This is a genomic window from Vogesella sp. AC12 (assembly GCF_024437575.1).
In the GTDB taxonomy this organism is placed as follows: Bacteria; Pseudomonadota; Gammaproteobacteria; order Burkholderiales; family Chromobacteriaceae; genus Vogesella; species Vogesella indigofera.
This window is the reverse complement of the sequence record NZ_JANFNU010000012.1, coordinates 56,249-112,544: the sequence shown is the minus strand read 5'-3', so window position 1 is coordinate 112,544 and position 56,296 is coordinate 56,249. Positions and strand designations below refer to the sequence as shown.

At 66.9% G+C, this 56,296-nt stretch carries 50 protein-coding genes and 2 riboswitches (2 of these 52 cut by a window edge); of the genes, 30 read left to right on the top strand and 20 right to left on the bottom strand.

Annotated features, from left to right (window positions below; translation table 11 throughout):
- From NOM55_RS15410 to NOM55_RS15400, 3 genes are all read left to right on the top strand, one after another.
- Positions 1-578, top strand: partial view of an SPOR domain-containing protein gene (locus tag NOM55_RS15410; protein ID WP_255909497.1) — the 3' portion only. It extends 253 nt beyond the left edge of the window; the window shows 578 of its 831 coding nt (coding positions 254-831); its start codon lies off the left edge, out of view; the stop codon is at positions 576-578.
- Positions 579-627: 49 nt separating this feature from the next.
- On the top strand, positions 628-1,434 hold the full coding sequence (locus NOM55_RS15405; protein WP_120812248.1) for a YoaK family protein: 807 nt from the start codon (positions 628-630) through the stop codon (positions 1,432-1,434).
- A gap of 97 nt (positions 1,435-1,531) precedes the next feature.
- Entirely contained in the window at positions 1,532-3,493 is a 1,962-nt protein-coding gene (locus NOM55_RS15400; protein WP_255909496.1) for a PhoX family phosphatase, read from the top strand.
- A gap of 127 nt (positions 3,494-3,620) precedes the next feature.
- Here the strand turns inward: NOM55_RS15400 and NOM55_RS15395 are convergent, their stop codons facing one another.
- The gene (locus tag NOM55_RS15395) at positions 3,621-4,649 is read right to left on the bottom strand and encodes a M48 family metallopeptidase (protein WP_255909495.1); all 1,029 of its coding nucleotides are present in this window, start codon (positions 4,647-4,649) and stop codon (positions 3,621-3,623) included.
- Positions 4,643-5,749 carry a YjgN family protein gene (locus tag NOM55_RS15390; protein WP_255909494.1) on the bottom strand — a complete coding sequence of 369 codons (1,107 nt, stop codon included), beginning with the start codon at positions 5,747-5,749 and terminating at the stop codon, positions 4,643-4,645. Before NOM55_RS15390 ends, NOM55_RS15395 begins: the two co-directional genes overlap by 7 nt.
- A gap of 176 nt (positions 5,750-5,925) precedes the next feature.
- Between NOM55_RS15390 and speB the strand changes: the two genes are divergently transcribed.
- Both speB and NOM55_RS15380 read left to right on the top strand, forming a co-directional pair.
- Entirely contained in the window at positions 5,926-6,894 is a 969-nt protein-coding gene (speB, locus tag NOM55_RS15385) for an agmatinase (protein WP_255909493.1), read from the top strand.
- A 68-nt stretch (positions 6,895-6,962) separates the two neighbouring features.
- Positions 6,963-8,093 carry a hypothetical protein gene (locus NOM55_RS15380; RefSeq protein ID WP_255909492.1) on the top strand — a complete coding sequence of 377 codons (1,131 nt, stop codon included), beginning with the start codon at positions 6,963-6,965 and terminating at the stop codon, positions 8,091-8,093.
- Between the two features lie 80 nt (positions 8,094-8,173).
- Here the strand turns inward: NOM55_RS15380 and NOM55_RS15375 are convergent, their stop codons facing one another.
- From NOM55_RS15375 to cobT, 3 genes are all read right to left on the bottom strand, one after another.
- Positions 8,174-8,983 carry an adenosylcobinamide-GDP ribazoletransferase gene (locus NOM55_RS15375; protein WP_255909491.1) on the bottom strand — a complete coding sequence of 270 codons (810 nt, stop codon included), beginning with the start codon at positions 8,981-8,983 and terminating at the stop codon, positions 8,174-8,176.
- Between the two features lie 64 nt (positions 8,984-9,047).
- Entirely contained in the window at positions 9,048-9,656 is a 609-nt protein-coding gene (locus NOM55_RS15370) for a histidine phosphatase family protein (protein ID WP_255909490.1), read from the bottom strand.
- Positions 9,657-9,844: 188 nt separating this feature from the next.
- Entirely contained in the window at positions 9,845-10,876 is a 1,032-nt protein-coding gene (gene cobT, locus NOM55_RS15365) for a nicotinate-nucleotide--dimethylbenzimidazole phosphoribosyltransferase (RefSeq protein WP_255909488.1), read from the bottom strand.
- Positions 10,877-10,993: 117 nt separating this feature from the next.
- Positions 10,994-11,202: riboswitch (cobalamin riboswitch) on the top strand.
- Positions 11,203-11,370: 168 nt separating this feature from the next.
- Between cobT and NOM55_RS15360 the strand changes: the two genes are divergently transcribed.
- From NOM55_RS15360 to NOM55_RS15330, 7 genes are all read left to right on the top strand, one after another.
- Positions 11,371-13,344 carry a TonB-dependent receptor gene (locus NOM55_RS15360; protein ID WP_255909485.1) on the top strand — a complete coding sequence of 658 codons (1,974 nt, stop codon included), beginning with the start codon at positions 11,371-11,373 and terminating at the stop codon, positions 13,342-13,344.
- 154 nt (positions 13,345-13,498) lie between these two features.
- Positions 13,499-13,709: riboswitch (cobalamin riboswitch) on the top strand.
- A 125-nt stretch (positions 13,710-13,834) separates the two neighbouring features.
- Positions 13,835-15,676, top strand: coding sequence for a TonB-dependent receptor domain-containing protein (locus NOM55_RS15355; protein WP_255909483.1), 1,842 nt, complete (start codon positions 13,835-13,837; stop codon positions 15,674-15,676).
- Between the two features lie 86 nt (positions 15,677-15,762).
- Positions 15,763-16,296 (top strand): bifunctional adenosylcobinamide kinase/adenosylcobinamide-phosphate guanylyltransferase, encoded by a 534-nt coding sequence (cobU, locus tag NOM55_RS15350; RefSeq protein WP_255909481.1) that lies wholly within the window; start codon positions 15,763-15,765, stop codon positions 16,294-16,296.
- Positions 16,293-17,162, top strand: coding sequence for a cobalamin-binding protein (locus NOM55_RS15345; protein WP_255909479.1), 870 nt, complete (start codon positions 16,293-16,295; stop codon positions 17,160-17,162). The genes cobU and NOM55_RS15345 overlap by 4 nt, the downstream gene beginning before the upstream one ends.
- A 157-nt stretch (positions 17,163-17,319) precedes the next feature.
- Entirely contained in the window at positions 17,320-17,523 is a 204-nt protein-coding gene (locus NOM55_RS15340; protein ID WP_047968001.1) for a hypothetical protein, read from the top strand.
- On the top strand, positions 17,520-17,834 hold the full coding sequence (locus NOM55_RS15335; RefSeq protein WP_047968000.1) for a cell division protein ZapA: 315 nt from the start codon (positions 17,520-17,522) through the stop codon (positions 17,832-17,834). The genes NOM55_RS15340 and NOM55_RS15335 overlap by 4 nt, the downstream gene beginning before the upstream one ends.
- Positions 17,835-18,044: 210 nt before the next feature.
- Positions 18,045-18,650 (top strand): 5-formyltetrahydrofolate cyclo-ligase, encoded by a 606-nt coding sequence (locus NOM55_RS15330; protein ID WP_255909477.1) that lies wholly within the window; start codon positions 18,045-18,047, stop codon positions 18,648-18,650.
- Positions 18,651-18,680: 30 nt separating this feature from the next.
- Here NOM55_RS15330 and NOM55_RS15325 read toward each other — a convergent pair whose 3' ends face one another.
- A complete protein-coding gene (locus tag NOM55_RS15325) occupies positions 18,681-18,860 on the bottom strand; it encodes a hypothetical protein (RefSeq protein WP_047967998.1) in 180 nt (59 codons plus the stop codon).
- Between the two features lie 90 nt (positions 18,861-18,950).
- On the opposite strand from NOM55_RS15325, the gene NOM55_RS15320 reads away from it, so the two are divergent.
- The 5 genes from NOM55_RS15320 (at position 18,951) to holA (ending at position 24,536) form a co-directional block, all read left to right on the top strand.
- Positions 18,951-19,409 carry an EVE domain-containing protein gene (locus NOM55_RS15320; protein WP_047967997.1) on the top strand — a complete coding sequence of 153 codons (459 nt, stop codon included), beginning with the start codon at positions 18,951-18,953 and terminating at the stop codon, positions 19,407-19,409.
- Positions 19,409-20,221, top strand: a complete 813-nt coding sequence (locus NOM55_RS15315) for a sulfite exporter TauE/SafE family protein (RefSeq protein WP_255909476.1) — start codon at positions 19,409-19,411, stop codon at positions 20,219-20,221. The genes NOM55_RS15320 and NOM55_RS15315 overlap by 1 nt, the downstream gene beginning before the upstream one ends.
- Positions 20,222-20,321: 100 nt before the next feature.
- Positions 20,322-22,937: a leucine--tRNA ligase gene (leuS, locus tag NOM55_RS15310; RefSeq protein WP_255909475.1), complete on the top strand. Its 2,616-nt coding sequence runs from the start codon at positions 20,322-20,324 to the stop codon at positions 22,935-22,937.
- A gap of 89 nt (positions 22,938-23,026) precedes the next feature.
- Positions 23,027-23,545: an LPS assembly lipoprotein LptE gene (gene lptE / locus NOM55_RS15305; protein WP_047967994.1), complete on the top strand. Its 519-nt coding sequence runs from the start codon at positions 23,027-23,029 to the stop codon at positions 23,543-23,545.
- Entirely contained in the window at positions 23,526-24,536 is a 1,011-nt protein-coding gene (holA, locus tag NOM55_RS15300; protein ID WP_255909474.1) for a DNA polymerase III subunit delta, read from the top strand. Before lptE ends, holA begins: the two co-directional genes overlap by 20 nt.
- Before the next feature lie 71 nt (positions 24,537-24,607).
- Here holA and NOM55_RS15295 read toward each other — a convergent pair whose 3' ends face one another.
- From NOM55_RS15295 to NOM55_RS15250, 10 genes are all read right to left on the bottom strand, one after another.
- Positions 24,608-25,282, bottom strand: coding sequence for a lytic transglycosylase domain-containing protein (locus tag NOM55_RS15295; protein ID WP_047967992.1), 675 nt, complete (start codon positions 25,280-25,282; stop codon positions 24,608-24,610).
- A gap of 235 nt (positions 25,283-25,517) precedes the next feature.
- On the bottom strand, positions 25,518-26,030 hold the full coding sequence (locus NOM55_RS15290; protein WP_255909473.1) for a YcnI family protein: 513 nt from the start codon (positions 26,028-26,030) through the stop codon (positions 25,518-25,520).
- A gap of 130 nt (positions 26,031-26,160) precedes the next feature.
- Positions 26,161-26,631 carry a 23S rRNA (pseudouridine(1915)-N(3))-methyltransferase RlmH gene (rlmH, locus tag NOM55_RS15285; RefSeq protein WP_255909470.1) on the bottom strand — a complete coding sequence of 157 codons (471 nt, stop codon included), beginning with the start codon at positions 26,629-26,631 and terminating at the stop codon, positions 26,161-26,163.
- An 84-nt stretch (positions 26,632-26,715) separates the two neighbouring features.
- Positions 26,716-27,093, bottom strand: coding sequence for a ribosome silencing factor (rsfS, locus tag NOM55_RS15280; RefSeq protein WP_047967989.1), 378 nt, complete (start codon positions 27,091-27,093; stop codon positions 26,716-26,718).
- A 141-nt stretch (positions 27,094-27,234) separates the two neighbouring features.
- Complete coding sequence (gene nadD / locus NOM55_RS15275) at positions 27,235-27,897, bottom strand: nicotinate-nucleotide adenylyltransferase (protein ID WP_255909468.1); 663 nt, start codon at positions 27,895-27,897, stop codon at positions 27,235-27,237.
- Positions 27,878-28,444, bottom strand: a complete 567-nt coding sequence (locus NOM55_RS15270; protein WP_047967987.1) for a carbonic anhydrase — start codon at positions 28,442-28,444, stop codon at positions 27,878-27,880. The genes nadD and NOM55_RS15270 overlap by 20 nt, the downstream gene beginning before the upstream one ends.
- 125 nt (positions 28,445-28,569) lie before the next feature.
- A complete protein-coding gene (locus NOM55_RS15265) occupies positions 28,570-29,034 on the bottom strand; it encodes a GNAT family N-acetyltransferase (protein ID WP_255909467.1) in 465 nt (154 codons plus the stop codon).
- A gap of 5 nt (positions 29,035-29,039) precedes the next feature.
- Positions 29,040-30,401, bottom strand: a complete 1,362-nt coding sequence (gene accC / locus NOM55_RS15260) for an acetyl-CoA carboxylase biotin carboxylase subunit (protein ID WP_255909466.1) — start codon at positions 30,399-30,401, stop codon at positions 29,040-29,042.
- Positions 30,402-30,539: 138 nt separating this feature from the next.
- On the bottom strand, positions 30,540-31,532 hold the full coding sequence (locus tag NOM55_RS15255) for a DUF2804 domain-containing protein (protein WP_255909465.1): 993 nt from the start codon (positions 31,530-31,532) through the stop codon (positions 30,540-30,542).
- 47 nt (positions 31,533-31,579) lie between these two features.
- Positions 31,580-32,440: an MBL fold metallo-hydrolase gene (locus NOM55_RS15250; RefSeq protein WP_255909464.1), complete on the bottom strand. Its 861-nt coding sequence runs from the start codon at positions 32,438-32,440 to the stop codon at positions 31,580-31,582.
- Positions 32,441-32,559: 119 nt separating this feature from the next.
- Between NOM55_RS15250 and NOM55_RS15245 the strand changes: the two genes are divergently transcribed.
- The 10 genes from NOM55_RS15245 to NOM55_RS15200 all read left to right on the top strand — a co-directional run bounded on the left by NOM55_RS15245 (position 32,560) and on the right by NOM55_RS15200 (position 47,175).
- Complete coding sequence (locus tag NOM55_RS15245) at positions 32,560-32,883, top strand: helix-turn-helix transcriptional regulator (RefSeq protein WP_047967982.1); 324 nt, start codon at positions 32,560-32,562, stop codon at positions 32,881-32,883.
- Positions 32,884-32,898: 15 nt separating this feature from the next.
- On the top strand, positions 32,899-33,330 hold the full coding sequence (locus NOM55_RS15240; RefSeq protein ID WP_255909463.1) for a YeeE/YedE family protein: 432 nt from the start codon (positions 32,899-32,901) through the stop codon (positions 33,328-33,330).
- 10 nt (positions 33,331-33,340) lie between these two features.
- Entirely contained in the window at positions 33,341-33,784 is a 444-nt protein-coding gene (locus NOM55_RS15235) for a DUF6691 family protein (protein WP_255909462.1), read from the top strand.
- Entirely contained in the window at positions 33,781-35,487 is a 1,707-nt protein-coding gene (locus tag NOM55_RS15230; protein WP_255909461.1) for a SulP family inorganic anion transporter, read from the top strand. The genes NOM55_RS15235 and NOM55_RS15230 overlap by 4 nt, the downstream gene beginning before the upstream one ends.
- Before the next feature lie 50 nt (positions 35,488-35,537).
- Positions 35,538-36,980, top strand: coding sequence for a M48 family metalloprotease (locus NOM55_RS15225; protein WP_255909460.1), 1,443 nt, complete (start codon positions 35,538-35,540; stop codon positions 36,978-36,980).
- Positions 36,981-37,327: 347 nt separating this feature from the next.
- Positions 37,328-39,991 carry a pyruvate dehydrogenase (acetyl-transferring), homodimeric type gene (aceE, locus tag NOM55_RS15220; protein WP_255909458.1) on the top strand — a complete coding sequence of 888 codons (2,664 nt, stop codon included), beginning with the start codon at positions 37,328-37,330 and terminating at the stop codon, positions 39,989-39,991.
- Positions 39,992-40,186: 195 nt separating this feature from the next.
- Complete coding sequence (gene aceF / locus NOM55_RS15215) at positions 40,187-41,869, top strand: dihydrolipoyllysine-residue acetyltransferase (RefSeq protein ID WP_255909456.1); 1,683 nt, start codon at positions 40,187-40,189, stop codon at positions 41,867-41,869.
- Positions 41,870-41,976: 107 nt separating this feature from the next.
- On the top strand, positions 41,977-43,773 hold the full coding sequence (gene lpdA / locus NOM55_RS15210) for a dihydrolipoyl dehydrogenase (RefSeq protein WP_255909454.1): 1,797 nt from the start codon (positions 41,977-41,979) through the stop codon (positions 43,771-43,773).
- A 270-nt stretch (positions 43,774-44,043) separates the two neighbouring features.
- Complete coding sequence (locus NOM55_RS15205; RefSeq protein WP_255909452.1) at positions 44,044-45,006, top strand: hypothetical protein; 963 nt, start codon at positions 44,044-44,046, stop codon at positions 45,004-45,006.
- A gap of 645 nt (positions 45,007-45,651) precedes the next feature.
- The gene (locus tag NOM55_RS15200; RefSeq protein ID WP_255909450.1) at positions 45,652-47,175 is read left to right on the top strand and encodes a cryptochrome/photolyase family protein; all 1,524 of its coding nucleotides are present in this window, start codon (positions 45,652-45,654) and stop codon (positions 47,173-47,175) included.
- A 110-nt stretch (positions 47,176-47,285) separates the two neighbouring features.
- On the opposite strand, the gene trxC is transcribed toward NOM55_RS15200, so the two are convergent.
- Both trxC and NOM55_RS15190 read right to left on the bottom strand, forming a co-directional pair.
- Positions 47,286-47,738, bottom strand: a complete 453-nt coding sequence (gene trxC / locus NOM55_RS15195) for a thioredoxin TrxC (protein WP_255909448.1) — start codon at positions 47,736-47,738, stop codon at positions 47,286-47,288.
- A 238-nt stretch (positions 47,739-47,976) separates the two neighbouring features.
- Positions 47,977-48,747, bottom strand: a complete 771-nt coding sequence (locus NOM55_RS15190) for a class I SAM-dependent methyltransferase (protein WP_255909447.1) — start codon at positions 48,745-48,747, stop codon at positions 47,977-47,979.
- Between the two features lie 203 nt (positions 48,748-48,950).
- On the opposite strand from NOM55_RS15190, the gene NOM55_RS15185 reads away from it, so the two are divergent.
- Complete coding sequence (locus NOM55_RS15185) at positions 48,951-49,799, top strand: DMT family transporter (RefSeq protein ID WP_255909445.1); 849 nt, start codon at positions 48,951-48,953, stop codon at positions 49,797-49,799.
- On the opposite strand, the gene NOM55_RS15180 is transcribed toward NOM55_RS15185, so the two are convergent.
- Entirely contained in the window at positions 49,796-50,188 is a 393-nt protein-coding gene (locus NOM55_RS15180; RefSeq protein ID WP_047968451.1) for a VOC family protein, read from the bottom strand. The two genes, NOM55_RS15185 and NOM55_RS15180, sit on opposite strands and share 4 nt — an antisense overlap.
- A 173-nt stretch (positions 50,189-50,361) precedes the next feature.
- On the opposite strand from NOM55_RS15180, the gene NOM55_RS15175 reads away from it, so the two are divergent.
- Positions 50,362-52,077 (top strand): autotransporter assembly complex family protein, encoded by a 1,716-nt coding sequence (locus NOM55_RS15175; protein WP_255909442.1) that lies wholly within the window; start codon positions 50,362-50,364, stop codon positions 52,075-52,077.
- A complete protein-coding gene (locus tag NOM55_RS15170) occupies positions 52,077-55,922 on the top strand; it encodes a translocation/assembly module TamB domain-containing protein (RefSeq protein ID WP_255909439.1) in 3,846 nt (1,281 codons plus the stop codon). The genes NOM55_RS15175 and NOM55_RS15170 overlap by 1 nt, the downstream gene beginning before the upstream one ends.
- Before the next feature lie 149 nt (positions 55,923-56,071).
- On the opposite strand, the gene NOM55_RS15165 is transcribed toward NOM55_RS15170, so the two are convergent.
- Positions 56,072-56,296, bottom strand: partial view of an EAL domain-containing protein gene (locus NOM55_RS15165; protein WP_255909436.1) — the end only. 2,904 nt of this gene lie beyond the right edge of the window; 225 of the gene's 3,129 nt are visible here — the last part of the coding sequence; the start codon falls outside the window, past its right edge — the gene reads right to left on this strand; its stop codon occupies positions 56,072-56,074.

Sequence of the window (56,296 nt, the reverse complement as noted above, 5' to 3'; positions counted from 1 at the left end):
GCCAGCCAGCCGTACAGAAGCCGGTCATGCCGAAGCCGGCGGCACCGCTCAAGACCGACACGCCGACCGTGGCCAAGGTTGAGCTCACGCCGGCGGCCAAACCGGTCGCGGCCGGGCAGTGTCTGGCGTGGGGCGCGCTGGACGCCAAGCAGCTGGCACGGGTGCAGGGCGGCCTGCCGGCACTGAAGCTGGCCACCGCGCCGCAAAGCAGCGTCAAGGAAGAAGCGCGCGGCTCCGGCAGGGTGTGGGTGTTCTACCCGCCGCTGGCGACCAAGGCGGAAACGCAGACGCTGGTGGCGGAGCTGAAGGGCAAGGGTTTCGACAGCTACATCGTCAAGACCGAGGGCGAGTTCAGCGGCCACCTGTCGCTGGGCCTGTTCTCGAAAGAGGTGGCGGCGCAGGCACTGGTCACGCGGCTGAAGGCCGCCGGCTACGACAAGGCCAGGGTCGATGCCCGCAGCGAGCGCAGCCAGGTCACCACCCTCAGCTTCCGCGCGCTGGACGCGGCGCAGGCCGACAAGCTGCGTGCGCTGCAGCAGCGGCTGTTGCCCGGCATCCCGCTGCGCGCCTGCAGCTGATCGCGAACCCGAGGCAGACCGTGCGGTCTGCCTTTTTCTTTGGCCTGCCATGCATCGACAACACTTTTCCCGGCTGCTGGACCAGCGCGTCGCCACCCGCAGCCTGTACCGCGAGCCGCTGACCTGGCTGCTGGGCGGCGCGATGGCCTTCATCGCCGGCGCGCTCAATGCCGGCGGCTTTCTCGCGGTGCAGCGCTACACCTCGCACGTCTCCGGCGTGGTGTCGTCGATGGCGGACCACCTGGTGCTGGGCGACGTGTCGGCAACGTTGGCCGCACTGGCCGCGCTGCTGGCCTTCATCGCCGGCGCCGCCCACGCCGCGTGGCTGATCAACTGGGCGCGGCGGCAGCGCCTGCGCAGCGGCTACGGCGTGTCGCTGATCGAGGAGTCGTTGTTGTTGCTGCTGTTCGGCGTGTCCGGCGCTGCACTGGCGATCGCGCCCGCTTTCTTCGCGCCGCCCATCGTGCTGCTGCTGTGCTTCATCATGGGCATGCACAACACCATCGTCACCAAGCTGTCCGGCGGCCTGCTGCGCTCCACCCACATGACCGGCATCGCCACCGACATCGGCATCGAGCTGGCCCGCGCCAGCTATTTCAACCGCGACCGCAGCAGCAAGGTGGCGCAGGTGCACGCCAACCGCGAGCGGCTGCAGATCTACCTGCTGATCCTCGGGGCCTTCTTCGTCGGCGGCCTGGTCGGTGCGCTCGGCTTCAGCTACCTCGGCTACGGCTTCAGCGTGCCGCTGGCGCTGTTCCTGTTCGTGCTCGGCCTGCGCCCGCTGTGGTATGACCTGCGTCTGCGCTGGCGCTGGTGGCGGCACAGCCGCAGCGCCGTGCCGCGTGAAAAGACATGAGTCTGTCATCTAAGTGACATGGTTTCGTGATCTGGCTGTCACGGGACTGCCTTAAGGTAGGCGCGGTCAACAAACGCATGCCGCCACGAGGTTTATCATGTCCGACAGCTACAAATACAAACAATACGGTGTCGATGACACCTCCAACACCTGTGCCAACCCGGCGTTGTCCGAGGTGCTGGAAGCCCGCTTCTCCCGCCGCAGCCTGCTGCAGGGCACCGGTGCCCTCGGTGTGGCCGGCGTGCTGTCGGGCAGCTTTGCCACCCTGGCCGAAGCCGCCAGCGTGCCGTTTGCCAAGAAGACGCCACTGCTGGGCTTCAAGTCGATCCCGTTCTCCAGCGACGACCGCGTGGTGGTGCCGGAAGGCTACAGCGCCGACGTGCTGTATGCCTGGGGCGACCCGGTCGGCATCAAGGGCAATATGCCGGCGTTCAAGCAGGACGCGTCCAACAGCGCCGCCGAGCAGGCGGTGCAGGCCGGCATGCACCACGACGGCATGAGCTACTTCCCGCTGCCGCTGGCCGCGACCGGCTCCAAGCACGGCCTGCTGGCGATGAACCACGAATACACCGACGACGGCCTGCTGCACGTCGACGGCATGAAGAAATGGAATGCCGACAAGGTGCTGAAATCGCAGCACGCGCACGGCGTGTCGGTGATCGAGGTGGAAGACACCGGCAAGGGCTGGCGCGTGGTGCGGCCGTCGAAGTACGCGCGCCGCATCCATGCCAACACCCCGATCGCGATCAGCGGCCCGGCGCGCGGCCACAAGCTGATGCAGACCGAGGCCGACCCGCAGGGCGTGGAAATCCTCGGCACGCTGAACAACTGCGCCAACGGCCAGACGCCGTGGGGCACCTACCTCACCTGCGAAGAGAACTGGGACGGCTACTTCGTCAACGACTCCGGCACCCTGTCCGCCAACGAGAAGCGCTACGGCATCAACAACAAGGGCGCCGGCTACAACTGGGCGGTGGAAGACTTCCGCTTCGACCTGCAGCTGAACCCGAATGAAGCCAACCGCTTCGGCTGGGTAGTGGAGATCGACCCCTTCGACGCCAGCGCCAAGCCGGTGAAGCACACCGCGCTCGGCCGCTTCAAGCATGAAGGCGCCACCGTCACCATCGCGCCGTCCGGCCACGCCGTGGTGTACATGGGCGACGACCAGCGCTTCGAATACATCTACAAGTTCGTGTCCAGGAACAAGTACAACGCCAAGAACCGCAAGGCCAGTATGGGCCTGCTGTCGGAAGGCACGCTGTACGTGGCGCGCTTCAATGCCGACGGCGCCGGCGAATGGCTGCCGCTGGTACACGGCCAGAACGGCCTGACCGCCGAGAACGGCTTTGCCGACCAGGGCGAAGTGGTGATCATGGCGCGTCTGGCCGCCGACAAGGTCGGCGCCACCAAGATGGACCGTCCGGAATGGATCGCGGTCGATCCGCGTCGTCCGGGCAGTGTGTACTGCACGCTGACCAACAACAGCGACCGCGGCAAGGACGGCAAGCCGGGGGCCGATGCGGCCAACCCGCGCAACGGCAACCTGTTCGGCCACATCATGCACTGGCAGGAAAACGGTAGCGATGCCGCCGCCCTGGGCTTCAAGTGGGACATCTTCGTGCTGGCCGGCCGTCCCGACGCGGCCAAGCCGGAACATGTCGGCAACATCAAGGGTGACGCCTTCGGCAGCCCGGACGGCCTGAAATTCGACCACAACGGCGTGTTGTGGGTACAGACCGACGTGTCCACCTCCACGGTGAACATGAAGGAATACCAGGACATGGGCAATAACCAGATGGTGGCGGTGGTGCCGGAAACCGGCGAATTCCGCCGCTTCCTGGTCGGCCCGAAAGGCTGCGAGATCACCGGCCTGGCGTTCACCCCGGACATGAAGACCATGTTCGTCAACATCCAGCACCCGGGCGAGCCGGATTCCGAGCGCAACGACCCGGCCAAGCCGACCGCGATTTCGCGCTGGCCGGACGGCGCCAACGCCGGCCGTCCGCGTGCCGGCACGGTGGTGGTGCGCAAGCTGAACGGCGGCGTGATCGGCAGCTAAACCGCTGGCACCGCCGCGAAGGACAACAGCCCCGCGACTGCGGGGCTGTTTTTTTGCGGCCAACGTTGGCCGCAGCGCTGCCGGCGAGGTGTCATCCCCGTCAGCCTGCCCGCCAGGCGCGGGGCGTTCAGTCCGGCAGCGGCGGGCAGCGCACACCGTCCGGCTGGCTGCGCGCGGCGGTGTCCGGATGGCTGGCAAACCAGCTGCCGGGGCTGTTTTCGTCGGCGGCGGCCTGCGGCTGGGTGGCGGCTTCGATGCGTTGCAGGCTGTAACCCAGCAGGCAGGGTGACAGGCCGTGTGCCCGCAGCCGGGCGTAGGCAAAGCGGTCGGCTTCGCGCTCGTGCGCGCGCGAATAGTCGGCATTGGCCAGCGAGACCGGCAGCACCAGCAGCGCGCTGCTGGCATCGCCGGTGATCAGGCTCAGCGCCAGCAGCAGGCCGGACGATTGCAGCGCGCTGCGCAGGCCGTGCCGCGCTTCGACGTGTCCGGCCTCGTGCGCGAGGATGGCCAGCAGCTCGTCATTGCGCTGGATCAGCGCCAGCAACTGGTCGGTGACGACGATGGTGCCGCCGGGCAGGGCAAAGGCATTGGGGCCAATGACCGCCGCGTCGCGCAGCAGCAGGCGGTAGCGGTAGCGGCTGTCGGGCAGCAGCGCCTGCAGTTGTTGCTGCAGCCGCGCGCGTCGTGCCTCGCCGTGGCGGCTGGGGCCGATGGCACCGCTTTGGTCCAGCCACTGCAGGGTGCTGTCCGCCAGCGCCTGCTCTACCGCTACCGGCACCAGCGGCGCCAGCGCCCCGGCGGCCAGCGGCAGCAGATGGCGATAGCCCAGCCACAGGGTCGCGATGGCCAGCAGCGCCAGCCCGGCCAGCGCGCGCCAGCTTTGTTGCAGCCAGTGGCCGCTGCGGTCGCCCCAGGACAGCCCGCCGATCAGGCGGCGGATGGCGATGCGGTCGGCCACCTCCAGTGTGCTGCCATCCGGCAGCTGCAGCGTGTCCGGCAGATCGGCGACGCCGGCTTCCAGCCGGATATCGGCCAGGCGATAGCGGTATTGCCGGCCATCGCGCAGCAGCAGCAGTTCGTTGTCGATGCGGCCAACGTTGGCCGCCTGCGCCTGCGGCGTTTTGCCGTCGCGCCACAAGGCCTTGATCGTCACCATCCCAGATCCAGCGCCATCAGCTCGGCCAGTTCGTCGCCACGGGCGTCGTCCAGCCGGTTAAGCGGGGTGCGCAGCGGCAGTGCCGACAGGTCGCTGCTGCTGAGCAGGGACAGCGGCTGCAGCTGAAGGCGGAGGGTACGGATGCGTATCCACGGCCAGGCCAGGCCCAGGCTGAGCAACAGGGCCAGCGTATTGGAAAAGTGCAGCCCCAGCATCTGGCGGGTGGGCAGCGACCAGACCAGGCGCGCTTCCAGAGTCGCCAGCTGCAGCGTGGTGTGGTTGATCAGCACGCGGCTGATCGCCATGCGCGCATAGCCCAGTGTGGCCATCGTCCACAGCGCCGCCAGCATACTGAAGAAGACGATGTCCAGTTGCGTCAGCGTCGCCCGGCCAAACTGCACGGCAATGCCGTGTGCGAAACCGCTGAGCGTGGCCGCCTGCCAGATGATCCCGCCGATAATGCCGGCTCCCAGCAGATAGCAGATTGCGGCCAGCGTGCAGCCCAGCGCCGCGCGATAGAGCGCGCCCGCGCAGGGCCGCAGCTGCAGCCTGGCCTGCCCCAGCGTGCTATGGCTGACGATAAACCGCTGCTTGATCTGCGTCGCCCACGGCCACGCCAGACCGAGGCTCAGGATCAGCAGCGCCCAGCTTTTGGCAAAGGCCTTGTAGCTGTCGGCGCTGCTGCCGCTAAAACGGAAGCGCATCTGGTTCCAGCTGGTGTTGGCCAGCCGGAAACGCAGCGCCTGCACCCCCAGCCACGGCGCGGCGGCAATGGCGAGCAGCGCGATGGCCGCGTGCAGCAGCGGCAGGCTTTCGGAAAACGTCCACGCCGCCAGCACCAGCAGCATGATGAGGCGGCCCTTCAGGATAGCGATCGGCTTGCCATGGTAATCAAAGCGCCCGCCATCCAGCGTGGTGTGGCCGAGCAGGTATTTCTGGGTGCGGACTTTCGCCCACGCCGAGTAAATCCCCAGCGTGACGATGGTGAGCACCACGTTGACCAGCCACAGCCGGTAGTACGCGCGCGTGGTGGCGGTGAAGGCAAACGGCAGCACGTATTTGCCGCCTGGCGGGGCTGGATGATGATCGCGTTGATTCATTGAGAACGCCTCTCGCTAAGTAGTTAATTCCACGGCAAAACTTGCTCTGGCTGCAGACACGCGGCACACTGCGCGCTGCGCACCGCGGGGTGCGCCAGCCTCAAACCGTCGGCTGTACAGATGGACGGTAATCGTCGTGGCGCGTCGCCGCGGCGTGCTCTTCTTGCGGAGCGAACATGTCTGACGATCAAATCAAGGGCGACGGCGCCATTCGCCGCCAGAGCTTGTACGGCTCCTCCATCGAAAATACCTACGCCGGCGTGCTGTCCTTCATGCGCCGCAACTACACGCGCAACCTCGACGGCGTCGACGTGGCGGTGTCCGGCATTCCGCTGGACCTGTCGGTGACCTACCGCTCCGGCGCGCGCCAGGGGCCGCAGGCGATCCGTGCCGCCAGCGTGCAGCTGGCCGAGCTGAAGCCCTACCCGTGGGGCTTCGACCCGTTCGACGACCTGGCGGTGATCGACTACGGCGACTGCTGGTTCGACGCGCACAACCCGCTGACCATCAAGCCGTCCATCATTGAACACGCGCGCACCATCCTCGCTTCCGGCGCCAAGATGCTGACCTTCGGGGGCGACCACTTCGTCACCTATCCGCTGTTGATCGCGCACGCCGAGAAGTACGGTAAGCCATTGGCATTATTGCACTTCGACGCGCACTGCGATACCTGGCCCGACGACGAGCCGGATTCGCTCAACCACGGCACCATGTTCTACAAGGCGGTGAAGGAAGGCCTGATCGATCCGGCCAAGTCGGTACAGGTCGGCATCCGCACCTGGAACGACGATTTCATGGGCCTCAACGTGCTGGGCGCGCCGTGGGTGCACGACAACGGCGTCGATGCCACCATCGCCGAGATCAAGAAAACCATCGGCGACGCACCGGTGTACGTCACCTTCGACATCGACTGTCTCGACCCGGCGTTTGCACCGGGCACCGGCACCCCGGTACCGGGCGGCCTCACCACCGCGCAGGCGCTGAAGATCATCCGTAATCTGGGCGACCTCAACATCGTCGGCATGGACGTGGTGGAAGTGGCGCCGAGCTACGACCAGAGCGAAATCACCGCCATCGCCGCCGCGCACATCGCCTGTGACATGCTGTGCCTGATGCGCAACAAGAAGGTGGCCGGCACGCTGTAATACTTGCTTGTCATTGCCAGGGAACGCCGGGGTATCATTGCCCGGCGTTTTTTCTTGGAGGGGTACGCATGGCGAGCAAATGGTGGCTGCTGGCAGTCGGGTTGCTGATGGGTACGGCGCAGGCTGAATCGTTGCTGTTGCAGGGCACGATAGGCCGGGCAGCGGTGGTGGTGGAGCTGGACATCGGTGCCGATGGTCAAGTGGACGGGCGTTATTTCTACCGCAAGTATCACGAGGATATCGCGCTCAGTGGCCAGCGCCAGGCCGATGGCAGTCTGCTGCTGGATGAGAATCCAGGTGATGCCGGGCAACGTAGCGAGCTGACTTTGCGGCCACAAGGACAAGGCTGGCAGGGTAAGTGGCAGCGGCCTAAGTCCAAGCAGGCCCTGCCGGTTTCCCTGTCTCCACTCGGTGCAGGGCAACTGGCGCAAAGCAGCGATCCCGCATTGCAGTCTTTCCGGCAATCGTCGCCGTATGACTACGAGCGCATGATGGCGATGAAGTTGAAACCAGGTAAGCGCGAGCACTTTCAGGGCTACACGCTGCAATGGTGGCATGAGCCCGAGAGCGGAATCCGTTTCTTCCGGTTGCTGGACGGTTTTAATCCGGAAGCCATGAAGCGCCTGAACTTGAGGCTGGCAGAGCGGCAGTGGCAAGAAGTGGCAGATTATTTCAATTGCCAACTGGCCGGCAATCAACGTGAGATTGGTGCGGAGTACGAGCAAACCGTTACGCCCAGGCTGATCAACCGGCAATTGCTGAGCGTCAGTGTGTTCACCAGCTACTACTGTGGCGGCTTGCGCCCGGATGAGGTAGACGCACCGTTGAACCTTGATGTGGAAACAGGGCGCGAGCTGCAGTTGGAAGACCTGTTGTGGCTGGGTAAGGGTAAACCGCAGTTGCCGCGTAAGGCTAACGGTGATCGAGTCGACTATCAGTATGAGGAAAAAATGTTGGCACCATGGTTACTGCGCCAGCTAGTCAGGTTGCACCCAGATGAATTCAAGCCTGATGACTTTAGTTGTGATTACCGTAATCCCGAAATGTGGCAGTTAGTCCACTGGTATGCCTCACCGCAAGGGCTGTATGTTGGGCCTTCATTCCCAGTTGAGCGGGGCTGCGAAGAACCAGAGTGGAGCGTGCTGCCATGGTCGCTGGTGCGGCAGCATCCGGGCGCGGCTAATTACCGCTTGCCCTGATTGGTCATGCGGCCAACGTTGGCCGCAAACGAAAACCGCTCCCTGTGCAGGCAGGGCGTGGTTTTTTCATGGGGGCCGGTTCATTGCGGGACGAGCAACAGCAGCAACAACAGGCTTTCGCACAGCTCAATGCCGGCGCCGAGGCAGTCGCCGGTCATGCCGCCCAGTTTCCTTTTCAGGTAGGCCCACCACCACAGCCCGGCCAGCGGCGCTAGCAGCAGCGCCGGCGCCAGCCAGTACGAGGCGGCGGCCAGCAGCGCGGCGTTCAGCCAGAACGATGGCCAGTGCGTGCGCCAGGCGAAGCGCTCGCCGCTGCCGGCGGCGAGGCTGGGCAGCGTCGCCGACCACGCCACGGTGAACAGCCGCGCCCACGCCGGTACTAGCAGCAGCGGTGCGAGGTTGGCCGCAAGGGCGATAAGCCCGTCAGGTAGCTCGGATAAGCGCAGCGCATCCGGGGAATAAAGCGCACCTTGGGAAACCCCCGCCTCCGCCAGCGAGAACTTCAGCAGCAGCATCAGTAGCACCAGCTTGGCGATCAGCTGCATCGCCATGCTCATCACCCCGAAGCTGCCCAGATGCGGGTCTTTCAGTACTTCCAGAAAGCGCTCGCGCGAACGGTGCGCCGCGCCCTGCGCGTCGGCGAGGTCGGCGAGGCCGTCCAGGTGCAGGCCGCCGGTGACCCACAGCCAGGCCAGCAGGCCCAGCAGTGCGGCGAGCCACGGGTCGAGCAGGCTGCCGGCCAGCACGGCCAGCCACACCACGGCGCCGACCAGCAGGCCGACCGGCGCGAACCAGCGCGCGGCGTCGGCCAGCCACGCCGGGTCGAAGGTTTTCAATTGCGGCGTGGGCAGGCGGGTGAGGAACTGCACGGCGAGGATCAGTGAGCGCATGGTCGGGGCGTCGAGGAGGGAGCGTTGTGGGTAACTTCCGGAAACCGGCGTGGCTGTGGATAACTCAGTGGCCGCCGTGATCCGGCGCTTCCAGCCGCGTGAGGTAGGCCGGATGGCCCTCCAGCATCGACAGCTGCGCGAAGCCGCCGCGCTGCACCGCCATCAGCCGTGCTACGTTGAAGTCGGTGCCCAGCAGCTCGGCCAGCAGCACGTTGATCACGCCGCCGTGGCTGACCAGCACGCGGTGGCTGCCGCGCGCCTGCTGCATCCAGTCGGCGAAGCCGGTCAGCACCCGGGTGCGGAACTGCTCGAACGATTCGCCGCCCTCCGGCGTCAGCAGCCCGCGCGCCAGCAGCGTCTGCCAGTCCGGCGTGGTGGCGGCGATGTCGGCCAGCGGCCGGTTTTCCCAGGCGCCGAAGTGGCACTCGGCCAGCAGCGGTGCCACCTGCAGCGGTACGCCGCAGGCCAGCGCCTGTTGCACCGCGAATTCGCGACAGCGCAGCAGCGGCGAGGTGGCCATGCTGGTCACCGGCGCGTGACGCACGATGCGCTGCCAGCTGGCGGCCATGTCGGCGGCGCCACGCTCGGTCAGCGGCAGGTCGGTGTGGCCGATCAGCCGCCCCTGGTGGTCGATGTCGCCGTGGCGCAGCAGGGTGAGGGTGTAGGGGTTCATGGTTCCAGTCTTTTTTGCCACGGAAGTACACGGAAAACGAAGTTTCTGCGAAGCAAAAACACGAACAAGAACGGCTGGCACTCGTGCGGCCAACCTTGCGCCTGGAGGCCGCTTCAGGGTGTCGCGGCAACAGGCCGCTTGCCGGTTTTCTTCTGTGTCTTTCCGTGTGTTTCCGTGGCTGGAAATAATCAGTTCTTTCCTGCGACGCCGGCCTCGGCAAAGGTGGCCATGCCGGCGTGCAGCGCGATCGCCTGTTGCAGCAGCGGGATCACCGTCGCCGCGCCGGAGCCTTCGCCCAAGCGCAGGCCGAAGTCGACCAGCGGCGTCAGCCCCAGGGCCGCCAGTGCCAGCTGGTGGCCGGTTTCCTGCGAGCAGTGGCTGGAGATGAACCACGGCGTGACCGCCGGATCGATGGCCTGCGCCGCCAGCGCGGCGGCGGTGCTGATGAAGCCGTCCAGCAGCAGCGGCACGCCCTGCGCCGCGCCTTCCAGATAGAAGCCGGCGATGGCGGCGATTTCCAGCCCGCCCAGTTCCGCCAGCAGCGCGCGGCCGTCCAGCTTGGCCGCTGCCACGCGCGCCAGCGCGTCGGCCACCACCTGCCGTTTCAGCGCCAGCCCGGCGTCGTCGACACCGGTGCCGCGGCCGACGATGCTGTCCACACTGTGGCCGGTCAGGCGGCAGATCAGCGCCGCCGACGGCGTGGTGTTGCCGATGCCCATGTCGCCGGCGATCAGCAGCGTCGCGCCGCTGGCGATGGCACGCCGTGCCGCGTCGCGGCCAACGGCTAGCGCCTGCTGCACCTCGTCGCTGCTCAGCGCCGCCTCGCGGCGGATATTGCCGCTGCCGGCGCGCACCTTGGCGTGCACGATGGGCAGGCCGTCAAGGTTGGCCGCCACGCCGGCGTCGACCACCTCAAGCCGCGCCTGGTTGACGCGCGCCAGCACGCTGATCGCCGCGCCGCCGTGCACGAAATTGGCCACCATCGCGCCGGTGACCGCCTGCGGATAGGCCGACACCCCCTCGGCGCAAACGCCGTGATCGCCGGCAAACACGGTGATCGCCGGCGACAGCGGCAGCGGCACCTCGCGCCCCTGCAGCGCGGCCAGCCGGCAGGCCAGGCTCTCCAGCTGGCCGAGGCTGCCGGCGGGTTTGGTCAGTTGCTGCTGGCGGGCCTGGGCGGCGGCGAGGGCGGACAAATCTGGGAGGGGAATGCGCGACATGATGGCTCCTGACAACGAATGGGGCAGACCTTACGGCAGGGCCGCCCATGCTGGCAACCGTCTTGAGCAGGAATAAGCTAATTGCCGCTGCGGCGGGATTTGTGCGGCGCACACGGGTATAATTGCGCCCCTGCAGGTGTCCGGCCTGTCAACGACAGGCCGGGTGAAACGGGAAGCCGGTGACAATCCGGCGCTGCCCCCGCAACGGTAAGGCCTGATCGCGCGCCGCGCGATCCAGGAGCAACAATCGCCACTGTCCATCAGGACGGGAAGGCGTTGCCCCGCAAGGCCGAGCCCGGAGACCGGCCTGCAGCGTGCCCGTGCGGCCGGAAGCGTGTCAGCGACACCCCGGCGGCACCGGGTGCAGCGACGTGGCGGAATCGCGTCGTGCTGGAGCATCGCGGGGAGGCGATCTGACAGAACGTTGGCCGCAATGGTCGGTGTATGTCCTTATTTCTCCGCACTCCCTTTATCTCACCCCGGAGTGTGTATTCATGTTCAAGAGCAAACCGTTGGCCGCGCTGGTCGCGCTGGCCTGTAGCCCGCTGGCCTTGGCCGCGACCCCCGTGACCCAGCTGGATGAAGTGGTGGTCACCGCCAGCCGCAGCCCGGACAAGGTCAGCGACCTGCCGGTCAACGTGTCGGTTATTACCGCCGCCGACATTGCCAACAGCACCGCGCGCACGGTGCAGGACCTGCTGTCGACGCTGGCTGGTGTACACGTGTTCAACAACACCGGCTCCGCCGACAGCGCGATGGTCGACTTGCGCGGCTTCGGCATGACCGGCATCAGCAACACGCTGATCCTGATCGACGGCGTCAAGCAGAACACCAACGACCTGTCTGCGCCGAACCTGGGCGTGGTGCCGCTGAGCGAGATCGAGCGCATCGAGGTGGTACGCGGCAGCGGCGCGGTGGCCTACGGCGGCGGCGCTACCGGTGGCGTGGTCAACATCATCACCCGCAGCGGTTTCAAGGCCGCCAACGGCGTGCAGGCCACGCTGACTGCCGGCAGCTACAACCTGAAAAAGCTGGATCTGTCCGGCCACCTCAGCGGCCAGCAGGTGGCGCTGGATGCCTTTGTGAAGTCGCTGAGCAGCGACAATTACCGTGCCAACAGTGCCGAGCGCAACGACAGCGCCGGCCTGACGGCCACCGTGCGCCACCAGGGTGGCGACGTGCGCCTCTATGCGCGCAGCAGCAACCAGGACTTGCGCATGCCGGGTGCCCGTAGCGTCAACCCGGCCACTGGCGTCGACGAGTTCGGCAATGATCCGCGCGGCACCAGCAAGCCGAACGACTACATGGACATCAAGACCGATGCCTTTGGCGTGCAGGCGCGCCAGTCGCTGGGCGAAGGCATGCTGTCGCTGGATGTGGCCACGCGCGCGAAGCAGTCGCAGTCCGAGGCTTCCGGCTGGCTGGAGCAGCGCGATCTGGACGAACAGTCGGCCAGTTTGCGTTACGAGCAGGAGCTGGGTCGTCACCGGCTGGTGTTCGGCGTCGATACGCTGCAGAGCGATATGGACGTGAATAACGGCAGCCCCGCGACGCTGTCGACCCGCATTCGCCAGCGCCATGTTGGCGGTTTTGCCGACGTGCTGCTACGTCCGCAGGCCGGGACTTCGATCAGTATCGGTGGTCGTACACAGCGTATCGAGGACAGCGCCGTCGATTTCACTGGCTTTGCCAATAGCTACCGCACCAACAAGGAGCTGCACGCCTGGCAGCTGGGTGCTCGTCAGGCGCTGACCGGCCAGCTGGAGGCGTATGCCAAGGTTGGCCGCAGCTTCCGTCTGGCCAATGCCGACGAGCAGGCTTATGTGTCCTCGCCATTGCTGCCGCAGACCTCGCAGGACAAGGAAATCGGCCTGGACTGGAAGCAGGGGGGGCAGGCGCTGCGCGCGGCGTGGTTCCGTTACGACCTGACCAATGAAATCCATTTCAACAAGCTGGTCGGTTTCTTTGGCAGCAACGTCAATCTGGCGCCGACCCGTCGTCAAGGCCTGGAGCTGGAAGGGCGCAGTCAGCTGGCGGCCAACCTCGAGCTGAACGGCAACCTGACCTGGCAGCAGGCGACCTTCCGTCAGGGCGCGGCGGGTGGCGTCGAGCTGGCCGGCAACGAGGTGCCGATGGTGCCGCAGCAGCTGGCCACGCTGGGCCTGAGCTGGCTGCCGCAGGAGGCCAGCCGCATCGGCCTGCAGCTGCAGTATGTCGGTAAGCAGCGGCTGGACAACGACCAGGCGAACCAGTTCGACAAGCAGCTGGATGCCTATACCGTACTCAACGCCAAGTTCAGCCACCGCTACAGCAAGCAGCTGAGCGTGGCACTGGACGTCAACAACCTGTTTGATCGCCGTTATGCTACTTACGGTATTCGCTCCGGCTCAACTGGCTCGACCGGCAAATACGATCTGTACCCGGCTGCCGGCCGCAACGTGCAGGCCTCGCTGACGATCAACTACTAAGCCGTTCACGGTCGGACACCGCCCCGGCTGGCTAGGTCCGCCCCTGTTGTCGCCCTTATCGGGAGGCAACGGGGGCTTTTCATGCCGTCTCCCCCCACGCGCTGATCGGCGGTGGCAAATTGCAGCTGCGCGCGTATTGTGCAGTGCACGCAGGTATAATCCTGCCCCTGCAGGTGTCCGGCGTGCCCCAAGCGCGCCGGGTGAAACTGGGAGGCCGGTGCAATTCCGGCGCTGCCCCCGCAACGGTAAGGTCTGGGCGCGCATGGCGCGCCCCAGGTGCAACACTCGCCACTGTTCCGCAGGGACGGGAAGGCGTTGCCCCGCATGACCAAGCCCGGAGACCGGCCTGCAACAGACGCGGCGGAATCGCGTCTTGCTGGAGCATCGCGGGGAGGCGAGCTGACAGTTCGCCTGCCGCAACGGCCGGCGCGCGTGTCTTTTGGTCCTGATTTCTCCGCACTCCCTTTTTCTCATCCCGGAGTGTGTATTCATGTTTGACAACAAAACCCTGGCCGCGCTGCTGGCGCTGGCCTCCGGCCATGCCGCCGTGGCCGCCAATCCCGTCACCACTGGCGAGACCGTGGTGGTCACCGCCACCCGCAGCGCGATCCCGCTCAGCCGCGTGCTGGCCGACGTTACCGTGCTCGGTCGCGAGGAAATCGAGCAATCCGGTAGCCTGAGCCTGCCGGAGCTGCTCAGCCGCCAGCCGGGGGTGGAAGCCTACAGCAACGGCGGCGAGGGCAAGTCCGCCACCCTGCTGCTGCGCGGCACCAAGGCCGATCACGTGCTGGTACTGGTCGACGGCATGCGCATCGCCTCGGTCACCACCGGCGCTACCGCGCTGGAACACCTGCCATTGGCGGCGATCGAAAAGATCGAGATCCTGCGCGGCCCGGCCTCCAGCCTGTATGGCGCCGACGCCATCGGCGGCGTGATCCAGATCTTCACCAAGCGCGGCGAAGGCGGGACGGCACTGAGCTTCCATGCCGGCATCGGTGCCGAACACAAGCGCAGCAGCGGCGCCGGGCTGTCCGGCAAGGCCGGCAACACCGCCTTCAACCTCGCGCTGGAGCACAACCGTACCGACGGCATTTCCTCGCGCAGCTTCCAGCCGGGCAAGTACAACCCCGACCGTGACGGCTATGAAAACACCACCTATCTCGCCAGCTTGCAGCACGAGCTGGCCGCCGGCCACAGCCTGGGGCTGAACCTGTACCAGACCGAGGCCAGCAGCGCCTACGACGCCACCGTCAACAAGGCGGACGAGCTGCGCACGCGCCTGCAGGGGCACAGCATCGAGCTGAAAAACCAGCTGCGGGCCAACTGGCAGAGTACCTTGCGCTACGCCGAGACCAATGACCGGCAGCACACCTTTACCAAGGGTAACTTCAGCAAGCCGTCCGCGATTGCCGCTACCCGCCAGCAGGAATGGCAGTGGCAGCACGATATACAGTGGCAGGGCGTCGGCCAGTTCAGCCTCGGCGCGGCGCGCACCGAGCAGCAGATCGAGACCCTGAGCAGCTTCAACGGCACCAGCCGCAGCGTGGATTCGCTGTTCGCCGCCTACCAGGGCAGCTTCGGCGCGCACCGGCTGCAGGGCAGCCTGCGCCACGACGACAACTCGCAGTTCGGCGACAAGGCCACCGGCCAGCTTGGCTACGGCTACGCGCTGACACCGCAGTGGTTGCTCGGCGCCGCCTACGGCACCGCGTTCAAGGCACCGACCTTCAACCAGCTGTACTGGAGCGGCTCCGGCGCCAGCTATCACGGCAACCCGGCTCTGCGCCCGGAAGAGGCGCGCAACCGCGAGCTGTCGCTGAAGTGGCGGCAGCAGGGTGACTACTTCAGCGTGATCGTGTTCGATAACCGGATCGACAACCTGATCGCCAGCAAATCGGCGACCGACGGGCTGCAGGTCAATATCGACGAGGCGCGTATCACCGGCCAGACGCTGGAAGCCGGCCGCAGCTGGGGCGATTTCAGCCTCGCCGGCAGCATCACCTCGCAGCGGCCGCGCAGCCAGCCCTCCGGCAAGCTGCTGGCACGCCACGCCAAGCTGTTCGGCGCGCTGACGGCCGGCTGGCAGCTGGACCGCACCCGCCTCAGCGCGGAATGGCGCGCCAGCGGCCGCCGCTACGACGATGCCGACAACAGCGCCGACAAGATGCTGGGTGGTTACGGTGTGCTCAATCTCGGCGCCGACTACCAGCTCGACAAGTACTGGCAGCTGAACACGCGGCTGAGCAACGTCGCCGACAAGGACTATCAGACGGTACAGAACTACAATCAGCCTCGCCGCGGCTGGTTCGTCGGCGTACGCTACGCCCAGTAAGCCCGTCGGGCGCCGCCCCGGTGTGTAACGCAACACGACTGCCCGCCAGCCGGGCAGGTCGTTTTTGATTTCCAGCAGGAGCGAGCATGACCACGCATCTGATCACCGGCGGTGCCCGCAGCGGCAAGAGCCGTTATGCCGAGCAGCTGGCGCTGGCCCATGACGGGCCGGTGCTGTACGTCGCCACCGCCGAGCGGCGCGACGACGACAGCTTTGCCGCCCGCATTGCACACCATCGCGAGCGCCGTCCGGCGGCCTGGGGGCTGGTCGAGGCCGGGCCGGGGCTGGCGGCGGTGATCGCGGCGCAGGGGACGGCCGGCAGCCTGCTGCTGGTCGACTGCCTTGGCATGTGGCTGATGCGCTTTTTCGACGCCGACGGCCAGTTCCAGGCCGACGCCTGGCAGCGCGAACGCGCCGCGCTGCTGGATGCGCTGGCCGCGACACCGGCCGCGGTGCTGCTGGTCAGCAACGAGATCGGCTGGGGCGTGGTGCCGCTCGGCGCCGAGACCCGCCACTTTGTCGACGAGCTGGGGCGGCTGAACCAGGACATCGCCGCGCTGTGCCGGCGGGTGACGCTGGTGGCGTGCGGCCAACCTTTGTCGCTGAAGGCGCCGGCGTGAGGCGCTGGCCAGTCCTGGCGTTGCTGGCGGGCTGGGCGCTGCCGGCCGCCGCGCAGCTGTCGGTGACGGACGGGCTGGGGTTGACGGTGACGCTGGCGGCGCCGGCGCGGCGCATCGTGGTACTGGTGCCGCACGCGGTGGAGACGCTGTACGCGATCGGCGCCGCGGCGCAGATCGTGGCGGTGGTCGAGTACAGCGACCACCCGCCGGCCGCCAGGCAGCTGCCGCGCGTCGGCAGTTACAGCGGCATCAGCCTGGAGGCGATCCTGCGCCTGCGCCCCGAGCTGGTGGTGGCCTGGCGCGACGGCGGCCATCCGCGCGAGCTGGCGCGGCTGCGTGCGCTGGGCATTCCGCTGTATATCAGCGCACCGCAGAACGTGGCCGACATCGCCCGCGAGATGCGCGCGCTGGGTAGCCTCAGCGACCAGCAGCGCGGCGCGGCGCAACAGGCGGCGCGCTTCGAGCAGCAATTCGCCAGCCTGCGGCAGCGCTACGCGTCGGCGCGGCCGGTGGCGACCTTTGTGCAGGTCGGTGACACGCCCTTGTTCAGCGTCAGCCGCTTGAGTTTTGTCGATAGCCTGGTGCGGCTGTGCGGTGGCCGCAACGTGTTTGCCGATGCCGCGGTGCCGGCGCCGCAGGTCAGCGTCGAGGCGGTGCTGGCGCGCCGGCCGCAGCTGATCCTGGCGTTCGAGGAACGGCAGCTGGCGTACTGGCAACGTTGGCCGCAACTGCCGGCGGTGGCGCTGGGCAACCTGTCGCTGCTGACCGAGGACAGCATCAGCCGCCCCGGCCCGCGGCTGGCCGACGGCGCCCGCCAGCTGTGTCGCCAGATCGACGCCGCGCGGCAGCGCTTGCCGGCGGGCTGAGGCCGGCGCGGCCATTTCGCTGCGGCGCGGCATATTTTGCTGACATCGGCGCGCGGCAGGACGTAAAATTTGGCGGTCGCTGCGCTGGGCGCCCGTGCCGGGTGACGGCGGCAGACCCGGTTTGACGCCTCCACTACCCTTGGCTATCCTCGCCGCTATGGAACAAGAACTCGATTATCTGGAAGGCCGTGTGGTGGCGCTGATTGCGCGCATCCACGAGCTGGAAAACCAGAATGGCCGCTTCGCCGAGGTGCTGGCGCAGACCATGAAGGAAAATGCCGAAATGAAATTCGCGCTGGAGGAAACCCGCCACCGCGTTGCCGCGCTGATGACGCGCCTGCCGCAGGAGGATGCCGAATGAGCGAGATCGTACAGGTTGACGTGACCCTGCTCGGGCGCCAGTTCACCATCGGCACACCGCTGGAAGAGCGCGACACGCTGGAGCAGGCGGTACGGCTGCTGGCGGACAAGATCCAGGCGATCCAGAGCGGTGGCCGCATCGTCGACGCCGACAAGATCGCGATCATGGCCGCCCTCAACATCGCCCACGACCTGCTGAAAGTAAAAGTCGGCGATGGTGGCTTGGAGATGGCGACAATCAGGCGTAAAATACAACACATGAGCGAGGCCGCTGACGAGGCGTTACGCCAGAGCCAGCAAAACCTGTTCTAAACGAATATCCGTTCAATCCCCTGCGGTGTTCGAGACGGCCCATAATTCCTTTGTACCAATGCGTTCGCTTTTGGTTGTCAGCATGAGTAGCAGGTGTGTCGCGTCCCTTTGCGGATGTGCCCGAAGCTACTGGCCGGCGACCCCCCCTGGAAACAGGGTACAAGCGAATTCGGCCCGATCGACTCTCGCGGGGGACTCCCCCTTCCGCCCATGACATCCTCTGCTGCCGCTGACAAGGCGCGTTTGCGCCGCGAGATTCGCCAGGCGCGCAAAGCCATTCCTGCCGCACAACGCCATCACGCCGAACAGGCGATCAGTTACCATGCCCGCCGTTTTTTCCGTCATGGCCGCCGCATCGGCGCCTATGTTGCTACCGGCTCGGAGCTGGGGCTGGACGCGCTGATGGCGCGCGCGCTGGCGCACGGCTGCCGCGTGGCGCTGCCGGCGTTGCCGCTGCGCGGGCGCAAGATGCTGTTTTCGGTGCTGGATGCGCGCGGGCGCTGGTATCACAATCGCTACGGCATTCCGGAATTCGACGGCGCCAACTGGCGGGCCCGCGATCTGGAGATCCTGTTCGTGCCGCTGCTGGCGGTGGATGAGCAGGGCTATCGCATGGGGCAGGGTGGGGGTTTTTACGACACCACGCTGGCCTATCTCAACGGTTTCCGCCGCTGGCGGCGGCCGTTGCTGGTCGGCGTCGCCTTCGACTGCCAGCGGGTGGCGGCGGTGCCGAAAGAGGCGTGGGACGTGCAGCTGGATTACCTGCTGACCGAGTCCGGCCTCATCCGTTACCGGCGCCTGGCGGCGCCGGCGTAATGCGGCCGGCGGTTGCCGGCGCGGTGCTGCTTAGCGGCAGTTGCCCTTCTTGGCCTGGCCCGGCGGGCAGAACGAACCGCTGCCGCGATGGCCGTCGCCGATCTCGATTTCCAGCGGCTTGATTTCGATCGGCTTCACCGATACGCGCGGGCCGCTGATGGTACAGGCGGCAAGTAGCAGCGTCAGGCTGGCAAGCAGGACTGTTTTCATGACATTGTCTCTTCTGGATGGTGGGAGGAAGGGAAGGTCGCATTATATGACATCGCGCCCGGTGGCGAGCACCGGCCCCGGAGGACAGGCATGGCGTACTGGTTGATGAAGTCGGAGCCGGACGAGGTGGGCATCGACCACCTCGCGGCCAACCCCGAGCGCGCGTTCGAGTGGACCGGGGTGCGCAATTACCAGGCGCGCAATTTCATGCGCGACCAGATGCAGCCGGGTGACCAGCTGCTGTTCTGGCATTCGTCCTGCCCGCAACCGGGCATTGCCGGCATCGCCGAGGTGGTCGGCGCCGCGCACGCCGATTCCAGCCAGTTCGATCCCGCCAGCCCGTATTTCGATCCCAAGTCCAGCCCCGAGCAGCCGCGCTGGCAGTGCGTCGACGTGCGCTTCGTGCGCAAGACCGCGCTGCTGTCGCCGGCCGCCTTGCGCCAGCATCCGGCGCTGCTGGAGATGACGGTGTTGCAACGCGGCAACCGGCTGTCGATCACGCCGGTCACGCCGCAGCAATGGCATTACCTGATGGAGAACCTGCTCTGATGTTGTCGTTGACGCTGATTGCGGTATTGCTGGCCTGCGGTGTGGTCGCCGGCTTTCTCGCCGGCCTGCTCGGGGTCGGCGGCGGGCTGGTGATCGTGCCGGTGGTGGTCGGCGTGCTGGAGGCCGCCGGGCTCGGCGGCAACTACGTGCAGCATCTGGCGGTGGGGACCTCGCTGGCGGTGATGGTGTTCACCAGCGTGGCCAGCGTGCGCGCGCACCACAAGAAGGGCGCGGTGAACTGGGCCATCGTGCGCGGCATGGCGCCGGCGATGATGGTCGGCACCTTTGTCGGCAGCCTGCTGGCCGGCTGGATTCCCAGCAACGGTCTGCGCTGGTTCTTCGTGATCTACGCCTACGTGATCGGCGCGCAGATGTTCTTCGGCGCGGCGCCGGCCGCCAGCCGCGAGCTACCGGGCATCGCCGGGCAGAGCGCCGCCGGCGGCGTGATCGGCATGGTGTCGAGCTGGGTCGGCATCGGCGGCGGTTCGATGAGCGTGCCGTTCATGGGCTGGTGCAATGTGCGCATGCATACCGCCATAGCCACCAGCGCCGCGCTGGGCTGGCCGATCGCGGTGTCCGGCGCACTGGGTTACGTCGCGGCCGGCTGGCAGACGCCGGGGCTGCCGTGGGGCGCGTTCGGCTTCATCTACCTGCCGGCGATGCTGGCGCTGATGCTGATGACGGTGCTGTGCGCACCGCTGGGCGCGCGTGCCGCCCATGCGCTGCCGGTGGCGAAGCTGAAAAAGGGCTTTGCGTTGCTGATGGTGGTGATGGCCAGCGAGATGCTGCTCGGCCTGCTGCGCCAGGGCTGAGTGCGGCCAACCTTTTCCGTGCAGCGCTTCGCGGCGATAGCAACTCGCCGCTATAATGTTGCGATTGAATTTTCACGCTTTTTTGCGCCTAGAGATCTCCATGCAAGAACAATACAGCCCGCGCGAGCTTGAAGCCGCCGCCCAACAGAAGTGGCAGGCCACCGCCGCCTTCAAAGCCGTCGAAGACACCACCCGCCCGAAATACTACGCGCTGTCGATGTTCCCCTACCCGTCCGGCAAGCTGCACATGGGCCACGTGCGCAACTACACCATTACCGACGTGCTGGCGCGCTTCAAGCGGGCACAGGGCTACAACGTGCTGCAACCGATGGGCTGGGATGCCTTCGGCCTGCCGGCGGAAAACGCGGCGATGAAGAACGGCGGCGCGCCGGCGGCGTGGACCTACGCCAACATCGAGTACATGAAAAAGCAGCTGGACAGTCTCGGCTTCGCGCTGGACTGGGACCGCGAGCTGGCCACCTGCAAGCCCGACTACTACCGCTGGGAGCAGTGGCTGTTCACCCGCCTGTTCCAGAAGGGCATCATCTACAAGAAAAACGGCGTGGTGAACTGGGACCCGGTGGACCAGACCGTGCTGGCCAACGAGCAGGTGGTAGACGGCCGCGGCTGGCGCTCCGGCGCGCTGGTGGAAAAGCGCGAAATCCCGATGTACTACTTCGCCATCACCAAGTACGCCGACGAGCTGCTGAACGATCTGGACAAGCTGGATGGCTGGCCGGAACAGGTGAAGACCATGCAGCGCAACTGGATCGGCAAGAGCTTCGGCTCCGACGTGTCCTTTGCCTACGACACGGACAGCATCGGCCACGACGGCGTGATGAAGGTGTACACCACCCGTCCGGACACGCTGATGGGCGCCACCTATGTTGCCGTCGCCGCCGAACACCCGCTGGCCACCCAGGCCGCTGCGGCCAACCCGGCACTGCAGGCGTTCATCGCCGAGTGCAAGGCCGGCTCGGTGGCCGAGGCCGACGTCGCCAAGATGGAGAAGAAGGGCGTCGATACCGGCCTGTTCGTCATCCATCCGCTGACCGGCGCCAAGCTGCCGGTATGGATCGCCAACTACGTGCTGTGGGGCTACGGCGAAGGCGCGGTGATGGCGGTGCCGGCGCACGACGAGCGCGATTTCGAGTTTGCCAACAAGTACAGCTTGCCGATTACCCAGGTGTACGCCCCGGTCAGCGGCGACGACAATTTCGACGCCACCACCTGGCAAGACTGGTACGGCGCCAAGGAAGGCCTGAAAACCGTGGGCAGCGGCAAGTACGACGGTCTGGACTTTGCCGCCGCCTTTGACGCCATCGTCGCCGATCTGGAAGCCAAGTCCGCCGGCGCCAAGAAAACCCAGTACCGCCTGCGCGACTGGGGCATCAGCCGCCAGCGCTACTGGGGCTGCCCGATCCCGATCATCCACTGCCCGTGCTGCGGCGACGTGCCGGTACCGGCCGAGCAGCTGCCGGTGGTATTGCCGGAAAACGTGATTCCCGATGGCGCCGGTTCGCCGCTCGCCAAGATGCCGGAATTCTACGAAACCACTTGCCCGACTTGCGGCGGCGAAGCCCGCCGCGAAACCGACACCATGGACACCTTCGTGGAGTCCAGCTGGTACTACGCGCGCTACGCCAGCCCGCAGTGCGACACCGCGATGCTGGACAAGGCTGCGGCCAACTACTGGTTGCAGGTGGACCAGTACGTCGGCGGCATCGAACACGCCATCCTGCACCTGTTGTACGCGCGCTTCTTCCACAAGCTGATGCGCGACGAAGGCCTGGTGGACAGCGACGAGCCGTTCAAGAGCCTGCTGACGCAGGGCATGGTGATCTGCGAGACCTTCTACCGCGACCTGCCCAACGGCAGCAAGGACTGGATCGCGCCGCAGGACGTGGTGCTGGAGCGCGACGCCAAGGGCAAGATCGTGGGCGCGACCCACCGCGTCGACGGCCAGCCGGTTGTCGTGGGCGGCATCGAGAAGATGTCCAAGTCCAAGAACAACGGCGTCGATCCGCAGGAATTCATCGAAAACTACGGCGCCGACACCGCGCGCCTGTTCATGATGTTTGCCGCGCCGCCGGAGCAGTCGCTGGAATGGTCCGATGCCGGCGTGGAGGGCGCGTTCCGCTTCCTGAAACGGCTGTGGAAACTCAGCCGCGAGCACGTGGCCGCCGGCATCACCACCGCTTACGCCGGTGGCGAGCTGAACGCCAGCCAGAAAGAGCTGCGCTTCAAGCTGCACAGCACCATCCAGAAAGTGGCCGACGACTATGGTCGCCGTCTGCAGTTCAACACCGCCATCGCCGCGGTGATGGAGCTGCTCAACACCTTTGACAAGGCCGATACCAGTGGTGACGTTGGCCGCGCCGTGGCGCAGGAAGTGCTGGAAGCGGTCACCGTGCTGCTGTCGCCTATCGTGCCGCACATCACCGAGGCGATCTGGAGCGAACTGCGTCCGGGCACCGAGCTGCTGGCGCAGGCCTGGCCGCAGGTGGACGAGAGCGCGCTGGTGAAGAGCGAGATCGAGCTGATGGTGCAGGTGTGCGGCAAGCTGCGCGGCAGCGTCACCGTCACCGCCGACGCCGGCAAGGACCAGATCGAAGCCGCCGCGCTGGCGCACGACAACGTGATCAAGTTCATGGAAGGCAAGCCGGCCAAGAAGATCATCGTGGTGCCGGGCCGCCTGGTGAACATCGTCGTTTAATCCTGCTAGCAATACGCCGCAACGCAACAAGGCGGCTGACGGTATGCCCGTCAGCCGCCTTGTCACCGCGGCGCACACCGGAGTGTCGTATGAACCGACTGATCAAGAGCACGCTGCTGGCCGGCGCCCTGCTGGCGCTGAGCGCGTGCGGCTTTCACCTGCGCGGGCTGTCGGCGCCGCTGACGCCGCTGCCGTTTGCCAGCATCGCCATCCAGCAGGCGGGCAACCTGGCCGAGCCGCTGCAAAGCGCCTTGCAGCGCGACGGTCGCGTGCAGCTGCAAAGCCGTGCCGCTGACGCCGAGGTGGTACTGACCATCGACAGCACCGCTAATGCCAAGGACATCCTGACCATCAACCGTGGCGGCAAGGTCAACGAATACCTGCTCACCTACCGTGTCGAGGCCAGCGTGCAGCGCAAGGGCGAGGACATGCCGTTGCCACTGACGGTGGTGGTGCGCCGCGAGCTGAGCTACAGCGACAGCGCGGTGCTGGGCAAGGAGCGCGAGGAAGCGCTGTTGCTGGAAGACATGCGCCGCGATGCCGCCGAGCAGCTGATGCACCGTCTCGCCTACCTGCCGAAACCGGGCAATGCCAGCATTAAGCCCTGACGCCTTCATCACGCAGCTGGCGCGCACGCTGGCGCCGCTGTACGTGATCCACGGCGAGGAAGCGCTGCTGGCACTGGAGGCCGCCGACGCGCTGCGCAGCCGCGCACGGCAGGCCGGCTATGCCGAACGCGAGGTGCTGACGGTGGAGGGTGCGCATTTCGACTGGTCGCAGCTGACTGACGCGATGAGCAGCGTGTCGCTGTTTGCCAGCCTCAAGCTGCTGGAAATCCGCATTCCCGGCGGCAAGCCGGGGGTGGAGGGCGGCGAGGCGCTGCAAAGGTTGGCCGCCAGCCCGCCGCCGGACACCATCACCCTGCTGCAACTGCCGAAGCTGGACCGCAGCCAGCAGAAGAGCAAGTGGTTTGCCGCGCTGGAAAAGAGCGCGGTGATCACCGAGGCCAAGCCGGTGGCTCGCCATGAGCTGCCGGCGTGGATCGCGCGGCGGCTGCAGCGCCAGGGTCAGACCCTGGGCCATGACGCGGCCAGCTTCTTTGCCGACCGGGTGGAGGGCAACCTGCTGGCGGCGAAGCAGGAAATCGACAAGCTGGCGCTGCTGTACCCGCAGGGTGAGCTGAGCCTGGCCGACATCCGCGACGCGGTGGCCAACGTGGCGCGCTTCGACGTGTTTCACCTGTCGGAAAGCTGGCTCGCCGGCGACGTGGCGCGCGCCGCGCGCATGCTGGACGGGCTGGAGGCGGAAGGCGAGGCGCCGGTGCTGGTGTTGTGGTCGTTTACCGAGGACGTGCGCATGCTGATCAAGCTGGGGCGCGGCCTGAAGGACGGCCGTGGCGTGCGCGACATGGCCAATGAATTGCGGCTGTGGGGCGACAAGCAGCGGCTGGCGGAGCCGGCGCTGAAGCGCATCGGCGGCGCGCGGCTGATGCAGGCGCTGACCGAGTGTGCGCGCATCGACCGCCAGATCAAGGGTGTGGCGCAGGGCGACGCCTGGCACAGCCTGAAACGGCTGGCCGCCAGCCTCGCCGCCCGCTAAGTCGCAACGCGCCGGCCAAACAAAAGCCCCTGTCCGCGGACAGGGGCTTTTGCATGTGGCGGCCGGCAGCGTTACAGCGGGAACAGCGGCGGCGGCAGGATCAGCTGGAAGCGCGGCTGGCGCGAGGGCACCAGCGGCTGGCCGGCGCGCGACTCGTAGGACGCCAGCACCTTGGCCACGTATTCGCGGGTCTCGCGATACGGCGGGATGGTGTTGCGGTATTTGCCGACCGCGCCCTCGCCGGCGTTGTAGGCGGCGATTACCAGCGTCATGTCCTGCTTGAAGTGGCCCTGCAGGAAGCGCAGGTAACGTGCGCCACCGCGCAGGCTCTGCAGTGGGTCGGCCGGATTGCGCACGCCGAAACGGGCGGCGGTGTCCGGCATCAGCTGCATCAGGCCCTGCGCGCCCTTGGGCGAGGTCGCCACCGGGTTGTAGCCGGATTCGACGGTGACAATGGCGTGCAGCAGCTGCGGATCCAGCTTGTGCTCGCGCGCCACCTGATTGATCAGCTTGTTGAACAGCGCCGCCTGTTGCCGGTTGTAGGCCGGGGTCTTGACGGCCGGCACCGCGTCACCGCGTGACTCGGGCGCCGGCGGCGGTTCCGGCAGGGCATCGAAGCTGAGGGTGGCGCCGAGACCGGGGCGCACCGCGTCGGCGAGGAAATCATCGGCAGGCAGGGGACCGAGTGCCAGCACCGGGCTTGTGGCCAGCAGCAGCACGATGGTCAGTAACAGGCGGTTCGTCATGATGTAAAGAACTCAGGCTCAGGGTGAAGGAGCGATACCTTCATGTTACTGAGTGAAGTGGCCATTTTCCAGTTGCGTTGTCGCCGGCGTAGTGGTCTTTTTTATGTCAATGACGTATGTCGAGCAGGGGCAGGGCGATGCCCGGGATCGGCTCTCATTAGATTTGTTGTAAAAGTGTTTAAATTAAATACGACAAATCGCGGCGACCGCTCGCCGTCGCCGCGATTGTTAAGCGTTAGTGCACGTGTGCCGCCGCTGGCGCCGGCTGCAGCTTGACGCTGGTGGCGGGAAACTCGCCGTTGCCGCCGTCCTGCGGCAGCTGCTGCCAGCGGATTTCCTGGGTGCCGCACTGCTGGATCACCTTGAACCAGGCGGTTTCGCCGGCACGGTCGGGCAGGGTGCCACGGAACACGAATTCGTCGTAGAAATCGTCGCGCAGCTGGCCGCCGGACCACACGATCTCGCGCACGTCCTCGCGCACCGTCTGGCCGTGGTTGTCGAACGGCGACACCGCGGCGCGCACCGTCTGCAGCTGCCAGCCGGCCTTGGGCATCGGCTTGGCGAGGCGGAAGCCGTCCGGCAGCTGCACGCGCACGCTGGTGGTGGCGCTGCCGTTGCAGCCGTGCGGCAGGCGCAGCACGCCCTTGTAGCTGCTGCCGGCGACGGCGTCGCGGCTTTCCAGGGTGACGTGGGCGAGGGTGGTGCCGCTGGCAAGCAGCAGGCCGAGGGCGAGGAGCAGGGATTTCATGGTCGGTCCGGTATGGGGAAACAGGACGCCAGTCTAGGCGCGACCGGCGCCGGCGGGAATGCGGCAAAATGTCGCAGCCTTGCGGCCGGCGGTGCGAGGCTGCGGCCAGGCTTGGCCGCAACCGGTGCGCTTATTCGCGGTGGTAGGGGTGGTTGTTGAGGATGGAGTAGGCGCGGTACAGCTGCTCGGCCAGCAGCACGCGCACCATGCCGTGCGGCAGCGTCATCGCCGACAGCTGCAGCATGATGTCGGCGCGGGCTTTCAGTTCCGCCGACAGGCCGTCGGCACCGCCGATGACGATGCAGATGTCGTCGCCGCCGGCCATCCATTCCTTCATCGCGCCGGCCAGCTGTACCGAGGTCCAGTTCTTGCCGCGCTCGTCGAGGATCAGCAGCTTGCTGCGCGGCGGAATGGCGGCCACCAGGCGCTCGTGCTCGGCGGCGATGCCTTTCTCGGCGGTGACGCCGCCGCCGCGCTTCTCCGGCTTGATCTCTTTCAGCTCGAAGCTGATGTCGCGGCCAAAGCGCTTGGCGTAGTCGTTGAACGCTTCGTCCACCCAGCGCGGCATCTTGGTGCCGACGGCCAGCAGGGTAATTTTCATGGCAGGGCTACAGGGGCAAAAGGTTGGCCGCAAAGCACAACGCACCGCCTGGGCGGTGCGCTTGCGATCACGGCAGGGCGGGGATTACTCCGCTGCGGTGGCATCCCACGGACGACCGCCGACCGGCACGAACGACGGCTTCTGGCCGCCCCACAGTGCCTCGATGTCGTAGTAGTCGCGTACCGCCGGCAGCATCACGTGGATGACCACGTCGCCGGCATCGACCAGTACCCACTCGCCGCTCTCGTGGCCTTCGGTGCCGACCAGCTCAATGCCGGCGGCCTTCAGATCCACGGCCACGTTGTTGGCCAGCGCCTTCACCTGGCGGTTGGAGTCGCCGGTGGCGACGATCAGGTGCGAGAACAGCGAGGTCAGCTTGCTGGTGTCCAGCGAGACGATGTTTTTACCTTTAACGTCTTCCAGCGCGTTGATGGCCAGTTTGACGATTTCTTGAACTTCCATGTGCATCCTTGATATTCGGTGTCAGGGGACGTGGCGACGCGTCAGCGCCCGGCGTGGTCAGAGGTCCCGCAAAAGAGCGTACGGCCGGCAACCGCCGGCCAGTGCAATGCCTGCTTGCCGTCGCGTGTTGCGCTGCGTGCTTCAGCGGTATAGCCGGTGCTGGCGAATATAGGCCAGCACCGCCGCTGGCAGCAGCGCGCTGCAGTCCTGCCCCGCCGCCAGTTGCTGGCGGATGTCGGTGGCAGAGAGGGTGATGGGCGGCAAGTCCAAGGCGCGGATTGTACCGGAAGGCGTTCGATTTGAAAAATCAGATACTTGCCGCGCCTGCCACAGGGCGGCAACGGCCGGATCAAGGTTGGCCGCAACAAAGCCGGGACGGAGGGCGACGGCGAGGTTGGCCAGCTGCAGCAGTTGCGGCCAACGTTGCCAGGTGTGCAGCTGTTGCAGCGAATCGCCGCCGATCAGGAACCACAGCTCGGCCTTGTCGCCCAGCTCGTCGCGCAGCTCCTGCAGGGTGTCGACGGTGTAGGCGTGGCGCGGGCGGCGCACTTCGCGGTCGTCGCTGACCAGCCCCGGCGCTTCCTCGGCCAGCGCCGCGTCCAGCATTGCCAGCCGCTGTGCGGCGCTGGCGTGCGGGGCACGGTCGCGGTGGTAGGGCTGGCCGGCGGGGATCAGCCGGACCTGGTCCAGCCCCAGCTCGTCGCGAAAGGCGCGCGCCAGGCGCAGGTGGGCGGCGTGCAGCGGGTCGAAGGTGCCGCCGAACACGCCGATGCGCGGCGGGTGCTTAGCCGGGCTGGTTGCCATCGACGATCACGTCCAGCGCGCCGGTGGCCGGGTGGATCACCAGGCCGTGTACCGGGATGTCTTTCGGCATCAGCGGATGGCTGCGGATGGTGGCCACGGTGTGGCGCACGCTGTCCTGCACGTTGTCGAAACCCTTCAGCCACGCGTCCAGGTCGATGCCGGCGCCACGCAGGGTGGCGATGGTATCCGCCGACACGCCGCGTTCCTGCGCATGGTCCAGGATGCGGTTCGGATCGATGGCGCGCATGCCGCAATCGTGGTGCGCAACGATGCAGATTTCCTCGGCGCGCAGCTCGTACACCGCGACCAGCAGCGAGCGCATCACCGAGCCCCACTGGTGGGTGACCAGCGCGCCGGCGTTCTTGATCAGTTTGAAGTCGCCGTTCTTCAGCCCCATCGCCTTGGGCAGCAGTTCCACCAGCCGGGCGTCCATGCAGGACAGCACGACCAGGTTCTTGTCCGGGAATTTGTCGGTGGAAAATTGCTCGTATTCGCGCGCTTCGACGAAGGCGCGGTTGTGTTCCAGCAAGCTGTTAAGCAGGCCCATGGTGTTCTCCTGTCTTGAAGTTTGCCCGCGGGTAGCAGGCAGGGTCACGGGATTGGTGTGTTTGCTCTATCGGGGTCGGGCGCCATGCTACCACGGGTTTTGGCGACGGTCTCGTGCCGGCTTGGTCAGCGGGGGGCGCCGTCCGATGCCAGGGTTTTGCGCAGCGTGAGCGAGGTTTTGACATGGACATAACCGTGCTGCCGGTAAAAGCGGTGCGCATCCTGGCGGTGCTCGGCGCTGCGCAAGCCGAGCTGGTGGATGCCCTGCGTTTTCGCCCACTGCTCGCATGCCGCCAGCAGCGCGCTGCCGATACCGTGGCCGCGTTGTGCCGCCGCCACGACCAGACCGCCCAGCTCGACGCAGGGGTCGGACTCCAGCAACGGCCGCACAAAGCCGTGAATCCAGCCACAGGTTTCCCCCTGCCATTGCGCGATGCAGACGAAGTGCTGTTGCGGTGCCGCCAGCAGTATGGCCAGCCGCTGTCGCAGTTGTGCCGCGCTGGCGGGATAGCCCAGCTCGCCGCTGAGACGGGCGAGGTCGGCGGCATCGTCGGGGTGCGCTGGGCGCAGTTGCAGCGTGGCGTCGGGCATCGTTTTTATCCTGATGTCGATTGTTGGCGCGCGGCCAGCCATTGTTCCAGATAGTGGATGCTGGTGCTGCCGGCGATGACGCCGGGGTCGCTGAGCAGCAGCTGGTGCAGCGGGAGATTGGTGTCGATGCCGCTGATCGCCAGCTCGCGCAGCGCCCCGCGCATCCGCGCCATCGCCTGTGCGCGGTCGTCGCCGTAGGCGATCAGCTTGCCGATCATCGAATCATAGTGCGGTGGCACCTGATAGCCCTGGTAGATGTGCGAGTCGATGCGGATGCCGGGGCCGCCGGCGGGGTGGTAGTGCTCGATGCACCCCGGCGACGGCCGGAAGCTGAACGCGTGCTCGGCGTTGAGGCGGCACTCCATCGCGTGGCCGCGGAAGTGGATGTCCTGCTGCCTGAAGCGCAGCGGCAGGCCGGCGGCGATGCGGATCTGCTCCTGCACGATGTCGATGCCGGTGATCATCTCGGTCACCGGATGCTCCACCTGCACCCGGGTGTTCATCTCGATGAAGTAGAACTTGCCGTCCTGGTACAGGAATTCGAAGGTGCCGGCGCCGCGGTAGCCGATGCGGCGGCAGGCCTCGGCGCAGGCCTCGCCGATTTTCTTGCGCTGGGCGGCGCTGATGCCGGGGGCGGGCGCCTCCTCGATCACCTTCTGGTGGCGGCGCTGCAGCGAACAGTCGCGCTCGCCCAGATGCACGGCGTTGCCGTGCTCGTCGGCCAGGATCTGGATCTCGATATGGCGCGGCGCCGGCAGGTATTGTTCCAGGTACACGCTGCCGTTGCCGAAGGCGGCCTCGGCCTCGCGCTGCGTGGTCTGGATCGCCGCCAGCAGCTCGCCGGCGTGCGGCACCACGCGCATGCCGCGGCCGCCACCGCCGGCGGCGGCCTTGATCAGCAGCGGGTAGCCGATCTTGGCGGCGATCTTCAGCACCGCCTTGTCGTTGTCCGGCAGCGCACCGTCGGAGCCGGGCACGCACGGCACGCCGGCGGCCAGCATCGCCTGCTTGGCCGACACCTTGTCGCCCATCAGGCGGATGGTGTCGGCGCGCGGGCCGATGAACACGAAGCCGGACTCCTCCACGCACTGCGAGAAGTGGGCGTTTTCCGACAGGAAGCCGTAGCCGGGGTGGATCGCCTGCGCGCGGGTGACCTCGGCGGCGGCGATGATGGCCGGGATGTGCAGGTAGCTGTGTGCCGCCGGCGGCGGGCCGATGCACACCGATTCGTCGGACAGTTTCACGTACTTGGTGTCGCGGTCGGCCTCGGAGTGCACCACCACCGTCTTGATGCCCAGCTCGTGACAGGCGCGCAGCACGCGCAGCGCGATTTCGCCACGGTTGGCGATCAGGATCTTGTCGAACATGGTTGGCCGCACTCCAGGCAAGGCGCCGCAGCGGGACGGCCGCGGCCGCAGCCGGTAGACGGCTGCTCCCTGCGTTATGAGACAGGCGGCACGGCGCAGCGTTCGCCGCCTGCGGCCAACGTTGGCCGCAGGCTGGGGCTACCAGCGCGAGTGGTGGTCTTCGGTGATGCCGAGCAGCTGCGACACCTCGTGCGCGACGCCGGTGTGCGGGTGGATGATGCGGCCGCTGAAACAGCCGATCGGCTGCAGGTAGCGGCTGGCGGCAATCAGCAGGTCCTGGTCGTGCTGGCGCGCGCCTTCCGGGGTGAAGGTCAGCGCCACCGCGCCGTCGTCGGTGCGGATCTGCCACGCGGCCAGCGGCTGCGCGGCGTCGAAGTCGAAGCGGGCGGCGCCGACGCGGTGCGGCACGCCGTCCAGCCACACCGCGTTTTCGGCGTCGCCCATATAGCCCTGCTGCAGGTTGAAGCCGATGCGGTGGTCGTGGGCGCTGGCCCAGCGCCACGCGGTGTCGCGCGCCAGCAGGCCGTTGGAGGCGTCGAGGCTGGCGATGGCGTCATCCAGCGCCAGCTGCCGGCCGCCGCAGTCGGCAAAGCCGCTGATCGGCAGCGCGCTGCTCTTGTGGGTGGCGTGCGCCAGCCAGTTGGCGGGGGCGATGGCGGCCATCACGCTGTGCGGTGCCGGCAGCGCGATGTGTGCCGCCAGCTGCAGCGCCGGAGTGTTGACGGTCAGCTCCAGGCGCTTGTCGGCGCGGCGGAAGGCGATGCAGTTCTTGCCCTGGCGGAAGGTGGCGTCGCCAAAGCTGCGGTTCTCGATGCGGGTGGACACCAGTGGCAGGCCGTTGCTGCTGAAGCTGGCGACCAGCTCGCGGCGACGGCGGTCGAACAGGTAGGCAAAAGCGCTGCCGCACCAGCCGGTATCGACCACCGCCACGCCGATGAAGAAGTCGGCGTGGCCGATGGCGGCGTATTGCCAGCGCTTGTGGTGCAGCTGGCGCGTCAATTGCTTGGCTAGCGGCGCCTTCAGCGCCTGCCACGACAGTTGCTCGACGGTGCCGCGGTACATGCCGAAGGCCGGCACGCCGCGTTCGTGCACCAGTCGCGCCGGTGCCGGGGGTAAGGGATAGGGGTCCATTAGGGTACGGGTCGCCGCGCGCCCGATGTCATCACGATGGCTGCAGTTTACAGCAGGTTCAGCGGAATCTTTAAGTAGGCGGTGCCATTGTCCTCGGCCGGCGGCAGCTGGCCGGCGCGGATATTGACCTGGATCGCCGGCAGGATCAGCACCGGCATCGCCAGTGTCGCGTCGCGCGCCTCGCGCAGCTGCACGAAGTCGGCCTCGCTGATGCCGTCGTGGACGTGGATGTTGTGTGCGCGTTGCTCGGCCACCGTGCACTGCCACTGCGGCGCGCGGCCATCCGGCGGGTAGTCGTGACACATGAACAGCCGGGTGTGGTCAGGAAACGACAATAGCCGGCGGATGGAGCGGTATAGTGCCGCGGCATTGCCGCCGGGGAAGTCGCAGCGCGCGGTACCGACGTCGGGCAGGAACAGGGTATCGCCGACAAAGATCGCGTCGCCGATGTGATAGGCCATGTCGGCCGGGGTGTGGCCGGGCACCGCGATGGCCTGCGCCTGCAGCTGGCCGATGGCAAAGGTGTCGCCATCGGCAAAAAGGTGGTCAAATTGCCGACCGTCGGTGGCAAAGCCGGTTTCGAGATTGAAAATGCCCTTGAACACGCGCTGCACGCCGTCGATCTGTTGGCCGATGGCGATGCGGCCGCCCAGCTGCTGTTTCAGGTAGGCGGCGGCGGACAGGTGGTCGGCGTGCGCGTGGGTTTCGATGATCCAGTCCAGCGTCAGCTGCTGCTCGCGCACGAAGGCCAGCAGCCGGTCGGCGGCGGCGGTGGCGGTGCGTCCGGACTTGGGATCGTAGTCCAGCACCGGGTCGATGATCGCCGCATGGCCGCCGCGCCGGTCGTACACCACATAGCTGATGGTCCAGGTGACGGGATCGAAACTGGCGTGGACTTGGGGATTCATCGTGACTCCTCGTGGCAGGACAGGTAGTGCAGTCAATATATTGCGTAACATTATATTTGTAAATATAATAAAAACGCGCTGCGATAAAATAACAAGACAGACAGGAGGAAATACCCACCATGGATCTGAGTATCTTGCATGACAACGCGTCACGCGCCACCAGCCTGCTGAAAAGCCTGGCCAACGAAGACCGGCTGCTGCTGCTGTGCCAGCTGGTGGACGGCGAGAAGAGCGTGTCCGAGCTGGAACGGCTGACCGGTATCCGCCAGCCGACGCTGTCGCAGCAGCTGGGCGTGCTGCGTAACGAGGCGCTGGTCAACACCCGGCGCGAGGGCAAGTGGATCTACTACAGTGTAGCCAGCCAGGAGGCGATGGCCATCCTCGGCACGCTGCACAGCCTGTTTTGTGCCGATGACGCGGGGCCGAAACCGCCGTCACCCTGATCGAGGAGTCACACCATGAACATCATCTGGGATCCGGCGGCGCTGCTGGCGGCACTGGCCGGCGGCGTGCTGATCGGGTTGGCCGCGGCGTGGATGGCGCTGGGGCTGGGACGCATTGCCGGCATCAGCGGCCTGCTCGGCGGGCTGGTGGATGGCGCGCCGGACCGCGCCGTGCGCGTCGCCTTTGTTGGCGGCCTGCTGCTGGCGCCGGCGCTGTACCTGCTGCTGCGCGGCGAGCTGCCGGCGGTCAAGATGATGGTCGATACCCCGCAGCTGCTGCTGGCCGGGCTGCTGGTCGGCATCGGCACCCGCTTTGCCTCCGGCTGCACCAGCGGTCACGGCGTCTGCGGCCTGTCGCGGCTGTCGCCGCGCTCGCTGGTGGCGACGCTGTCGTTCATGGCCGCCGGCTTTGCCGCGGTCTACCTGCTGCGCCACCTGCTGGTGTGAGGAGAACAAGATGAAACACCATGCACAAGCGGGACAGGCGTTTGCCATCGGCCTGCTGTTCGGCGTCGGCCTGCTGCTGTCGGGGATGAGCAATCCGCAAAAGGTGATCGGCTTTCTCGATCTCGCCGGGCAGTGGGATCCGTCGCTGGCGCTGGTGATGGGTGGCGCCATCGCCGTCGGCCTGCCGCTGTTCCGCCTCGCCGAGTCGCGCAGCCATCGCCAGCTGCCGTCGTGGTCGGGCGCGCCCATCCACCTGCCGGGCAAGAGCGGCATCACGCCGCGTCTGGTGCTGGGCAGCGTGCTGTTCGGCATCGGCTGGGGCATCGCCGGCATCTGTCCCGGCCCGGGGCTGGTGCTGCTGGGCAGCCTGCAATGGCCGGGGCTGTTGTTCGTGCTGGCGATGGTGGCGGGCATGCTGTTGTTCCGGCCGCTGGACAAAGCGCTGTCGCGATGAACTGGCTGCCGCGCTGGCTGCGCCACTACCGCCGTGCCGACCTGCCCGGCGATGTCAGCGCCGGGGTGATCGTCACCCTGCTGCTGGTGCCGCAGGGGCTGGCCTATGCGCTGGTGGCCGGCCTGCCGCCGGAAGCCGGCCTCTACGCCAGCCTGCTGCCGCTGCTGCTGTACGCGTTCAGCGGCGGCAGCCACGCGCAGTCGGTGGGGCCGATGGCGGTGACCTCGCTGCTGGTGGCGGCGACGCTGTCAAGGTTGGCCGCAGCCGGCAGCGACGACTACCTGCTGGCGGCCATCTGGCTGGCGCTGCTGTCCGGCGCCATGCTGTTCCTGTTCGGCCTGCTGCGCCTGGGTTTCCTCGCCGACGCGCTGTCGCAGCCGGTGCTGGCCGGCTTCACCGCCGCCTCGGCGCTGTTGATCGTGCTGTCGCAGCTGGCGCCGCTGGCCGGCTTCCGCGCCGGCGGCGCCAGCCTGCCGGACATCGCGCAGGCCTTCCTCGCCCATGTCGCGGCGCTCAATCCGCTGGCCTTGCTGCTGGGGCTGATCGCGTTGCTGCTGCTGGTGCTGGCGCGGCGCTATCTGGCCAGTCTGCTGCACGCGCTGGGGCTGGCATCCGGCGTAGCGCGCACGCTGTCGCGCACCGCGCCGATGCTGGTGGTGCTCGGCGGCCTGCTGGCGGTGACGCTGGCCGGCTGGCAGGCGCAACTGCCGGTGGTCGGCGTGGTGCCGGGCGGGCTGCCGGCGCTGCGGCTGGCGGCCCTGCCGTCGCTGGGCCTCGCGCCGCTGGTGATGCCTTCCTTCTTCATCGCGCTGATCAACTACGTGCAGAGCCTGTCGGTGGCGCAGATGCTGGCCGCGCCGCGGCGCGAAACCATCGACCCCGACCGCGAGCTGCTGGCGCTGGGGCTGTGCAATCTCGGCGCCGGCCTTAGCGGCGGCTTTCCGGTCACCGGCGGCCTGACCCGCTCGGTGGTCAATGCCGACGCCGGCGCCAATACCCAGCTGGCTTCGCTGATCACCGCCGCACTGATGGTGCTGCTGCTGAGCACCGCCACTTCGCTGCTGGCCAAGCTGCCGCTGGCGGTGCTGGCCGCCACCATCATTGCCTCGGTGGCGGTGATGATCGATTTCCGTACCCTGCGCGCGGCGTGGCGCACCGAACGCGCCGACGCGGTGGCGTTTGCCGTCACCTTCCTGCTGGTGCTGGCGCTGGGCGTCGATGCCGGCATCGTCGCCGGGGTGGTGATCTCGCTGTCGGTATGGCTGATGCGCAGCAGCCGGCCGCACATCGCGGTGCTGGGACGGGTGCCCGGCACCGAACACTTCCGCAACGTGCTGCGCTACCACACCGAGCCGCTGCCCGGCGTGCTGCTGCTGCGCGTCGACGAAAGCCTGTTCTTCGGCAATGCCCGCCACGTCGGCAATGCCATCCAGCAACTGGCCGCCGCCAGCCCGGACAGCCACAGCCTGCTGCTGGTGATGAGCGCGGTGAACCGCCTCGACATGACCGCGCTGGCAATGCTGGAGCGGCTGGACGACGGCCTCACCGAGCGTGGCATCCGCCTGCACCTGGCCGAGGTCAAGGGCCCGGTGCTGGACGTGTGCAAGCGCGCCGGACTGGCGGCGCGCTTTGACGGCCGCCTGCACCTGTCCACCCACATCGCCATCCAGCAGCTATGCCCCGGCAGCGACTATCAGATCTGAAAACCACGCACCGCGTGCAACTTCCGGCCGCCGCTGGCTATCATAGCGGCATGAAACGACACTCCCGCCGTGCCCTGCTCGTCGCCAGCCTGCTCGCCGCCCTGGCCGCGCCGCCGCTGTCCGCCCACAACGACCTGCCCAGCCTCGGCACGGTGGCCGAGTCCGCCCTGCCGCAGGCGGAGGAAAACCGCATCGGCCGCGACATCCTGCGCTCGCTGCGCGGCGACGGCGACGTGATCGACGACGCCGAGGTCAACGCCTACCTCGCCGACCTCGGCGGGCGTCTGGCCGCCGGCGCGCAGCTGCCGGGAATGCGCTTCGCCTTCTTCGCCGTCAACGACCGCAGCATCAACGCCTTCGCGCTGCCCGGCGGCGTCATCGGCGTGCACAGCGGCCTGCTGCTGGCGACGCAGAGCGAGGGTGAACTGGCCTCGGTGCTGGCGCACGAGATCGCCCACGTCAGCCAGCGCCATCTGGCGCGGATGCAGGAGGGCGAGGGCAACCGCCATCTGCTGATGCTGGCGGCGATCCTGGCCGGGGTGCTGGCGTCCAATGCCTCCAACGGCGATGTCAGCGCCGGCATGGTCAACGCCGGCGTCGGCCTCGCCGCCAGCCGCCAGCTGGCCTATTCACGCGATTTCGAACGCGAGGCCGACCGCATCGGCATGCAGTACCTGACCGCCGCCGGTTTCGACGCGCGCAGCATGGCCGGCTTTTTCGATCGCCTGCAGCAGACCCACCGCCACAACGACAACAACGCCTTCGGCTTCCTGCGCACCCACCCGCTGACCGGCGAGCGCGTCAGCGAGGCGCAGAACCGCGCGCAGGGCTATCCGCTGCGCATGCGCGCCGACAGCAGCGATTTCCTGCTGATGCGCGAGAAGCTGCGCCTGGCCACCCTCGGCGCCGCCGAGGCCGAGCGCCACTACCGCACCGCGCTGGCCGCCGGCCGCTTCCTGCAGCCGGGCGCCACCTATTACGGCCTCGCGCGCGCGCTGCTGCAGCTGGGCCGCTACGACGAGGCGCAGCAGGCGCTGGCCAGCGCGCAGCGGCAACTGCCGCCGCATCCGGCGCTGCTGCTGCTGGACGGCGATATCCAGCGCGCTGCGGCCAACCTTGACGGCGCGCTGGCGCGCTATCAGCAGGCGCTGCAGCAATTCCCGTCCAACGACGCGCTGTGGCTGGCGCGCATTGACACTCTGCTGCAGGCACGGCGCAGTGCCGAGGCGCGGCAGCAGATCGAGCTGGCGCTGAAGCGCGCGCCCGACAATGCCGCGCTGTGGCGGCTGGCGGCGCGCAGCTACGGCGAGGGCGACGCACTGCGCTACCACGCCGCGCTCGGCCACGCGTTCTATATCGAACAGGAGTTTGAATCGGCGCGCATCCAGTACCAGCTCGCCAGCCGCGCCGGCGGCGACGACTTCTACCTGCGCTCCACCGTCGAGGCGCGTTTGCGCGAAATCGACAGCCAGCATCCGGCCAAGCCGCGCTGACGCCTGCCCCGCCTCCGGCCACGCTCCGCAGCGTGCGCCGGCGCTTTTTGCCCCGCCTGCCGTCGTTCCGCGAATAATCGCAAAAAAACAACATATTGCAGTGCAATATCGCTGCCGAAAAAGCCGATTTTGAGTGATATCCCCAATTGCCCACTTCGCGTGGAAATCGGCAGGATTTACACTCTGCGCTATGTAAGAAACTTTTCACTTTCGCAAATTTTATTTGCGGAATTGTTCGATTATAATCCGACGCAGTTCTGTAAAGCCTTTACCAAGGCACCCAATGTCATGACAGCAGACGCTGCCCAACCGGGTAGTGAACTGAAAATAAAAAGTGAGGATGTGAGATGGCAGCAATCTACCCTGACGATATCGATCCGGTTGAAACGCACGAATGGACCGATGCGCTGGAGTCTGTACTGGATAGTGACGGCGCCGAGCGTGCCCACTTCCTGCTGGAGAAAATGGTCGAACGTACCCGTCGCCGTGGCGCACACCTGCCGTTCGAGGCGACGACTGCATACCTGAATACTATCCCGGTGGGCAAAGAGCAAAAGTCCCCCGGCAATCACGAGATGGAGCACCGCATCCGCTCCATCAACCGCTGGAACGCGATGGCCCTGGTGCTGCGCGCCGGCAAGAAAGACCTGGAACTGGGTGGCCACATTGCCTCCTTCCAGTCCTCCGCCACCCTCTACGACGTCGGCTTCAACCACTTCTGGCGCGCCCACAACGACGAGCAGGAAGGTGATCTGGTGTACTTCCAGGGCCACATCTCCCCTGGTGTGTACGCGCGTGCCTACCTCGAAGGCCGTCTCAACGAAGAGCAGCTGGACAGCTTCCGTCAGGAAGTGGACGGCGGCGGCCTGTCCTCCTATCCGCACCCGTGGCTGATGGAAGACTTCTGGCAGTTCCCGACCGTGTCGATGGGCCTGGGCCCGTTGATGGCGATCTACCAGGCGCGCTTCCTGAAGTACCTGGAAAGCCGTGGCCTGGCCAAGACCCCGGGTCGCAAGGTGTGGTGCTTCTGCGGCGACGGCGAGATGGACGAGCCGGAATCGCTGGGCGCGATCGCGCTGGCGGCCCGCGAAGGCCTGGACAACCTGGTGTTCGTGATCAACTGCAACCTGCAGCGTCTGGACGGCCCGGTACGCGGTAACGGCAAGATCATCCAGGAACTGGAAGGCGACTTCCGCGGTTCCGGCTGGAACGTGCTGAAAGTGGTATGGGGCTCGCGCTGGGACCCGCTGCTGGCGATGGACACCAAGGGCCTGCTGAAAAAGCGCATGGACGAGTGCGTCGACGGCGACTACCAGACCTTCAAGTCCAAGGACGGCGCCTACGTTCGCGAACACTTCTTCGGCAAGTACCCGGAGCTGCGCGAGATGGTGGCCAACATGTCCGACGACGAGATCTGGGCACTGAACCGTGGCGGCCACGACCCGCACAAGGTGTACGCCGCCTATCACGAAGCCACCCACAACGCCAACGGCCGTCCGACCGTGATCCTGGCCAAGACCATCAAGGGTTACGGCATGGGCTCCAGCGGCGAGGCACAGAACGTCGCCCACCAGGCCAAGAAAATGGCACTGGACAACCTGCGCAAGTTCCGCGACCGCTTCGGCATCCCGGTATCCGACGCCGATCTGGAAAGCGTGCCGTACTACAAGCCGGCCGAAGACAGCCCGGAAATGCAGTACATGCGCGAACGCCGCGCCGCGCTGGGCGGCTACCTGCCGGCCCGCAAACCGGTGAAGACCCCGCTGGCCATCCCGGGCCTGCACGTGTTCGACAGCCAGTTCAATGATTCCGGCGAGCGCGAGTTCTCCACCACCATGGCCTTCGTGCGCCAGCTGGGCATCCTGCTCAAGGACAAGAACATCGGCAAGCAGATCGTACCGATCGTGCCGGACGAATCGCGTACCTTCGGTATGGAAGGCATGTTCCGCCAGTACGGCATCTGGTCCACCCAGGGCCAGAACTACGTGCCGCAGGACGCCGACCAGCTGATGTTCTACAAAGAATCCAAGGACGGCCAGATGCTGCAGGAAGGCATCAACGAGCCGGGCGCGATGTCCTCGTGGATTGCGGCAGCGACCAGCTACGCCAACCACGGCATCCCGATGATTCCGTTCTACATCTACTACTCGATGTTCGGCTTCCAGCGTATCGGCGACCTGGCCTGGGCAGCCGGCGACATGCGCGCCCGCGGCTTCATGCTCGGCGGCACCGCCGGCCGTACCACGCTGAACGGTGAAGGCCTGCAGCACGAAGACGGTCACAGCCACATCCAGGCCGGCCTGATCCCGAACTGCATCAGCTACGATCCGACCTTCGCCTACGAACTGGCCGTGATCCTGCAGGATGGCCTGAAGCGCATGTACGTGGAACAGCAGGACGTGTTCTATTACATCACGCTGATGAACGAGAACTACACCCACCCTGCGATGCCGCAGGGCGCCGAAGACGGCATCCTGAAGGGTATGTATTTGTTCAAGGACGGCGGCGACGCCGCGGTGAAAGTCCAGCTGATGGGCTCCGGCACCATCCTGCGCGAAGTGATTGCCGCCGCCGACCTGCTGCGCAACGACTTCGGCATCGCCTCCGACATCTGGAGCGTGACCTCGTTCAACCAGCTGCGTCGTGACGGCATGGAAGCCTCGCGTCACAACCTGCTGCACCCGGTAGGCGAGCAGCGCCTGTCCTACGTCGAGCAGCAGCTGGCCGGCCGTTCCGGCCCGGTGATCGCCGCGACCGACTACATCCGCAACTACGCCGACCAGATCCGTGAATACGTGCCTGGCCGTTACGTGGTGCTGGGGACCGACGGTTACGGCCGCTCCGACAGCCGCGCCAAGCTGCGCGAGTTCTTCGAAGTGGATCGCCGCTACGTCGCCGTGGCCGCGCTGTCGGCACTGGCACGCGAAGGCAAGATCGACGCCGCCCGCGTCCAGGAAGCCATCACCAAGTACGGTATCAACGTCGCCAAGCTGCCTAGCTGGAAGGTATAAGGCGCGGCCGTTGCGGCCAACCCTGATACCGGCGAAAGTCACCCGTGTGGCTTTCGCCGCTCCTGCAGCAGCGCGATCCGGCCGCCGCCAGACGGCAGCCGGGATACCAAGCCGAATGTTGGCGGAGCCCGCAGCCGGCAAGGCACTACGCCTTGCCCGCCATGCGGGCCTCCGCCCTACGATGTGGATAGAGCCATGAGCAATCTGATCGAACTGAAAGTGCCCGATATCGGTGGGCACAACAACGTAGATGTCATCGAAGTCTTCATCCAGCCGGGCCAGACCGTCGCCATCGACGACAGCCTGATCACGCTGGAAACCGACAAAGCCACCATGGAAGTACCGGCCGAAGCCGCCGGTGTGGTGAAAGAAGTGCGCGCCGTACTCGGCGGCAAGATTTCCGAAGGCGACGTGATCGCCATCATCGAAGTCGGCGCCAGCGCCGCCGCACCGGCCCCGGCTGCTGCGGTAGCCGCCCCGGTAGCGGCTGCGCCCGCGCCGGTCGCTGCCCCGGCACCCGCTGCTGCGCCAGCTGCTGCGCCGGCACCGGCCCCAGTTCCAGCCCCGGCTGCCAACGTTGGCCGCAGCGAGATCCGCATTCCGGACATCGGCGGCCACAGCGGCGTCGACGTGATCGAGGTATCGGTCAAGGTCGGCGACGAAATCAAGGTCGACGACAGCCTGATCACGCTGGAAACCGACAAGGCGACCATGGAAGTGCCGGCCACCGCCGCCGGCCGCGTGGTGGAAGTGAAAGTCAAAGTCGGCGACAAGGCCAGCGAAGGCGACCTGATCGTGGTGGTGGAAGGTGCTGGCGCTGCCGCCGCGCCAGCCGCCGCGGCACCGGTTGCCGCACCAGCCCCAGCTGCGCCTGTTGCTGCCGCCGCGCCGGTTGCTGCGCCGGCCCCGACTGCGGTGGCCGCTGCCGTCGCCGCCGCCTTCAACGAAGCCGGCTTCGCCAAGTCGCACGCCGGCCCGTCGGTACGCAAGCTGGCACGCGAACTGGGTGTCGACCTGTCCAAGGTGACAGGCTCCGGCCGCAAGGGCCGTATCGTCGAGGACGACGTGAAGGGCTTCGTGAAGGCCGTGATGCAGAACCCGGCGGCGCTGGCCCCGGCCGCTGCACCGGCAGGCAATGGCGGCGGTCTGGACCTGCTGCCATGGCCGAAGGTCGATTTCGCCAAGTTCGGCCCGATCGAAACCAAGCCGCTGACCCGCATCCAGAAGCTGTCCGGTGCCAACCTGGCCCGCAACTGGGTGATGATCCCGCACGTCACGTTCAACGACGACTGCGACATCACCGAGCTGGAAGACTTCCGCAAGACCATCGGCAAGGAATGGGAAAAGTCCGGCCTCAAGATCAGCCCGCTGGCCTTCATCATCAAGGCCGCCGCCGAAGCACTGAAGGCGTTCCCGAACTTCAACAGCTCGCTGGACGGCGACAACCTGGTGCTGAAGCAGTACTACCACATCGGCTTTGCCGCCGACACGCCGAACGGGCTGGTGGTACCGGTGATCAAGAACGTGGATCAGAAGGGCATCAAGCAGATCGCCAAGGAACTGACCGACCTGTCCGCGCTGGCGCGTGACGGCAAGCTCAAGCCGACCGACATGCAGGGCGCCACCTTCACCATCTCCAGTCTGGGTGGTATCGGCGGCACCGGCTTCACGCCTATCGTCAACGCACCGGAAGTGGCCATCCTCGGCGTGTGCAAGTCGCAGATCAAGCCGGTATGGAACGGCAAGGAATTCGCGCCGCGCCTGATGTGCCCGCTGTCGCTGTCCTTCGACCACCGCGTGATCGACGGCGCCGCTGCCGCCCGCTTCACCGTGTACCTGGGCAAGCTGCTGTCCGACGTGCGTCGCCTGATCCTGTAATGGTCGCAGCCCGAGGCCTGGCCGCGGTCAGGCTTCGGCTGCCAGCAAGCCATCGTGCCGAATACCGGCGGCGTGCCCTGCGCGCCGCCACCACATGGATGTGAACCATGAGCAATCTGATTGAACTGAAAGTGCCGGACATCGGCGGCCACAGCAATGTGGACGTGATCGAGGTGTTCGTGAAAGTCGGCGACACCGTTGCCAAGGACGACAGCCTGATCACGCTGGAAACCGACAAGGCCACCATGGAAGTCCCGGCCGAAGCGGCCGGCGTGGTGAAGGAAGTGCGCACCGCCGTCGGCGGCAAGATCTCCGAAGGTGACGTGATCGTGGTCATCGAAGTGGCCGGTGCGGCCGCTGCGGCCAACCCTGCGCCGGCTGCGGCCCCTGCTGCTGCTCCGGCAGCGGCTGCCCCGCAAGTTGCTGCACCGGTTGCCGCCCCTGCTGCGGCCACGCACAGCGGCACCGCCGACATCGACTGCGACGTGCTGGTACTGGGCGCCGGCCCCGGCGGCTACTCCGCCGCCTTCCGCGCCGCCGACCTGGGCCTGAAAGTGGTCCTGGTCGAGCGCTACGCCACCCTGGGCGGCGTGTGCCTGAACGTGGGCTGCATCCCGTCCAAGGCGCTGCTGCACAACGCCGCGGTGATCGACGAGGTGAAACACCTGGCCGCCAACGGCATCAAGTTTGCCGCGCCGGAAATCGACATCGACATGCTGCGCGGCTACAAGGAAAAGGTCATCGGCAAGCTGACCGGCGGTCTGGCCGGCATGGCCAAGGCGCGCAAGGTGCAAGTGGTGCGCGGCGTCGGCCAGTTCCTCGACCCGTACCACCTGCAGGTGGAAACCACCGACGGCACGGGCCAGGACAAGACCGGCGCCAAGCAGGTGATCAAGTTCAAGAACGCCATCATCGCCGCCGGTAGCCGCGTGGTGAACCTGCCGTTCATCCCGCAAGATCCGCGCATCGTCGATTCCACCGGCGCGCTGGAGCTGAAAGCCGTACCGAACAAGATGCTGGTGATCGGCGGCGGCATCATCGGCCTGGAAATGGGCACCGTGTACTCTACGCTGGGCGCGCGCCTGGACGTGGTCGAGATGATGGACGGCCTGATGCAAGGCCCGGATCGTGATCTGGTGAAGGTATGGGAGAAGTACAACGCCCACCGCTTCGACAACATCATGACCGGCACCAAGACCGTGGCCGTGGACGCCCGCGAAGACGGCATCTACGTGACCTTTGAAGGCGCCAAGGCGCCGGCCGAGCCGCAGCGTTACGACCTGGTACTGGTCGCCGCCGGCCGTGCGCCGAACGGCAAGCTGATCGGCGCCGAAAACGCCGGTGTGGCCGTGACTGATCGCGGCTTCATCGAAGTGGACAAGCAGCAGCGCACCAACGTGCCGCACATCTACGCCATCGGCGACATCGTTGGCCAGCCGATGCTGGCGCACAAGGCGGTGCACGAGGCGCACGTGGCAGCCGAAAACTGCGCCGGCGGCAAATCCTTCTTCGACGCCCGCGTGATCCCGGGCGTGGCCTACACCGATCCGGAAGTGGCCTGGGTCGGCGTGACCGAAGAATCGGCCAAGCGTGACGGCATCAAGATCGAAAAAGCGGTGTTCCCGTGGGCTGCCTCCGGCCGCGCCATCGCCAACGGTCGCGACGAAGGCTTCACCAAGCTGATTTTCGACGCCAACACCCATCAGGTGATCGGCGGCGCCATCGTGGGTACCCACGCCGGCGACATGCTGGGCGAAATCTGCCTGGCCATCGAAATGGGCTGCGACGCCACCGACATCGGCAAGACCATCCACGCTCACCCGACGCTGGGCGAGAGCATCGGCATGGCCGCCGAAGTGGCGCACGGCAGCTGCACCGACCTGCCGCCGCAACGCAAGAAGTAAGCGTGTGACTGCGGCCAAGGTTGGCCGCAGTGACGACGACAAGGGCAAGCCTGATGAGGGCTTGCCCTTTTGTCATGGTGGTGCGGTATGATGTTGGGGTGGCTTGCGAATAGAGGTGCTGTTACTTTATTATGCGTTTGGTTTTGTTTCTACATGCCTTATGTAAGCGACTGAATTCATTGATTTATTTTTTTGCTTCATTTGTCAAATAAATGTGTCTTTCTCATATTCCATGGTATTTAATTAAAATTTATATAATCGAGGGAAAATATGGCGAGTGACGAAATGCTTGAGTTCGTTGAAAACGAAAGAAAGAAACGCCACGACTATAACTTGATGTTTAATGAGCTTGTTGCTCGTGAAAAACAGTTACAGGAGCAGCTTGCTCACCAACAATCGGTGATACGGGAGCAGGAAGATCGGCTTAATGAAAGTCGCAATAAATTAAAAGAAGAGCAGCTGCTTCGTGAGAGAGAGTTCCAAAGAGAACTAGAGGAGCGGGAAAGACTTTTTGAAAAACGACAAGAAAGTATGTTTCAACGTCAAAGGCAAATGGAGGAGCATTTTCATGAAAGATTAAAAGAAACCGAACTTTTAAGAAGTCGTCTTGAAAGTGAACTCTCAGTAAGAGAAATAGCATTAAAGCGATCTGAAGAAGATCTAGAGCAAGAAAAGCAAAAATATCGCGAGGAAAGTAGAAAGCAAATTGAATCAAAATCACAGAGCTATGTGAATACAGCACTAACAGGACTTCAAACAAAAGAGGATAATTTTCATAAAATTGCAAAAATATGGTCCATAGTTGGTGCATGCTCAATAGCTCTTGGTATCGCATTTATAATATATACAACGCTTAGTGGAGCCTATTTGTTTCACTCGGGAACCGGTTTTACTTGGACTTACTTCGTATTTATTGCATTTCGTGGAACTATTGTTATAGCGCTATTTGCCGCGTTAGCCAGATACGCATTTATATACAGCAACTCATACATGCATGAATCGCTCAAGAGTGGAGAACGCCGACATGCAATTAATTTCGGAAAATTCTACCTTGAAGCATATGGCGCGGACGCCAACTGGGGTCAAATCAAAGAGGCATTTCAGCATTGGAATATAGGAAATGAAAGTGCCTTTTCAAAGAAGCAAGCAAATAAAGCCGAAGAGGGAATGGAGTATGCTTTGAGAGGTGCTTTAGAGAGAATTATTAATTCAAATAAATCGATATCTGAATAAATCACCGTACGGAGCATCCGGTCGCGTGTCATAACCCAGAAGGTGCGGCCACTATGACTATCTATGCAAGCCAAAGGTTGGCCGCAAGTCATCACGGCTTTGCGGCCAACCTTGTTTTTATCTGGGGTATCCGCTGCGCGGATGTCTTTTATCTGCCGCTTTCCGCGCGGCGGCGGGTGACTTTCTTTTGCTTCGCCAAAAGAAAGTCACCAAAGAAAAGGCGACCCGACGGCGCAGGAATTCCCGTAGCAGCGGCGGCCATCCCGGCGCCGCCCATACGCTGCGCTCAAAAGAGGGCGGCTTGTTTCCGGGCTGGCGGCCGCTGCTACGGCCTGCGCCAACGGGATGGGGCGCGTCGGTTCGGTTTTGGCTGGCGGTGGAATGGCTTGCGGCCAACCTTGGCTCATTCCGGCGCTTTTACTTTCGAGTCTTTCACGGTTAATCGCCGTCTTTGCCTTTGTCCGTGTTTTCCGTGTTCTTCCGTGGCAAAAAAATCAAAGCCGATTACCGCGCTAAGGTTGGCCGCAAGCCGTGACGGCTTTGCGGCCAAGCTTGTGTTGTCGGCACACCGTCGCACTGCGACCTGGCCTGATGGCATCATGCAACGGCTCGCCATGCTGGCGGGCCGTTTGTCTGGGAGACTGCATGCAACTGCGCCTGATTCTGGGGGACCAGCTTAACGCTGGCCACAGCTGGTACCGCGAACGCCGCGACGATGTGGTGTACGTGATGATGGAAATCCGCAGCGAAACCGGCTACGTGCGCCACCACGCGCAGAAGGTGCTGGCGCTGTTTGCCGCCATGCGCGGCTTTGCCGGGGCGCTGCAGGCCGCCGGCCATCGTGTGCACTATTTGCGCATCGGTGATGCGGACAATCGCCACGAGTTTGCGGCCAACCTGGGCTGGCTGGCCGCGCATTATGCTGCCGACAGCCTGGCCTGCCAGCAGGCGGACGAGCGTCGGGTGGATGCCTTGCTGGCGGCGCTGCCGCAGCAGCTGGGCCTGCCGCTGAGCGTGGTGGACAGCGAGCATTTCTACACCTCGCGTGACGAGGCGGCGGCGCTGTTCGGTAGCAAGGGCTGGCGCATGGAAACCTTCTACCGCCGCATGCGGCAGCAGCATGGCGTGCTGCTGGATGCGGCCGGCAAGCCGGCGGGCGGGCAGTGGAACTACGATGCGGCCAACCGCGAGCCGTATCGCGGCGAGGTGCCGCTGGTGCCGTGGCCGTTTGCCGGCCACGACCTGCGCGCGCTGTGGCAGGAAATCCTTGATGCCGGCGTGCAGACGCTGGGTGAGCCGCAGGCGGAGGCGCTGCGTTGGCCACTGACCCGGCGCGAGGCGCGCGCCTGGCTGGCTGATTTCATCCGGCACCGGCTGCGGCACTTTGGCCGCTATCAGGACGCGCTGGTGCACGACGAGGCCTGGCTGTTTCACAGTGGGCTGAGTTTTGCGCTCAATACCAAGATGCTGTCGCCGCAGGAGGTGGTGCACGCCGCCGAGGCCGCCTGGCGCAGCGACCCGACGCTGCCGCTGGCCAGCGTCGAGGGTTTCATCCGCCAGATCCTGGGCTGGCGTGAATACGTGCGCGGCGTGTACTGGGCGCGGCCGGATTTCGGCCGCGTGAACGCGCTGCAGCACCGCCGGCCGTTGCCGCGCTGGTTCTGGGATGGCGACACCGGCATGGCCTGTGTGGCGCAGGCGGTGCGCGGCAGCCTGCAGCACGCCTACGCCCACCACATCCAGCGCCTGATGGTGACCGGCAACATCGCCCTGCTGCTGGGCTGTGATCCGGACGAAGTGGACGCCTGGTATCTGGGCATCTACATCGATGCCTTCGAGTGGGTGGAGCAGCCGAATACGCGCGGCATGAGCCAGTGGGCCGACGGCGGCTTCATGGCCAGCAAGCCCTATGTGTCCGGCGGCGCCTATCTGGCGCGCATGGGCGACCACTGCACGCACTGCCGCTACACGGTCAAGCAGAAAACCGGGCCGCAAGCCTGCCCGTTCAACAGCCTGTACTGGCACTTTCTGGCACGGCACGAGGCGACGCTGGCGGCCAACCCGCGCCTGGCGATGCCCTACGCCAGCTGGCGCAAGATGGATGCGGCGACGCGGCAGGCGTTGCTGGCGCAGGCTGACGCCTGTGTTCGCGACGCCGATACGCTGTAGCAATCATCTCCGGATGCGCTGTCGCTCATCCGGGCTACGCGTGTTCATGACCGCCAAGGTTGGCCGCAGGTCGTGTCGGCTTACGCTGCGCCAACCCGACCTACCTCCTGTTACCGCCCCGCCTTCTGCAATCCTGCCGCAATCCAGCGCTGGATGCTGGCGCTGTCCATGGCGCCGGCCTGGCGCTGGATTTCACGACCCGCCACGAACAGGATCATGGTCGGGATGCTGCGGATGGCGAAGCGCTGGCCGAGGGTGGTTTCGTTCTGGGTGTTGATCTTGGCGAAGCGCACCTGCGGCAGGGCGGCGGCGGCCTGGGCAAAGGCGGGGCCCATCATCTGGCAGGGGCCGCACCACGGCGCCCAGAAATCCACCACCACCGGGATGTCGTTGCGCGAGATGTGGCGCTCGGCGTGGTCGACGGTCAGCTCCAGCGGCTGGCCGGTCAGCAGCGGCAGGTGGCACTGGCCGCAGTTGGGGCCGTCGGCGAGGCGGCTGGCCGGGACGCGGTTGAGCGCGTGGCAGTGCGGGCAGGCCAGGTGCAGGGCGGTGGGGGTGTTCATGGCAGGCTCCAGGGGGTCTCTGCTGGCCATATCGGTGCGGCGTGGCCACTTTCAAGGCTTGGCGCCTGCTGCCTGTCCATTGCCGGTCGGTGCGGCCAGCCGCTTGACGCGCTGGGCTGACCTTAGCCGGGCTCCTGCCGCAGATCAGGCCGCAAGGTTGGCCGCAGGCGGTAAGCGACTTGCGGCCAACCTTGGCAGCCGTTGTGTGTTTCACGCGGCAGGCGCGGGTCTTGCCCGCTCAGCCGGCGCGCTGCCCCCACCACAGCCCGGTGCGGGTGGTGAAGCTGCCGTCGGCTTCCAGCTGCAGCGCAGCGGCGACTTCCTGCGGTGCTTCCTGCTGCAACTGGCGCAGCATGGCGACTTTTTCCGGCGGCGTGCGCATGCGGCTGACCCAGCTGCCGAACTCCAGCCGCAGCGGCCAGTGCTCGTGCTGTTGCAGGGTGATGCCGGCGTCGGCCAGCAGCTGGCGCCATTCCGCGTCGGAGCGGTCGCGGATGTGGGAGCGGTCGCGCAGCAGTTCCCAGCACTGCAGATGGGTGTCGACCAGCGCGTCGGCGTCGGTTTCCACGTCGATCAGCAGCAGGTAGCCGCCCGGGCGCAGCACGCGGCGCATTTCCTGCACGCCGGCGGCGAGGTCCAGCCAGTGGTGGGCGCTGTAGCGGCTGGCGACCAGATCGAAGCTGGCGTCGGCAAACGGCAGCGCGGCGGCGTCGCCCTGTTGCGTGGCGATATTGGCGTGACCGTTGGCGGTGGCCGCTGCGGCGACGGTGGCCAGCATCGCCGGCGCCGGGTCCAGCGCCACCACTTCGCCCAGCAGTGGTGCCAGCGCGAAGCTGAGGTGGCCGGCGCCACAGCCGACATCGAGGCCGCGGCTGTGGCGCGGCAGGTGGGCGGCGACCAGCTGCTGCGCGGCGGCGAGGTCGGGGCCGGCGGCGTGCACCGCGCTGGTGAGGTAGGCTTGCGCCTGCGGGTCGAACTGTTGCCGGGTGGCCTGCTGATGGCTGCTCATGTCGTATGCTCTGCAAGATGGAGTCACGACCTTAACCGCTGCCGGATAGGGGTACAAGATAAGCAGTTATCATGGTATTGGCGCTACCTGCCTGCCGCCGTGGCACTGGCCCGTGCACGCCGCCGGCGCAAAAAGCGGCTATGGTAAGCAGGACAGGGCGCTGGCGGTGCTCATGAGTATTCAACCCCGATCAAGGAGCCGTCGTGACTTCACGTGCACAGACCCTGCTGCTGACCGCGCTGGCGATGCTGGCCTTTGCCGGCAATTCGCTGTTGTGCCGGCTGGCACTGAGCAGCACCGGCATCGACGCCGCCAGTTTCACCGCAATCCGCCTGCTGTCCGGTGCGCTGATGCTGGCGGCGCTGGTCGTGTGGCAAACGCGGCAGTGGCCGGTGGCCGGCAGCTGGCGCGGCGCGGTGGCACTGTTCGTCTACGCCGCCGCGTTCTCGTTTGCCTATCTCAGCCTGCCGGCGGCCAGCGGTGCGCTGTGCCTGTTCGGCGCGGTGCAGGCGACCATGATCGCCTGCGGCTGGTGGCAGGGAGAACGGCTGGCCGCCCGCCAGTGGCTGGGTTTTGTCGCCGCGCTGGGTGGGCTGCTGTTGCTGTTGCTGCCGGGGGCGTCGGCACCGCCGCTGGGCGGCATGTTGCTGATGCTGCTGGCCGGTGCGGCGTGGGGCGCGTATTCGCTGCTCGGGCGCGGCGCCGGCGATGCCACCGCGGTGACCGCCGGCAATTTCCTGCGCGCGCTACCGTTGGCGTTGCTGCTGTGGCTGTGGCAGGCGCCGCCGCTGTCGCCGCCGGTGGCCGGGGTGGGGTACGCGGTGGCGTCCGGGGCGCTGGCGTCGGGCATCGGCTACGCCATCTGGTATCGCGCGCTGCGCGGGCTGAGCGCCAGCAGCGCGGCCACGGTGCAGCTGAGCGTGCCGCTGCTGACGGCGCTGGCCGGCTGGCTGCTGCTGGCCGAGCAGCCGGGTTGGCGCCTGCTGCTGGCGGCGCTGGCGATACTCGGCGGCATCGCGCTGGTGATCCGCGCGCGGCCGGCACGCGCCTAGGCGGATTTCAGCTGCAGCAGGTCCCAGCGGTTGCCGTAGAGATCCTCGAACACCACTACCGTGCCGTAGGCTTCCTCGCGCGGAGACTCACAGAAGTGCACACCGCGCGCCTGCATCGCGTGATAGTCGCGCCAGAAGTCGTCGCTTTCCAGAAACAGCCATACGCGGCCGCCGGCCTGGTGGCCGATGAATGCCGCCTGCTCCGCCGTCGAGGGCTGCGCCAGTACCAGTGCGCAGTGACCGGCGCCGCGCGGGCTGACCACGACCCAGCGCTTGTGTCCCTGCGGCTGGTCTTCCAGCAGTTCAAAACCGAGCTTGTCGACATACCAGGCGATGGCGGTGTCGTAGTCGTGTACCAGCAGTGCGACGCGGGAGAGGTGCTGTGCCATGAGTGGCTCCGTTGAGGGTTGGCCGCACAGTATGCGTGCCAGTGGCCGCGGCGGGAACGGCGCGCGCCGGCGGCGGTCTGATCTACGGCGCCGCTCGTGTGAATGTCATTTTTCATTGCGCGGCAACTGCACTACCATGGGCGCTTGCCCGCCCACCTGCTGACTATCCGCCCATGTATCGCGTCCTGTTGTTACTTGCCTGCCTGCCCCTGACTGCCCACGCGCTGGATTACCGCGTCGAGCTGGCGGCGCCGTCGGAACTGGACGTGCTGCTGCGCGGCAACCTCGACCTGTACACGCTGCAGCAGGACGAGGCGCTGACGGCGCAGGATCTGGACAGCATCGTGGCCGGCACCCCGGCCGAGGCGCGCGCGCTGCTGGAGACCGAGGGCTATTTCGGCAGCGAGGTCAAGGTCAGCCGCGACGGCAATCTGGTGCGGGTGCAGGTCAGCGCCGGCGCGCCGGTGATCGTCAGCGCGGTCGATGTCACGCTGCAGGGGCCGGTGCGGCAGCAGGCGGACTACAGCCGCTTTCTTTCCAAGGTGATGGAAGACTGGGCGCTGCCGGAGGGCGCGGTGTTCCGCCAGGACGACTGGGACAACAGCAAGAAGGCGGCGCTGCGCCCCTTCCTGCTCGACCGCTTCCCGCAGGCCAGGCTCACCGCCGCGCAGGTGCGCATCGACCCGGCCAGCCGCCAGGCGCGGGTGACGCTGACGGTGGACAGCGGGCCGCTGATCCGCTTCGGCGACTTCCGCATCGACGGCCTGCAGCGCTATCCGGCCAGCATCGTCAGCGGCATGGCCGATTTCGCGCCCGGCGCGCCGTACGCGCAGCCGTCGCTGGTGGCGTTGCAGGCGGCGCTGGAGAACGATCCGCACTTCACCGGCGTGGTGGTGGCGCCGCTGTGGGAACAGCTGCACGACGACACCGTGCCGCTGGGCATCACCCTGAGCGAGCAGCAGCGGCAGAAGCTGGAGGTCGGCCTCAACTACAGCACCGGTGACGGCGCCGGCACCCGCCTGGGCTACGAGCACTACAACCTGCTGCGCCGCGGCTATACCGGCTCGGTGGCCTACGACTGGAAAAAGTCGCGGCAGCAGCTGGATCTGGGCCTCGGCTTTGCGCGCGGCAGCGACGGCTACGCGCACAGCCTCAACCTGCAGCAGCGCCACGCCGAGCAGAACCTGACCATCACCGACGCCACCGAGCTGGGCCTGTTCCGCGTGCGCCAGCGCGGAGAGATCGAGGCCCGCTTCGGCGTGGAATACCTGATCGAACGCGAGAAGATCGAGGGCGAGGCCACCCGCGACAACAAGGCGCTGATCCTGTCCTACGGCTGGGCGCAGCGCGCGGTGGACAACCCGCTGCGCCCCGGGTCCGGCTATCTGCTGGAGGGCCACCTGTCCGGCGCCGGGCTGGCGGCGGACACCCGTTTCCTGCGCGCCTACGGCCGCGGCGCGCTGTACTGGAGCCCGTCCTTCATGCGCGGCACCTGGCTGACGCGGCTGGAGCTGGGCCAGGTGTGGGCCGACGACGCGCTGCAGGTGCCGGCGTCGCGCCTATTCAAGGCCGGCGGTGTCGGCAGCGTGCGCGGCTACGACTACCAGAGCCTCGGCATCGTCAGCCCGGACAGCGGCGCGATCACCGGCGGCCGCGTGCTGGCGACCGCGACGCTGGAATACCAGTACCCGCTGACGCCGGCGTGGCGTCTGGCGGCGTTTGTCGATGGCGGTGACGCCGCCGACAGCTGGCAGAGCTGGCGCCTGGCGCGGGCGCAGGGGGTCGGCGTGCGCTGGCTCAGCCCGCTGGCGCCGCTGGCCTTCGACATCGCCTATGGCGCGCGCGACCAGCGCTGGCGCTGGAACCTCAACCTGGGGCTGGCCTTCTGATGGCGCACACCGAAGACCTGCTGCCGTCGTCATCCCTGCCGCCCCCATCCCTGCCATCGGCGGCGCCGCCGGATACCCCGACACCGCCGCCTGCGCCGCGTCGCCGCCTGAGATGGCTGCGCTGGCTGCTGTTGCTGAGCCTGCTGTTCTTGCTCGGTGTCGGCGGCGCGCTGGCGTGGTTCACCGCCACGCCGGCCGGCTTCGCCAGCCTGTGGCCGCTGCTGGAGCGCGCCAGTGGCGGCCAGCTCAAGGTTGGCCGCAGCCACGGCACGCTGTGGCATGGCTTCGTGCTGGAAGACCTCCGCTGGCAGACGCCGCAACAGCAGCTGGCGCTGAGCCGGCTGCAGCTGGCGTGGTCGCCGCAGCGGCTGTGGCAGCGCCAGTTGCAGATCGAACAGCTGCACCTTGGCGTGCTGCGCTATCACAGCAGCAAGCCGTCCGACGGCAGCCCGCCGCAGCTGCCGGCCCACCTGCGCCTGCCGCTGGACGTCGCCATCGACAGCCTGCGGCTGGACGCGCTGCAGCTGGGCGACGCGCCGCCGCTGCTGAACGCGCTTGACGCCGGCTACTACTACCAGCAACAGCAGCACGCGCTGGTGTTGCGCCGGCTGGACAGCCGCTGGGGGCGGATGTACGCCAGCGTGGCGCTGGGCAGCAGCGCGCCGTTCGCGCTCGGCGGGCGGCTGGAATACGACGGCGTGCTGGAAGGCGTCGCCAGCCGCGGCGTGCTGACGCTGCAGCAGTCGCTGCTGGCGCCGCGCGTCAGCGGCACCGTCAGCGCGCTGGGACTGTCGGCCGACCTGAAGGCACGGCTGCGGCCGTTCGCGCCGCAGGCCTTGCAACGCCTGCAGCAGCTGGACGTGCGCATCGGCGGCATCAATCCGCAGGCACTGCAGCCGGGCTGGCCGCAGGCGCGGCTGGGTCTCGCGCTGCAGCTGGCGCCGGGGGCGGGTGGCGTGCTCGACGGCGGCGTGTCGCTGATCAACTACCAGCCCGGTGCGCTCAGCGCGCAGCGGCTGCCGCTGTCGCTGCTGTACGGCCCGTTCCAGATCCGCGACGACACCCTGCTGCTGAACAATCTGGTGGCGGAGCTGGCCGACGGCCGCGCCACCCTCAACGGCCGCGTCAGCGCCAGCGCGCTGGCACTGGCGCTGCGGCTGGACGGCATCCACAGCCAGGCGCTGCTGGCCAGCCTGCCATCGCACCGTATCGGCGGCGACATCCGCGTGTCCGGCAGCCCGCGCGCGCCGCGGCTGGCCCTGGCGCTGGCCAGCGGCAAGCTGTCGCTGCGCGGTGGACTGGCGCTGCCGGCGCCGCAGCAGTGGCAATTGCAGCAGCTGCAGCTGGGCACCGGCGCCGGCCGGTTGCTGCTGGACGGCACGCTGGCGCTGGGCGCGGTGCCGCAGCTGGACGCGCGCGGCAAGCTGCAGGCGCTGAACCCGGCGGCGCTGTCGCCGCAGCTGCCGGTGGGCAATATCAACGGCAATTTCAGCGCCAGGGTACGGCTGGCGCAGGCGCCGCAGGGCGAGCTGCAGTTGCAGCTGACGCCGGGCACGCTGTCCGGCGCGCCGCTGTCCGGCCGGCTGCAGGCCAGCTGGCAGGCGCAGCGGCTACGCACGCTGCAGGGTCAGCTGCAACTGGGCGGCAACAGCCTGCGACTGAATGGCAGCTACGGCAAACCCGGCGACCGGCTGCAGATGCTGCTCGACGCGCCGCAGCTGGGCCTGCTCGGCCCGGTGTTCTCCGGGCGGGTGCGCGGCGAGCTGGATCTGGGCGGGGTGCCGGCACGGCCGCAGGTGCGCGCCGACCTGCAGGCCAGCAACCTGCGCCTGCCGGGGGCGCTGGCGGTGGCCAGCCTCAGCCTGCAGGGCGAGAGCGGCATCGCCGACGACAGTCCGTTCCGTATCCGCCTCGATGGCCGTACGCTGACGCTGGGCGACAAGCAGCTGGCGCGGCTGAGCCTGCAGGCCGACGGCAGCCGTCTGGCGCACCGGCTGCAGCTGAGCGCCGACGGTCGCCTGCAACAGCATGAACAGCAGCTGGCACTGCAGCTGGCCGGTGGTTTCGAGCGCGGCAGCAGCAACTGGCGCGGCACGTTGCAGCAGCTGGAGGGCAGCGGCTGGCTGCCGCTGCGCCTGCAGCAGCCGGTGGCGCTGCGCGCGGGGGCGGCCAACGTGGCACTGGCGGCCAGCCGCTGGCAGGCGCTGGGCGCGCAGTGGCAGCTGGGCGAGAGCCGCTGGCAGCGCGGCGGCGGCTGGCGCAGCGAGGGCCGGGTGCAGGGGCTGGCCTTGTCGGCGCTGGCGCCGTGGTTCAGCCCGTCGCTGCGGCAGACGCTGGTGTTCGACGCCGGCTGGCAAGTGCGCAGCGCGCAAGGTTGGCCGCAGGGCAGCGTGCAGCTGCAGCGCACGCAGGGTGATGTCTGGCTGCCGGCCCCGGCCGGCGAGCAGGCGCTGGGGCTGAGCCGGGCGACGCTGAGCGTCGGCCTCGGTGAACGCGGGCCGCTGGCGCTGGCGCTGGACAGCCGTTTCGGCAAGCTCGCCGCCGACGGCAGCGTGCTGTGGGGCAACGGCGGCAACGTCGCCAACGCGGCGCTGACCGGCAGCGTGCGGCTGCAGGTGCCGTCGCTGGCACTGGCACAGCCGTGGCTGAAGGCGGGCATGGAATTGTCCGGCAGCCTCGACGCCACGCTGCAGCTGGGCGGCACGCTGTCGTCGCCGACGCTGGACGGGCCGCTGCTGGGCCACGACCTGCGCTTCGTCGAGCGCCGCAACGGCATCCGCCTGGAGCAGGGCCAGCTGCAGGCGCGGCTGGCCGGCCAGCAGCTGCTGATCGACAGCCTGCGCTTCGGCAAGCAGGGCGAGCTGACCGGCAGCGGCCGCATCGACCTGTTCCAGACGACGCCGGACGTGCTGCTGCTGCTCGACTTCAAGCGCTTTGCCGCGCTGGAGCGGCCGGGGCGGCGCCTGCTGCTGTCCGGGCGCAGCCGCGTCGAGGTGCGGCAGCGGGTGGTGACGCTGAGCGGCAACCTCAGCGTCGACGAGGGCCGCATCGACATCCCGAAACTGGGCGGGCCGCGGCTGTCCGACGACGTGGTGGTGGTGGGGCGCGAGGTGGTCGACGATGCCGGCAACCGCTGGCCGCTGGCGCTGGACCTGCGCATCGCGCTCGGTGACAAGCTGCGCTTCGGCGGCAACGGGCTGGAGGCGTGGCTGGGCGGCGAGGTGCGGCTGCTGGCAGAGCAGGGCGGCACGCTGCAGGCGCGCGGCCAGATCCGCGTCGACAAGGGGCGCTTCAAGGCCTACGGCCAGGACCTGGACATCACCCGCGGCCTGATCACCTTCAGCGGGCCGCTGGACAACCCGGCGCTGGACCTGCGCACCACGCGCCGCTTCTCGCCGGTCGGCGCCGGGGTCGAGGTGCGCGGCGCGCTGCTGAGGCCGACGGTGAAGCTGGTGGCGGACGAGGCGATGTCGGAAAAGGACAAGCTGTCGTGGCTGGTGCTGGGCCGCGCCGCCGCGGTTGGCGACAACACCGGTGGCGCCGGTGCCGCCGCCGGTGGCCTGCTCGCCGGCCTGATCAACGACCAGGTCGGGCTGTTCGACGACATCGGCGTGCAGTCGCGGGCGGAAAGCACCAGCAGCGCCGGCGTGGTCAGCCCGGCGGAGCAGGTGGTGACGCTGGGCAAGCAGCTGACGCGCGAGCTGTATGTCGGCTACGAGTACGGGCTGCGTAGCGCCGAGCAGGCGCTGAAGGTCAGCTACCAGCTGTCGCGCACGCTGTCGCTGATCGGCCGCGCCGGCCGCGACGCGTCGTCGGAATTGCGCTACACCCGCCGCTTCGACTGAGCCGCGGTGCAGTGCCGGCGGCAACGGAGCGCAATGGCGCGATGCGGCGCTAAAACGCCTGCGGCCTGCTGCTTCGTCGCCAGCGAAACGCCGCTGCCTGAGCCGTTCTGGTCTCGCGTGCGCGCGACAGCTTGAACGGGCTTTAGGCGTCAGACCGCGTCGGCCGGTGCCTGCAGCCGGCACAGCGCCAGCGCGTCGTTGACCGCCAGCGGCCGGCCGGTGAGGAAGCCCTGCACCGTGTCGCAGCCCAGCGCCTGCAGCGCCGCCAGCTCGGCCTCGGTTTCCACGCCTTCGGCCAGCGACTCCATGTCCAGATTGCGCGCCAGGGTGATGATGGCGGAGACGATGGCGGCGTTGTCGCGGTTGTGCTGCAG

Excerpts from the sequence above, each read along its gene's own strand:
- NOM55_RS15405 (WP_120812248.1), top strand. The coding sequence starts at position 628 with ATGCATCGACAACACTTTTCCCGGCTGCTGGACCAGCGCGTCGCCACC.
- NOM55_RS15400 (WP_255909496.1), top strand. The coding sequence starts at position 1,532 with ATGTCCGACAGCTACAAATACAAACAATACGGTGTCGATGACACCTCC.
- NOM55_RS15395 (WP_255909495.1), bottom strand. The coding sequence starts at position 4,649 with ATGGTGACGATCAAGGCCTTGTGGCGCGACGGCAAAACGCCGCAGGCG.
- NOM55_RS15390 (WP_255909494.1), bottom strand. The coding sequence starts at position 5,749 with ATGAATCAACGCGATCATCATCCAGCCCCGCCAGGCGGCAAATACGTG.
- speB (WP_255909493.1), top strand. The coding sequence starts at position 5,926 with ATGTCTGACGATCAAATCAAGGGCGACGGCGCCATTCGCCGCCAGAGC.
- NOM55_RS15380 (WP_255909492.1), top strand. The coding sequence starts at position 6,963 with ATGGCGAGCAAATGGTGGCTGCTGGCAGTCGGGTTGCTGATGGGTACG.
- NOM55_RS15375 (WP_255909491.1), bottom strand. The coding sequence starts at position 8,983 with ATGCGCTCACTGATCCTCGCCGTGCAGTTCCTCACCCGCCTGCCCACG.
- NOM55_RS15370 (WP_255909490.1), bottom strand. The coding sequence starts at position 9,656 with ATGAACCCCTACACCCTCACCCTGCTGCGCCACGGCGACATCGACCAC.
- cobT (WP_255909488.1), bottom strand. The coding sequence starts at position 10,876 with ATGTCGCGCATTCCCCTCCCAGATTTGTCCGCCCTCGCCGCCGCCCAG.
- NOM55_RS15360 (WP_255909485.1), top strand. The coding sequence starts at position 11,371 with ATGTTCAAGAGCAAACCGTTGGCCGCGCTGGTCGCGCTGGCCTGTAGC.
- NOM55_RS15355 (WP_255909483.1), top strand. The coding sequence starts at position 13,835 with ATGTTTGACAACAAAACCCTGGCCGCGCTGCTGGCGCTGGCCTCCGGC.
- cobU (WP_255909481.1), top strand. The coding sequence starts at position 15,763 with ATGACCACGCATCTGATCACCGGCGGTGCCCGCAGCGGCAAGAGCCGT.
- NOM55_RS15340 (WP_047968001.1), top strand. The coding sequence starts at position 17,320 with ATGGAACAAGAACTCGATTATCTGGAAGGCCGTGTGGTGGCGCTGATT.
- NOM55_RS15335 (WP_047968000.1), top strand. The coding sequence starts at position 17,520 with ATGAGCGAGATCGTACAGGTTGACGTGACCCTGCTCGGGCGCCAGTTC.
- NOM55_RS15330 (WP_255909477.1), top strand. The coding sequence starts at position 18,045 with ATGACATCCTCTGCTGCCGCTGACAAGGCGCGTTTGCGCCGCGAGATT.
- NOM55_RS15325 (WP_047967998.1), bottom strand. The coding sequence starts at position 18,860 with ATGAAAACAGTCCTGCTTGCCAGCCTGACGCTGCTACTTGCCGCCTGT.
- NOM55_RS15320 (WP_047967997.1), top strand. The coding sequence starts at position 18,951 with ATGGCGTACTGGTTGATGAAGTCGGAGCCGGACGAGGTGGGCATCGAC.
- NOM55_RS15315 (WP_255909476.1), top strand. The coding sequence starts at position 19,409 with ATGTTGTCGTTGACGCTGATTGCGGTATTGCTGGCCTGCGGTGTGGTC.
- leuS (WP_255909475.1), top strand. The coding sequence starts at position 20,322 with ATGCAAGAACAATACAGCCCGCGCGAGCTTGAAGCCGCCGCCCAACAG.
- lptE (WP_047967994.1), top strand. The coding sequence starts at position 23,027 with ATGAACCGACTGATCAAGAGCACGCTGCTGGCCGGCGCCCTGCTGGCG.
- holA (WP_255909474.1), top strand. The coding sequence starts at position 23,526 with ATGCCAGCATTAAGCCCTGACGCCTTCATCACGCAGCTGGCGCGCACG.
- NOM55_RS15295 (WP_047967992.1), bottom strand. The coding sequence starts at position 25,282 with ATGACGAACCGCCTGTTACTGACCATCGTGCTGCTGCTGGCCACAAGC.
- NOM55_RS15290 (WP_255909473.1), bottom strand. The coding sequence starts at position 26,030 with ATGAAATCCCTGCTCCTCGCCCTCGGCCTGCTGCTTGCCAGCGGCACC.
- rlmH (WP_255909470.1), bottom strand. The coding sequence starts at position 26,631 with ATGAAAATTACCCTGCTGGCCGTCGGCACCAAGATGCCGCGCTGGGTG.
- rsfS (WP_047967989.1), bottom strand. The coding sequence starts at position 27,093 with ATGGAAGTTCAAGAAATCGTCAAACTGGCCATCAACGCGCTGGAAGAC.
- nadD (WP_255909468.1), bottom strand. The coding sequence starts at position 27,897 with ATGGCAACCAGCCCGGCTAAGCACCCGCCGCGCATCGGCGTGTTCGGC.
- NOM55_RS15270 (WP_047967987.1), bottom strand. The coding sequence starts at position 28,444 with ATGGGCCTGCTTAACAGCTTGCTGGAACACAACCGCGCCTTCGTCGAA.
- NOM55_RS15265 (WP_255909467.1), bottom strand. The coding sequence starts at position 29,034 with ATGCCCGACGCCACGCTGCAACTGCGCCCAGCGCACCCCGACGATGCC.
- accC (WP_255909466.1), bottom strand. The coding sequence starts at position 30,401 with ATGTTCGACAAGATCCTGATCGCCAACCGTGGCGAAATCGCGCTGCGC.
- NOM55_RS15255 (WP_255909465.1), bottom strand. The coding sequence starts at position 31,532 with ATGGACCCCTATCCCTTACCCCCGGCACCGGCGCGACTGGTGCACGAA.
- NOM55_RS15250 (WP_255909464.1), bottom strand. The coding sequence starts at position 32,440 with ATGAATCCCCAAGTCCACGCCAGTTTCGATCCCGTCACCTGGACCATC.
- NOM55_RS15245 (WP_047967982.1), top strand. The coding sequence starts at position 32,560 with ATGGATCTGAGTATCTTGCATGACAACGCGTCACGCGCCACCAGCCTG.
- NOM55_RS15240 (WP_255909463.1), top strand. The coding sequence starts at position 32,899 with ATGAACATCATCTGGGATCCGGCGGCGCTGCTGGCGGCACTGGCCGGC.
- NOM55_RS15235 (WP_255909462.1), top strand. The coding sequence starts at position 33,341 with ATGAAACACCATGCACAAGCGGGACAGGCGTTTGCCATCGGCCTGCTG.
- NOM55_RS15230 (WP_255909461.1), top strand. The coding sequence starts at position 33,781 with ATGAACTGGCTGCCGCGCTGGCTGCGCCACTACCGCCGTGCCGACCTG.
- NOM55_RS15225 (WP_255909460.1), top strand. The coding sequence starts at position 35,538 with ATGAAACGACACTCCCGCCGTGCCCTGCTCGTCGCCAGCCTGCTCGCC.
- aceE (WP_255909458.1), top strand. The coding sequence starts at position 37,328 with ATGGCAGCAATCTACCCTGACGATATCGATCCGGTTGAAACGCACGAA.
- aceF (WP_255909456.1), top strand. The coding sequence starts at position 40,187 with ATGAGCAATCTGATCGAACTGAAAGTGCCCGATATCGGTGGGCACAAC.
- lpdA (WP_255909454.1), top strand. The coding sequence starts at position 41,977 with ATGAGCAATCTGATTGAACTGAAAGTGCCGGACATCGGCGGCCACAGC.
- NOM55_RS15205 (WP_255909452.1), top strand. The coding sequence starts at position 44,044 with ATGGCGAGTGACGAAATGCTTGAGTTCGTTGAAAACGAAAGAAAGAAA.
- NOM55_RS15200 (WP_255909450.1), top strand. The coding sequence starts at position 45,652 with ATGCAACTGCGCCTGATTCTGGGGGACCAGCTTAACGCTGGCCACAGC.
- trxC (WP_255909448.1), bottom strand. The coding sequence starts at position 47,738 with ATGAACACCCCCACCGCCCTGCACCTGGCCTGCCCGCACTGCCACGCG.
- NOM55_RS15190 (WP_255909447.1), bottom strand. The coding sequence starts at position 48,747 with ATGAGCAGCCATCAGCAGGCCACCCGGCAACAGTTCGACCCGCAGGCG.
- NOM55_RS15180 (WP_047968451.1), bottom strand. The coding sequence starts at position 50,188 with ATGGCACAGCACCTCTCCCGCGTCGCACTGCTGGTACACGACTACGAC.
- NOM55_RS15175 (WP_255909442.1), top strand. The coding sequence starts at position 50,362 with ATGTATCGCGTCCTGTTGTTACTTGCCTGCCTGCCCCTGACTGCCCAC.
- NOM55_RS15170 (WP_255909439.1), top strand. The coding sequence starts at position 52,077 with ATGGCGCACACCGAAGACCTGCTGCCGTCGTCATCCCTGCCGCCCCCA.